54 protein-coding genes and 2 pseudogenes (2 of these 56 running past the window's edge) are annotated in these 53,814 nt (G+C 65.6%); 29 read left to right on the top strand and 27 right to left on the bottom strand.

Translation table 11 applies throughout. The features are described 5' to 3' along the window. Positions 1-2,540 carry the 3' portion of a pyruvate, phosphate dikinase gene (gene ppdK, locus A0O31_RS00520; RefSeq protein WP_071676220.1) on the top strand. The gene continues 67 nt to the left of window position 1, outside the view, so 2,540 of the gene's 2,607 nt are visible here — the last part of the coding sequence; its start codon lies beyond the left edge, outside the window; the stop codon is at positions 2,538-2,540. Here ppdK and A0O31_RS00515 read toward each other — a convergent pair. The 11 genes from A0O31_RS00515 to A0O31_RS00465 form a co-directional block, all read right to left on the bottom strand. Further along, positions 2,522-4,339 carry a bifunctional sugar phosphate isomerase/epimerase/4-hydroxyphenylpyruvate dioxygenase family protein gene (locus tag A0O31_RS00515; protein WP_071676219.1) on the bottom strand — a complete coding sequence of 606 codons (1,818 nt, stop codon included), beginning with the start codon at positions 4,337-4,339 and terminating at the stop codon, positions 2,522-2,524. The two genes, ppdK and A0O31_RS00515, sit on opposite strands and share 19 nt — an antisense overlap. Before the next feature lie 3 nt (positions 4,340-4,342). Beyond that, positions 4,343-5,314: a zinc-dependent alcohol dehydrogenase gene (locus tag A0O31_RS00510; RefSeq protein ID WP_071676218.1), complete on the bottom strand. Its 972-nt coding sequence runs from the start codon at positions 5,312-5,314 to the stop codon at positions 4,343-4,345. Continuing rightward, on the bottom strand, positions 5,311-6,798 hold the full coding sequence (locus A0O31_RS00505) for a tripartite tricarboxylate transporter permease (protein WP_071676217.1): 1,488 nt from the start codon (positions 6,796-6,798) through the stop codon (positions 5,311-5,313). The genes A0O31_RS00510 and A0O31_RS00505 overlap by 4 nt, the downstream gene beginning before the upstream one ends. Further along, positions 6,795-7,199, bottom strand: coding sequence for a tripartite tricarboxylate transporter TctB family protein (locus A0O31_RS00500; RefSeq protein ID WP_071676216.1), 405 nt, complete (start codon positions 7,197-7,199; stop codon positions 6,795-6,797). The genes A0O31_RS00505 and A0O31_RS00500 overlap by 4 nt, the downstream gene beginning before the upstream one ends. 7 nt (positions 7,200-7,206) lie before the next feature. Beyond that, the gene (locus A0O31_RS00495) at positions 7,207-8,178 is read right to left on the bottom strand and encodes a Bug family tripartite tricarboxylate transporter substrate binding protein (RefSeq protein ID WP_071676215.1); all 972 of its coding nucleotides are present in this window, start codon (positions 8,176-8,178) and stop codon (positions 7,207-7,209) included. A gap of 103 nt (positions 8,179-8,281) precedes the next feature. Continuing rightward, positions 8,282-9,478, bottom strand: coding sequence for a 4-hydroxybenzoate 3-monooxygenase (locus tag A0O31_RS00490; RefSeq protein WP_071676214.1), 1,197 nt, complete (start codon positions 9,476-9,478; stop codon positions 8,282-8,284). Positions 9,479-9,482: 4 nt separating this feature from the next. Beyond that, positions 9,483-10,787, bottom strand: a complete 1,305-nt coding sequence (locus tag A0O31_RS00485) for a TRAP transporter large permease (protein WP_071676213.1) — start codon at positions 10,785-10,787, stop codon at positions 9,483-9,485. Next, the gene (locus A0O31_RS00480) at positions 10,784-11,200 is read right to left on the bottom strand and encodes a TRAP transporter small permease (protein ID WP_237259050.1); all 417 of its coding nucleotides are present in this window, start codon (positions 11,198-11,200) and stop codon (positions 10,784-10,786) included. The genes A0O31_RS00485 and A0O31_RS00480 overlap by 4 nt, the downstream gene beginning before the upstream one ends. Before the next feature lie 134 nt (positions 11,201-11,334). After that, complete coding sequence (locus A0O31_RS00475; protein WP_071676211.1) at positions 11,335-12,447, bottom strand: TRAP transporter substrate-binding protein; 1,113 nt, start codon at positions 12,445-12,447, stop codon at positions 11,335-11,337. Between the two features lie 66 nt (positions 12,448-12,513). Then, positions 12,514-13,485, bottom strand: a complete 972-nt coding sequence (locus A0O31_RS00470) for a catechol 2,3-dioxygenase (RefSeq protein WP_071676210.1) — start codon at positions 13,483-13,485, stop codon at positions 12,514-12,516. Then, the gene (locus A0O31_RS00465) at positions 13,485-13,871 is read right to left on the bottom strand and encodes a carboxymuconolactone decarboxylase family protein (RefSeq protein ID WP_420833570.1); all 387 of its coding nucleotides are present in this window, start codon (positions 13,869-13,871) and stop codon (positions 13,485-13,487) included. Before A0O31_RS00465 ends, A0O31_RS00470 begins: the two co-directional genes overlap by 1 nt. A gap of 191 nt (positions 13,872-14,062) precedes the next feature. Here A0O31_RS00465 and A0O31_RS00460 point away from each other — a divergent pair, with 191 nt between their 5' ends. From A0O31_RS00460 to A0O31_RS12930, 8 genes are all read left to right on the top strand, one after another. Next, complete coding sequence (locus tag A0O31_RS00460) at positions 14,063-14,836, top strand: IclR family transcriptional regulator (RefSeq protein WP_071676208.1); 774 nt, start codon at positions 14,063-14,065, stop codon at positions 14,834-14,836. Further along, the gene (locus A0O31_RS00455; RefSeq protein WP_071676207.1) at positions 14,818-15,738 is read left to right on the top strand and encodes an acetaldehyde dehydrogenase (acetylating); all 921 of its coding nucleotides are present in this window, start codon (positions 14,818-14,820) and stop codon (positions 15,736-15,738) included. Before A0O31_RS00460 ends, A0O31_RS00455 begins: the two co-directional genes overlap by 19 nt. Further along, positions 15,735-16,778 carry a 4-hydroxy-2-oxovalerate aldolase gene (gene dmpG, locus A0O31_RS00450; RefSeq protein WP_071676206.1) on the top strand — a complete coding sequence of 348 codons (1,044 nt, stop codon included), beginning with the start codon at positions 15,735-15,737 and terminating at the stop codon, positions 16,776-16,778. The genes A0O31_RS00455 and dmpG overlap by 4 nt, the downstream gene beginning before the upstream one ends. Positions 16,779-16,892: 114 nt before the next feature. Then, positions 16,893-17,087, top strand: a complete 195-nt coding sequence (locus tag A0O31_RS00445; protein WP_071676205.1) for a tautomerase family protein — start codon at positions 16,893-16,895, stop codon at positions 17,085-17,087. Next, positions 17,084-17,779: a 2-keto-4-pentenoate hydratase gene (locus A0O31_RS00440; protein ID WP_071676204.1), complete on the top strand. Its 696-nt coding sequence runs from the start codon at positions 17,084-17,086 to the stop codon at positions 17,777-17,779. Before A0O31_RS00445 ends, A0O31_RS00440 begins: the two co-directional genes overlap by 4 nt. Before the next feature lie 12 nt (positions 17,780-17,791). Next, the gene (locus tag A0O31_RS00435; protein ID WP_071676203.1) at positions 17,792-19,300 is read left to right on the top strand and encodes an aldehyde dehydrogenase; all 1,509 of its coding nucleotides are present in this window, start codon (positions 17,792-17,794) and stop codon (positions 19,298-19,300) included. Between the two features lie 3 nt (positions 19,301-19,303). Further along, positions 19,304-20,080, top strand: coding sequence for a 2-keto-4-pentenoate hydratase (locus A0O31_RS00430; protein ID WP_071676202.1), 777 nt, complete (start codon positions 19,304-19,306; stop codon positions 20,078-20,080). Between the two features lie 18 nt (positions 20,081-20,098). Further along, entirely contained in the window at positions 20,099-20,260 is a 162-nt protein-coding gene (locus A0O31_RS12930; RefSeq protein ID WP_203226796.1) for a hypothetical protein, read from the top strand. On the opposite strand, the gene A0O31_RS00425 is transcribed toward A0O31_RS12930, so the two are convergent. From A0O31_RS00425 to A0O31_RS00405, 5 genes are read right to left on the bottom strand one after another with little or no spacing between them, the layout of a single operon-like run. Then, a complete protein-coding gene (locus tag A0O31_RS00425) occupies positions 20,245-20,943 on the bottom strand; it encodes an ABC transporter ATP-binding protein (RefSeq protein WP_071676201.1) in 699 nt (232 codons plus the stop codon). The genes A0O31_RS12930 and A0O31_RS00425 overlap by 16 nt on opposite strands. Further along, the gene (locus A0O31_RS00420) at positions 20,936-22,588 is read right to left on the bottom strand and encodes a branched-chain amino acid ABC transporter ATP-binding protein/permease (RefSeq protein WP_071676200.1); all 1,653 of its coding nucleotides are present in this window, start codon (positions 22,586-22,588) and stop codon (positions 20,936-20,938) included. Before A0O31_RS00420 ends, A0O31_RS00425 begins: the two co-directional genes overlap by 8 nt. Then, the gene (locus tag A0O31_RS00415) at positions 22,585-23,460 is read right to left on the bottom strand and encodes a branched-chain amino acid ABC transporter permease (RefSeq protein ID WP_071676199.1); all 876 of its coding nucleotides are present in this window, start codon (positions 23,458-23,460) and stop codon (positions 22,585-22,587) included. Before A0O31_RS00415 ends, A0O31_RS00420 begins: the two co-directional genes overlap by 4 nt. 4 nt (positions 23,461-23,464) lie before the next feature. Beyond that, positions 23,465-24,667: an amino acid ABC transporter substrate-binding protein gene (locus A0O31_RS00410; RefSeq protein ID WP_071676198.1), complete on the bottom strand. Its 1,203-nt coding sequence runs from the start codon at positions 24,665-24,667 to the stop codon at positions 23,465-23,467. Positions 24,668-24,696: 29 nt separating this feature from the next. After that, the gene (locus A0O31_RS00405; protein WP_071676197.1) at positions 24,697-26,160 is read right to left on the bottom strand and encodes an aldehyde dehydrogenase; all 1,464 of its coding nucleotides are present in this window, start codon (positions 26,158-26,160) and stop codon (positions 24,697-24,699) included. A 145-nt stretch (positions 26,161-26,305) separates the two neighbouring features. Between A0O31_RS00405 and A0O31_RS00400 the strand changes: the two genes are divergently transcribed. From A0O31_RS00400 to A0O31_RS00370, 7 genes are read left to right on the top strand one after another with little or no spacing between them, the layout of a single operon-like run. Then, entirely contained in the window at positions 26,306-27,280 is a 975-nt protein-coding gene (locus A0O31_RS00400) for a catechol 2,3-dioxygenase (protein ID WP_071676196.1), read from the top strand. Then, the gene (locus tag A0O31_RS00395) at positions 27,280-27,936 is read left to right on the top strand and encodes a GntR family transcriptional regulator (RefSeq protein WP_071676195.1); all 657 of its coding nucleotides are present in this window, start codon (positions 27,280-27,282) and stop codon (positions 27,934-27,936) included. The genes A0O31_RS00400 and A0O31_RS00395 overlap by 1 nt, the downstream gene beginning before the upstream one ends. Beyond that, positions 27,933-28,844, top strand: coding sequence for a DUF6282 family protein (locus tag A0O31_RS00390; RefSeq protein ID WP_071676194.1), 912 nt, complete (start codon positions 27,933-27,935; stop codon positions 28,842-28,844). The genes A0O31_RS00395 and A0O31_RS00390 overlap by 4 nt, the downstream gene beginning before the upstream one ends. Then, entirely contained in the window at positions 28,841-29,551 is a 711-nt protein-coding gene (locus tag A0O31_RS00385; RefSeq protein WP_071676193.1) for a PIG-L deacetylase family protein, read from the top strand. The genes A0O31_RS00390 and A0O31_RS00385 overlap by 4 nt, the downstream gene beginning before the upstream one ends. Positions 29,552-29,559: 8 nt before the next feature. After that, complete coding sequence (locus A0O31_RS00380; protein WP_071676192.1) at positions 29,560-30,231, top strand: 4-carboxy-4-hydroxy-2-oxoadipate aldolase/oxaloacetate decarboxylase; 672 nt, start codon at positions 29,560-29,562, stop codon at positions 30,229-30,231. Further along, positions 30,224-31,009, top strand: coding sequence for an NAD(P)-dependent oxidoreductase (locus tag A0O31_RS00375; protein WP_071676191.1), 786 nt, complete (start codon positions 30,224-30,226; stop codon positions 31,007-31,009). Before A0O31_RS00380 ends, A0O31_RS00375 begins: the two co-directional genes overlap by 8 nt. A 51-nt stretch (positions 31,010-31,060) precedes the next feature. After that, the gene (locus A0O31_RS00370) at positions 31,061-32,002 is read left to right on the top strand and encodes a tyrosine-type recombinase/integrase (protein ID WP_420833555.1); all 942 of its coding nucleotides are present in this window, start codon (positions 31,061-31,063) and stop codon (positions 32,000-32,002) included. On the opposite strand, the gene A0O31_RS00365 is transcribed toward A0O31_RS00370, so the two are convergent. The 8 genes from A0O31_RS00365 to A0O31_RS00330 are packed head-to-tail and all read right to left on the bottom strand — an operon-like array spanning position 31,999 to position 38,924. After that, on the bottom strand, positions 31,999-32,760 hold the full coding sequence (locus A0O31_RS00365) for an SDR family oxidoreductase (RefSeq protein WP_028492833.1): 762 nt from the start codon (positions 32,758-32,760) through the stop codon (positions 31,999-32,001). The two genes, A0O31_RS00370 and A0O31_RS00365, sit on opposite strands and share 4 nt — an antisense overlap. Beyond that, complete coding sequence (locus A0O31_RS00360; RefSeq protein ID WP_028492834.1) at positions 32,760-34,364, bottom strand: long-chain fatty acid--CoA ligase; 1,605 nt, start codon at positions 34,362-34,364, stop codon at positions 32,760-32,762. The genes A0O31_RS00365 and A0O31_RS00360 overlap by 1 nt, the downstream gene beginning before the upstream one ends. Before the next feature lie 33 nt (positions 34,365-34,397). Continuing rightward, positions 34,398-34,751 carry a PaaI family thioesterase gene (locus A0O31_RS00355; RefSeq protein ID WP_028492835.1) on the bottom strand — a complete coding sequence of 118 codons (354 nt, stop codon included), beginning with the start codon at positions 34,749-34,751 and terminating at the stop codon, positions 34,398-34,400. Continuing rightward, entirely contained in the window at positions 34,748-35,194 is a 447-nt protein-coding gene (locus A0O31_RS00350) for a MaoC family dehydratase (RefSeq protein WP_028492836.1), read from the bottom strand. Before A0O31_RS00350 ends, A0O31_RS00355 begins: the two co-directional genes overlap by 4 nt. A 6-nt stretch (positions 35,195-35,200) precedes the next feature. Then, a complete protein-coding gene (locus tag A0O31_RS00345; RefSeq protein ID WP_028492837.1) occupies positions 35,201-35,962 on the bottom strand; it encodes an SDR family NAD(P)-dependent oxidoreductase in 762 nt (253 codons plus the stop codon). Next, a complete protein-coding gene (locus tag A0O31_RS00340) occupies positions 35,962-37,209 on the bottom strand; it encodes a serine hydrolase domain-containing protein (protein ID WP_028492838.1) in 1,248 nt (415 codons plus the stop codon). The genes A0O31_RS00345 and A0O31_RS00340 overlap by 1 nt, the downstream gene beginning before the upstream one ends. 7 nt (positions 37,210-37,216) lie before the next feature. Continuing rightward, positions 37,217-38,362 (bottom strand): acyl-CoA dehydrogenase family protein, encoded by a 1,146-nt coding sequence (locus A0O31_RS00335; RefSeq protein ID WP_028492839.1) that lies wholly within the window; start codon positions 38,360-38,362, stop codon positions 37,217-37,219. Next, positions 38,334-38,924: a TetR/AcrR family transcriptional regulator gene (locus tag A0O31_RS00330; RefSeq protein WP_028492840.1), complete on the bottom strand. Its 591-nt coding sequence runs from the start codon at positions 38,922-38,924 to the stop codon at positions 38,334-38,336. The genes A0O31_RS00335 and A0O31_RS00330 overlap by 29 nt, the downstream gene beginning before the upstream one ends. A gap of 448 nt (positions 38,925-39,372) precedes the next feature. On the opposite strand from A0O31_RS00330, the gene A0O31_RS00325 reads away from it, so the two are divergent. The 7 genes and pseudogenes from A0O31_RS00325 (at position 39,373) to A0O31_RS00300 (ending at position 45,636) form a co-directional block, all read left to right on the top strand. Beyond that, a complete protein-coding gene (locus A0O31_RS00325) occupies positions 39,373-40,572 on the top strand; it encodes an ABC transporter substrate-binding protein (RefSeq protein WP_084720330.1) in 1,200 nt (399 codons plus the stop codon). Then, positions 40,573-41,436 carry an ABC transporter permease subunit gene (locus tag A0O31_RS00320; protein WP_028492842.1) on the top strand — a complete coding sequence of 288 codons (864 nt, stop codon included), beginning with the start codon at positions 40,573-40,575 and terminating at the stop codon, positions 41,434-41,436. Next, entirely contained in the window at positions 41,433-42,494 is a 1,062-nt protein-coding gene (locus A0O31_RS00315) for a branched-chain amino acid ABC transporter permease (RefSeq protein ID WP_028492843.1), read from the top strand. The genes A0O31_RS00320 and A0O31_RS00315 overlap by 4 nt, the downstream gene beginning before the upstream one ends. After that, positions 42,491-44,155, top strand: a complete 1,665-nt coding sequence (locus tag A0O31_RS00310) for an AMP-binding protein (RefSeq protein WP_028492844.1) — start codon at positions 42,491-42,493, stop codon at positions 44,153-44,155. Before A0O31_RS00315 ends, A0O31_RS00310 begins: the two co-directional genes overlap by 4 nt. Positions 44,156-44,168: 13 nt before the next feature. Continuing rightward, a pseudogene (locus A0O31_RS13600) lies at positions 44,169-44,633 on the top strand (ABC transporter ATP-binding protein); the annotation flags it as partial. A 108-nt stretch (positions 44,634-44,741) separates the two neighbouring features. Continuing rightward, positions 44,742-44,900 carry an ABC transporter ATP-binding protein C-terminal domain-containing protein gene (locus tag A0O31_RS13595; protein ID WP_418954026.1) on the top strand — a complete coding sequence of 53 codons (159 nt, stop codon included), beginning with the start codon at positions 44,742-44,744 and terminating at the stop codon, positions 44,898-44,900. Continuing rightward, on the top strand, positions 44,893-45,636 hold the full coding sequence (locus tag A0O31_RS00300) for an ABC transporter ATP-binding protein (RefSeq protein WP_028492846.1): 744 nt from the start codon (positions 44,893-44,895) through the stop codon (positions 45,634-45,636). The genes A0O31_RS13595 and A0O31_RS00300 overlap by 8 nt, the downstream gene beginning before the upstream one ends. A 4-nt stretch (positions 45,637-45,640) precedes the next feature. Here the strand turns inward: A0O31_RS00300 and A0O31_RS13480 are convergent, their stop codons facing one another. The 3 genes from A0O31_RS13480 to A0O31_RS00285 are packed head-to-tail and all read right to left on the bottom strand — an operon-like array spanning position 45,641 to position 50,209. Then, a complete protein-coding gene (locus tag A0O31_RS13480) occupies positions 45,641-47,206 on the bottom strand; it encodes a thiamine pyrophosphate-binding protein (protein ID WP_038050607.1) in 1,566 nt (521 codons plus the stop codon). Next, the gene (locus tag A0O31_RS00290; RefSeq protein WP_038050608.1) at positions 47,203-49,098 is read right to left on the bottom strand and encodes a TRAP transporter permease; all 1,896 of its coding nucleotides are present in this window, start codon (positions 49,096-49,098) and stop codon (positions 47,203-47,205) included. The genes A0O31_RS13480 and A0O31_RS00290 overlap by 4 nt, the downstream gene beginning before the upstream one ends. 1 nt (position 49,099) lies before the next feature. Continuing rightward, positions 49,100-50,209: a TAXI family TRAP transporter solute-binding subunit gene (locus A0O31_RS00285; RefSeq protein WP_038050635.1), complete on the bottom strand. Its 1,110-nt coding sequence runs from the start codon at positions 50,207-50,209 to the stop codon at positions 49,100-49,102. A gap of 187 nt (positions 50,210-50,396) precedes the next feature. Between A0O31_RS00285 and A0O31_RS00280 the strand changes: the two genes are divergently transcribed. The 6 genes and pseudogenes from A0O31_RS00280 to paaZ all read left to right on the top strand — a co-directional run. Continuing rightward, a complete protein-coding gene (locus A0O31_RS00280; RefSeq protein ID WP_071676188.1) occupies positions 50,397-50,981 on the top strand; it encodes a TetR/AcrR family transcriptional regulator in 585 nt (194 codons plus the stop codon). Next, positions 50,968-51,939, top strand: coding sequence for a 1,2-phenylacetyl-CoA epoxidase subunit PaaA (gene paaA, locus A0O31_RS00275; protein WP_071676187.1), 972 nt, complete (start codon positions 50,968-50,970; stop codon positions 51,937-51,939). Before A0O31_RS00280 ends, paaA begins: the two co-directional genes overlap by 14 nt. Before the next feature lie 9 nt (positions 51,940-51,948). Beyond that, a pseudogene (locus tag A0O31_RS00270) lies at positions 51,949-52,472 on the top strand (phenylacetic acid degradation protein). Next, positions 52,462-53,223 (top strand): 1,2-phenylacetyl-CoA epoxidase subunit PaaC, encoded by a 762-nt coding sequence (paaC, locus tag A0O31_RS00265; protein ID WP_071676186.1) that lies wholly within the window; start codon positions 52,462-52,464, stop codon positions 53,221-53,223. Before A0O31_RS00270 ends, paaC begins: the two are co-directional and overlap by 11 nt. Continuing rightward, positions 53,217-53,672: a 1,2-phenylacetyl-CoA epoxidase subunit PaaD gene (paaD, locus tag A0O31_RS00260; protein ID WP_071676185.1), complete on the top strand. Its 456-nt coding sequence runs from the start codon at positions 53,217-53,219 to the stop codon at positions 53,670-53,672. The genes paaC and paaD overlap by 7 nt, the downstream gene beginning before the upstream one ends. 2 nt (positions 53,673-53,674) lie before the next feature. After that, positions 53,675-53,814, top strand: partial view of a phenylacetic acid degradation bifunctional protein PaaZ gene (gene paaZ / locus A0O31_RS00255; RefSeq protein ID WP_071676184.1) — the beginning only. Its footprint extends 1,852 nt past the window's final position; 140 of the gene's 1,992 nt are visible here — the first part of the coding sequence; the start codon lies at positions 53,675-53,677; its stop codon lies off the right edge, out of view.

Here is a 53,814-nt window from a genome sequence, read left to right as displayed (position 1 = left end):
GGTATGGCCTCGTGGCCATGGCTGGGGCGGGGTTGCCCGTGCCCCCGGCCCTGGTCATCACCACGGAGGCCTGCCGCACCTACCTCCGCACCGGCCAGGCGGTGGGCCTGGAGGAGGAGGTAAGGCGGAAGATGGCGGCCCTAGAGGGCCTAACGGGGAAGCGCTTTGGCCAAGGGGAGGGGAAGAGCCCTCCCCTTTTGGTCTCCGTGCGGAGCGGGGCCCCGGTGTCCATGCCGGGGATGATGGACACCATCCTGAACCTGGGGCTCACCCTCGAGGGCGTGGAGGCCCTCGCCCGGGCCACGGAAAACCCCCGCTTCGCCTGGGACACCTTCCGCCGCCTCCTCGCCATGTACGGGGAGGTGGTCCTGGGGGAGAAGGCGGAGGTCTTTGAGGGGATGCTTTCCGCCCTCAAGGCGGAACGCGGGGTAGAGGCGGACACCGCCCTTTCCGCCGAGGACCTGGAGGAGCTTTCCTTCCACTACCTCCGCCACCTGGAGGCCAGGGGCACCCCTTTCCCCATGGACCCCTGGGCGCAGCTCTTCGCCGCCATAGAGGCGGTCTTCAAAAGCTGGCTCAACCCCCGGGCCAAGACCTACCGCCGCATCTACGGCATCCCCGAGGACCTGGGCACGGCGGTGGTGGTCCAGGCCATGGTCTACGGGAACCTGGGGGAGGACTCGGGCACCGGGGTGGGCTTCACCCGCAACCCCGCCACCGGGGAGAAGGGCCTCTACGGCGAGTACCTCAGGAACGCCCAAGGGGAGGACGTGGTGGCGGGCATCCGCACCCCTGAGCCCCTGGAGCGCCTAAAGGACTACGCCCCTGGGCTCTACGCCGAGCTCCTCCAGGTGGCGGAGCGCCTGGAGCGCCACTTCCGGGACATGCAGGACTTTGAGTTCACCGCGGAAAGGGGGCGGCTTTTCCTCCTGCAGACCCGCTCGGGCAAGCGCACGGCCAAGGCGGCGGTGCGCATCGCCGTGGAGATGGCGGAGGAAGGCCTCATCTCCAAGGAGGAGGCGGTCTTAAGGGTGGAGGCCAACGCCCTCCCCGGCCTCCTCAAGCCCGCCGTGGACCGGAACCAGGCCCCCAAGCCCCTCCTCAAAGGGCTTCCCGCAAGCCCAGGGGCCGCCACCGGCCACGCCGTCTTCTCCAACGAGGGGGCGGAGCGCCTCGCCGCCCAGGGCCTCCCCCCTCTCCTCATACGCCCGGAGACCACCCCGGAGGACATCACGGGCATGTACCTTTCCAAGGGCATCCTCACCGCCCGGGGCGGCCTCACCTCCCACGCGGCGGTGGTGGCCCGGGGCCTCGGGGTGCCGGCGGTGGTGGGGGCGGAGGCCCTAAGGGTCTTCCCCGAGGAGGGCCGGGCCCTGGTGGACGGGGTGGAGATCCGGGAAGGGGACCTCCTCACCCTGGACGGGGGCACGGGGGAGGTCTACCTGGGAGCGGTGCCCCTGGTGGAGGCGGCGGAGGAGGCCCTTTTGGAAAAGCTCTTCGCCTGGGCTGAGCCCTACCGGCGCCTTGGGGTGCGGGCCAACGCCGACACCCCCCTGGACGCCCAAAGGGCCCGGGCCTTCGGCGCCCAGGGGATCGGCCTCTGCCGCACGGAGCACATGTTCTTCCAGGAGGAGCGGCTTCCTTGGGTCCGGCGCCTCATCCTGGCCAAGACCCCCGAGGAGGAGGAAGAGGCCCTGGAAAAGCTCTTCGCCTTCCAGAAGGACGACTTCAAGGCCATCCTGCGGGCCATGGATGGCCTTCCCGTGACCGTGCGCCTCATGGACCCGCCCCTCCACGAGTTCCTGCCGCCCTTGGCCGAGCTGGAGGCGCGGGCCAAGGAGGGGGACCAGGAGGCCTTGGCCCTCCTGGAGCGGGCCAAGGCCCTGCACGAGGTGAACCCCATGCTGGGCTTCCGGGGGGTGAGGCTTCTGCTTCTCAGGCCCGCCATCTTCCGGATGCAGCTTAAGGCGCTCCTCGAGGCGGCCCAGGAGCTCAAGGAAGAAGGCCTGGACCCCCGGCCCGAGGTCATGGTGCCCCTGGTGGCGGACCCCAAGGAGGTGGAGCGGGCCCGGGCCTTGGCCGAGGAGCTCTTCCAAGCGTACGGCCCCATCCCCTTCGGGACCATGATAGAGACCCCGAGGGCCGCCCTCCTCGCCGGCGAGATCGCCCCCCTGGTGGACTTCTTCAGCTTCGGCACCAACGACCTGACCCAGATGGCCTTTGGCCTCTCCCGGGACGACGCCGGGAAGTTCCTGCCCCGGTACGTGGAGGAGGGGCTCTTCCCCTTTGACCCCACGGAGCGCCTGGACGAAAAGGGCGTGGGGCGGCTCCTGCGCCTGGCGGCGGAGGAGGGGAGGCGGGCCAACCCCAGGCTCAAGCTCGGTCTCTGCGGGGAGCACGGGGGCGAGGCGGGGAGCGTCCAGGCGGTGGCTGGGCTTCTGGACTACACCTCGGCGAGCCCCTTCCGCATCCTCACCGCCCGCTTGGCGGCCGCCCAGGCGGGGCTCAGGGCCCTCCGGGCTCAGCCGGCAAGCTCGTAGGCCTGGGCCTGGAGGCGCACGGCGGTGTTGGCGGCTCCGTAGGCCTCGTAACCGCCTCGGCGCTCCACCACCTCAAAGAAGAAGCGGCCCCGGAAGGTAGGGGTGTAGAGGTGGAGGAACTCGGCGCCCTCGAGGGTGCGGTCGTAGAGGAGGGAATAGGCTTGAAGCTGCTCCACCTCCTCCGGGGAGAGGCCGTGGCGGGCGGCCAGGGCGCGGTAGTAGGAGGCGGGGATGCGCAAGGGGCGGAGCCCCTCCTGGGCCCCTCGCCGGGCGAAGGCGAAGAGGTCGGGGGTGCGGAAGGCCACGTGCTGGATGCCCGCATGCCCAAGCCGTTGCAGAAAGCGGGAAGCCGCCGTGCCCAGGCCCTCGGAGGTGTTCAGCGGGATGCGCACCCGGCCGTCGGGGCTACGCACGGAGCGGCTATAGAACATCCCGTAAGGGTCAAAGACCTCCACCACCGGGTCCACTTGGAAGCCGAGGAGGGCCTTGTAGATGAGGAGCCAGCTGTAGAGCTCCCACCGGGGGACGACGTTGGTGAAGTGGTCCACCTCAAGGAAGGTACCCTCCTGAGGCTCCCCCAGGGCCACAAGCCCGTAGGCTTCCAGGAGGGGACCGTCCACCAGGTAAAGCCGGGTATGCCCCACCCCCTGGATGGCCGCGTAGCCCAAGCCCTCCTGGGGCCTTTGGAGAAGGGAAAGCCCCAGCTCCCGGGCCCGGGCCGCCACGGGGGCCGCCTTGCCCACCTTGAGGCCCACCCCCTGCACGGAGGGAAACTCCCGCGCCCTGTCCTCTTCTTCGGCCAGGTGGACGAGGACCTGGGCCTGGCCCGCCCGGTAGAGGCTAAGCTCCAAGGCCGGGTGGCGGGCCTCCAGCCGGAAGCCCAGGGCCCGGAGGAGGTCTTGGAGGTCCTCGAGGTCCTCCTCTTCGCCAGCGATCTCCACGAACTCCACCCCCTGCACCGGGCTTCCTTTGGGCAAGGGAGGGAGGAGAAGCCCCAACCGGTCAAAGAGGTATTTGAGGGCGCGCAAGCCGTCCTGGGCCACCTGCTCGGGTGGTGCGGCCCGGAACCACTCGTTGAAGATTTCCAGGGAAATGGGGCCCCGGTACCCCGTGGCGAGGACGCTTTGCAAAAAGGCCTCCACAGGCCAATCCCCCTGCCCCGGCATGGCCCGGTGGTGGCGGCTTAAGGCCAGAGGATCCATGAGGAGGTTAGGGGCGTCGGAGAGTTGTACCAGGAAGATCCTCTCCCCCGGCAAGCGGGCGATGGGTTCCAGGGGGTTCTGCCGCGCGAAGCAGTGGAAGCTATCCAAGACGAGGCCCAGATGGGGGTGGTCTGCCCTGCACACCACCTCCCAGGCCTGGGGCCAGTCCCGGACATGCCGCCCCCAGGCCAAGGCCTCGTACCCCACCCGAAGGCCCAGGCCAGCGGCCCTTTCGGCTAGAGCGTGGAGGTCGGCCGCCGCCTGCTCTAGGTCGTCCAGGGCCAGGGGAGAGGTGTTGGAGCAGACGTAGGTGAGTTCCACCCCGAGCTCGGCCATCAGGTCAAACCAGCGCTCTGCCCGCACCCGGTTACGGCTCCGGTAGGGCTCGGGCATGGCCTCGTAGTCCCGCAGGGGCTGCAGGGCGATGATGCGCAGGCCCAGGTCCTCGGCCAGGGCCCGCAACTCCTTGGGCGTTCCCCGGAACCCCGCCAGGTCCTCCTCAAAGATCTCCACGGCCCTAAACCCCGCCTTAGCGATGGCGAGGAGTTTTTCCTCAAGGGTGCCGCCAAGGGCACAGGTGGCGATGGCCCATTCCATGCTTCACCAAACCAAGACCACTTTGGGTTCGGGAACCTCGCCCTCCAGAAGGGCTAGGAAGGCTTCCTCTGCGCGCTCAGCTGGCCAGAGGCGGAAAAGGGCCTCGGGGAGCCCAGGCAGGAGGGTTATGGCCTCCTGGAACTCGTCCGGGGTGAAGAGGTAGCTTCCCAAGACAGCCTTTTCCCGAAGGACCAGGTCCTGAAGGTCCAGGGGCGCCTCTAACCCTGAAAGCCCCACCACCACCGCCCTACCCCCAGGAGCCAGGGCGCGAAGGGCCTGCACAAGGGTGGCCTCGAGGCCCACCGTGTCCAGGACCAAGGGGTAGGTGTTGGAGGGAAGGTCCTCCGCTTCCCCCGTCCACGCCGCCACGAGTCCTAGGGAAAGGAGGGTCTGTCCCCGTTGCCGCTGCGGTTCCAGGAGGTGCGCCCTTACCCCTAAGCCGTTGAGGAGCCAAGCGGCCAAAGCCCCCATGGCCCCACCCCCCACTACCAGCGCCCTTTCGCCGCTTCGGGGCTTGGCGAGCCTCACGGCGTGGAGGGCCACGGCCAAGGGCTCGGCCAAGGCCCCCTTCCAGGAGGGGAAGCCCTCGGGCAGGGGGTAGACCAGGGCTTCGGGAACCCGGATGCGCTCCGCCAGTCCCCCAGCCAGGTGAAAGCCTAGGTGCTGGCGCTTCGGGCAGAGGTGGGGTTTGCCTCCGCGGCAGGCCTCGCAGTCCCCGCAGGCTAGGGCGGGGTAAAGGGCCACTGGACGGCCCACAAGGCCAGCCGGTCCCTCCTCCACCAAGCCCGCCACCTCGTGGCCCAGGATCAGGGGCGGACGCCAGCGGGCCCGCATGGCCGGCGTCCCCTTGTACACGCTAAGGTCGCTCCCGCAGATCCCTACCGCCAGAACCTTAAGAAGAAGGCCTTCCCCCCCGGGCTCCGGGCGCTCCTCCAAGGCCAGGTGGCCGTAGTCCTTGAGAACCCAGGCCCTCATCCTTCCTCCCCTTGAGCGAGGACCTCAAAGGCCTTTAGCCGCCGGGCCTGCCGCAACCGCAGCCAGATTAAGCCCACCAGGAAGAGCAGGTTGACGAGGGCTAGGAGCATGGCCACGGGGCGCTCGAAGAAACTCCAGACGTTCCAGTGGGTCTTGATCATGCTGACCATGAGGTGTTGCTCTAGCAGGGGCCCAAGGACCATGCCCAAGACCACCTGGCCCAGGGGATAGCCCCCTAGGCGAAGGAGGAGGCCCAAAATCCCCAGCAAGGCCAGCACGTAGAGGTCAAAGGGGTTGTTGTTGATGGCGTAAGCCCCGAGGAGGCTGAGCCCAGCGATGCCGCCAAGCAACATTCCTCGGGGCAGGCGGGAAGCCAGGCTCACCAAGAAGGAGCCCAGGTACCCCACCAGGGGCATGACGAGGACGCTGGCGAGGAGGAATACCCCATAGATCTCCACCACCAGGTCCAGGTGGCGGGCAAAGAGCTCCGGGCCTGGCCGGATGCCCAGGGTGAGGAAAAGCCCGAGGACGATGGCGGTAAGGGTGTCCCCCGGAAGTCCCAGGGAAAGGGCGGGGATCCAGGTACCCGCCACGGCGGCGTTGTTGCTGGATGCGCCCGCTAGAACCACGGTCTCCTTGCTCCCCTTGGCCAGGCGCTGGAAATTGCTGGCGATCCAGGCGGCGAAATCGGAACCCGCTCCCGGTAGGAAACCGATAAAGGTGCCCAGGAGGGAAGAGCGCACAAAGAGCCGGCGCTGGCGCAGGATGAGGCGAAACGGCTCCAGGAAAAAGAGGGTGGCCGACCCCCTAAAGGCGGCGGGCTTAATGTTGGAAGAGCCCGCACCCTTTAGGAGCTGGAACAACACCTCGCTTAGGCCGAAGAGTCCGATTAGCGCCACGATGAAGTTGATGCCCCCGAGAAGGTTGACGTTGCCGAAGGTGAAACGGGGATTTCCGAGGGCAGGATCGTAACCCACCGTGGCCAGGAGCATCCCCAAGGCGAAGGCCACAAGGCCCTTGACGATGTGGGGAGCGGCCAGGACGCCGCTCGTGACCCCTAAGAGGACGAGCCAGAAGTACTCAAAGGAGGAGAACTGCCGGGCTAAAGCGGCCATGCCCCAGGACCCCACCACGAGAAGCCCCGTGCCTACCAGGCCTCCCAAGGCGGAGGGCAGGGCGGAAAGGCCTAAGGCGAAAGCAGGGCCCCGTTCCTTACCCAGCTCGTGGATTTCCTCGGTGTAGGCGGCGGAGGCTGGGGTTCCTGGGATGCGGGCCATCACCGCCCCGATGTCCCCGGCGAAGATAGCCGTGGCGCACAGGCTGATGATGGCGGCCAGGCCTACCTCCGGGGGGAGAAAAAGGGCGAAGGGGATGAAAAGGCTCAGGGCCAAGGTGGCGGTGAGCCCGGGGAGGGCTCCGAAAACCGCCCCGTATAGCCCTCCGAGGAACATGGCGAGAAGGACTTCGGGAGAAAGGAGGCTCATGCGGGTACCCCCAGCAAGCGGACAAAGACCCCGTAGGCCAAAAGCCACAAAGCCAACGCGGTCAACAACGCCCTAGGCCAGCCTTCACCCGCAAAAAGGGTTCCTACCCCGGCAGCGATGGCCGTGGCTAGGGCAACGCCCGTGCGGGACACCAAGGTGGGCGCCAGGAGAAAAAAAAGGGTCAGGAGGAGGACGGGGAGCCACGCTCTCCCCAGCCGGATGCGAGGGCCTTCCGCCTTTTCCCAGAGCAGGTAGAGCCCTCCGAGCACCAAGGCCGTGCCCAGAACCCGGGGAAAGAGCTCGGGGCCTGGCCCCTCTGCCTTGGGAAGCCCTGCGCTAAGCGCCCAGGCCAACACCCCTAGGCCGGCGGCCAGCACCCCGACAACCTTTTCCCACACCATGTCTTCCTCAGAACTTCAGGCCTAGCTCCTGCACGATCCGGTTCATAGCCTGGGTTCTTTCCTGGAGGAAAGCCGGGCTTGCCTTGCGGTCCAGATGGCGGATGACCAGATTGGCGTTCTGCATGAAACGCACAAACTCCGGGTCCTGCACCGCCTGGGCGAAGGCCTTATCCAACACATCTATGACCGAGGGTAGGGTGAACTTGGGCGCCGCCGCCATGAGGAAGGAGGCAAAGGTCCAGTCTATGCCCAGCTCTTTCAAGGTGGGGATCTCGGGGAAGGCGGGGAAGCGGCTCTCGGTCATGAAGGCCAGGTAACGGGCCTGGCCGGAACGCACCAGGTTGGCCGCTTCGCCGATGGCCACGAAGGCCACGTTCACGCCCCCGGCGATGAGTTCTTGGAGCGCCGCTGCCGCGCCTTGGGCGGGCACCCAGGGAAGCGCTTCGTCCTTAAGCCCAAGCTTCCAGAGGAATCCCAGGCGAGCGAAATCGTAGGACCCCCACTTGGCCGTGCCGGAGGCTTTGTACTTTCCGGGGTTTTGCCGGATATCCTGGATGAGTTCCTGTATGGTCTTCCAGGGCGCATCTTGGCGCACCACCACGGCCACAGGATTCAGCACCAGGAGGGAGATGGGGGAGAACATGTCGGCGCTGATTTTGGTTTGGGCAACCCAAGGGGGTAGCACGACCTCGAGGGTAATGATGCCGATGGTGTAGCCGTCAGGCCGGGCTTGGGCAATGGCCCCGTGGCCCACGGCTCCAGCACCCCCGGTGCGGTTCACCACCTGGACCGGGACCTTGAGAATCCCCTCCAACACGGGGGCCAAGGCCCGGGCGGTGAGGTCTGTGCTTCCCCCAGGAGACCAGGGGACGATGAGGGTGATGGGCCGCGAGGGGTACCGCTGGGCCCAAACCTTGCCCACGGCCAGAGCGCCCGTGGTGCCAAGTAACCACTTCAGAACTTGCCTGCGCTGGTGCATACACCACCTCCCGTGAGGGTCTGGCTAAAGTTTACCCCTTGCGGCTTCCTGAGCAAGGAGGACGTTCCGAATAACCGAACAGATGGGTCAAAATAGCCGAACCTTAAGCTAGGGTCCCCACCCATCGGCCCGTGGTGTGGTGCCCTGTGTAGTTGGTGGCTAGGAATCGTTGGAGGGGTTCTGAGGCTAGTACCTGCTTGATCTCGGCTTGGCGAAGGCCCTCGCGGAAGGGGTCGGGGTGGGTATGGAGGAGGTGGGTCATCCAATACGAGAAGTATTCCCCCTGCCACACGTGTTCCAGGCAGGTTTCCGTGTGGCGGCTTAATTTTGCCTCATCACCGGTTTTGAAAAAAGCCCAAAAGGCCTGGAACAGGGCCACCGCATCGGCCACCGCCAGGTTCATCCCCTTAGCCCCCGTGGGGGGCACCACGTGGGCGGCATCCCCTATGAGGAAAAGGCGACCATACTGCATGGGTTCGGCCACAAAGGCCCGGTGGGGGGTTAGGCTTTTTTCCAAAAGGGGGCCGGGCTGGACCTGCGCTACCCCCTCAAGGCGCAAGTTTAGTTCTTCCCAAATGCGTTCTTCTGGCCACTCTTCTAGGTTTTCCTCCGGGGACACCTGGAGGTAGTTGCGGGCCAGCGTTTTGGAGCGCATGGAGAAGAGGGCGAAGCCTCGAGGGTGGCTGGCATAGATAAGCTCGTCCGCCGCCGGGGGCGCCTCTGCCAGGATCCCAAGCCAAGCGAAGGGGTAAACCCTTTCTTTGAGGGAGAGGCCAGGGATGAACGCTCGCATGCGGCCATGGGAGCCATCAGCCCCCACCACGAAGGTGGCTTCCAGCTCCGCTTCTCGGCCCTCGGGAGTGCGGTAACGAACCCTGGGTGCGCTCGCGAGGTTTTCCAGGCCTATCACCTCGTGTTCAAAAAGGATTTCCCCTCCTTCTTCTAAAAAGCGAGCTATCATATCGCGCACAAGGTACTGCTGGCCATAGACCCAGATGCGCCATCCCTCGGCGAGGCTAGGAAAATCTATGCGGCGGAGCTCGCCGGCGTGGGCAAGGTAGATGCCTTGGTGTTCGTAGCCATTTTGCAATAGGCCTTCCCCAAGGCCTACCTGGACCAGGATTTCCCGGGTGCCCCACTCCATAACTCCCGCGCGGATACGGTGGGGACTGGTTTCTAGGTACCGCCGGGTCTTGGCCTCCAAGACCACCACGCTAAGCCCCTCCCGGTGAAGGAGGTGGTCTAGCAGAAGGCCAGCAGGTCCGGCACCAACGATGGCCACATCCGCTTTGGAGCGCATATCTTTACCTCCCCAGGGTTCCTGGTAGCCAAAGCGCCAGTTGCGGGAACAGGAAAAGAAGGCCAACCAAGGCAAAGAGGGGGATCAGAAAAAGCATCACCCAGCGGAAGATGGCTTCTAAGGAAACGTCGGGGAGCATGGCTTTCACCACATATACATTCACCCCCACCGGGGGGGTAATAACCCCCATTTCCGCTGTTAGCACCACCAAGACTCCAAACCAAATGGGATCAAACCCTAACCTCTGGACTACAGGGAAGAAGACGGGAACCAGGAGGGTGACCAGGGCCATGGAGTCCATGAAAAAACCCCCCAGAAAGAAGATGAAAACAATGGCAAAAAGGATACTTTCTGGACCTAGAGGAAGGGTTTCCACCCAATCGGCAAGGTGGAAAGGTATACGGGTGAGGACGAGAAAACGACCGAACAACGTTGCTCCGGCGATGAGGGTGAGGATCATAATGGATGTGCGTAAACTTTCTGCAGTGGCTGCCACAAAGCTTGCCCAGGTGAACCGGCGGTTAATGGCGGCAAAAGCCAGGGAGCCTGCTGCTCCAATAGCTCCTGCCTGTGTAGGGCTGAACCATCCCCAAAAAAGCCCTCCCACAACCAAGACGAACAAGAGGGGAACCTGCCATGCACCTAGAAGCGCACGGAAACGCTCTTCCCAAGGTTTGGACTCTGCGGGTGGAGCCGAGTTGGGGCGCCAAAGGGCCACCCCGTAGGCAGTGGCCGCTAAAAGAAGGGTAAGTACAATGCCAGGAAGTATCCCTGCCAAGAAAAGGTGTCCCACGGGTTGGGTAGTGAGAAAGGCGTAGACCAAGAAAACGGTGCTGGGAGGGATGAGGATGCCCAAGGCACCCCCTGCGGCCACGGTGGCCCCGGAGAAAGCAGGATCGTAGCCATAGCGCCGCATTTCCGGAAGGGCCATGCGTCCCATGGCAGCAGCGGTGGCGGCGCTGGAACCAGAAACGGAGGCAAACCCAGAACAGGCCAAAATCGTGGCCACACCTAACCCTCCCCGCAGGGGTCCCACCAAGGCGTAGAAGGCTCGGTACAGCACCTCACCCAGGCCTGCCATGGAAGCGTAGTAGCCCATTAGGACAAAGAGGGTAATGGCGCTGAGGCTATAGCTGGAAAACTGGTTAAAGACATCGCGGGCAGCTAAGCTAGCAGCGGCATCCAGCGGTATGAGAACCGCCATACCCACAAGGCCCACCAAGGCCATGGCAAAAGCCACCGGTACACCCAAGCCGAAGAGGATTAGGAGAACGAGGATGCCCAGCAGTCCGAGTTCCGTGGGGTTCATTGGCGCTCCCTTATCTTCAAGAGTCCCTCTAGGAACAGATAGAACCCATAGAGGGAATTCAATACCAATAGTCCCCAAAAGGCGTACACGAAGGGATACACGGGGACCCGCAGCCCCGGTAGGACCTCTCCGGATAGGACAAGCCCTTGTGCAAAGCGCCAAGTATATAGGGCGATGGTGGCAAAGAATGCAGCGATCAAAAGTTGGCCCGTGGCGCTGAGAAGTCCCCTGAGCGGATGAGGCAAGAGGTGTAGCGCGTACTCCACATGGATGTGGCGGCCCAGGAGGAGGGTCATGCCCATACCAGCACCTACCGCCAAGAGCTGCGCAAAGCTTACCAATTCCGTGGCCCCACTCAGGGGGGACTTGAATACCTTGGCGCCTATAACGTCCCAAAGCGTGGTGCCTAGCATGACCCAAAGACCGAATACCCCGACTGCCTCACCGAGTTTTCCCAAGACAAAGATGCGTTGCCTTAACCCCATAAAGCGCCCTTTCGTCGGGAAAAGCCCCGCTTTAGAATTCGCGGGGCTTTTCCCGGAGGGGATCAGAGCTGGATCCGAACGGAAGCGGGACCGGTGGAGGACTTGATGCCCCGCCGTTCTTGTTCGCGCAACCAGTAGGCGATGCGATCGCGGATAAAACGAAGGCGCGCCTGCACCTCGCTTTCGCTTACCCCTTTGGCAGCTAGGTTGCGGGTGTAGTCCTGGATAAGACGGTCGGCGGCCTGCGTGAAACGGGCTATCTCCTCTTGGGGAAGTTGAATGACGTCCACCTTGGTATCCTTGACGGCATAGCGATACCCATCTATGTCCACCTGGTTCCACATAGCGGCAAGTTTTTCTACAAATTCGCTTTTCACGTAGTTGCTGATCACATCTCGCAGTTCCTGGGGAAGCCCGTTCCACGCTTGCTGGTTAGCTACGATGTAGAAGGTGTGTACCTGGCCCACTTGCCAGATTTCCGTGACATAGCGGATGACTTCCCCGAGGCGGAAGGTGACAAGCGTTTCGTAAGGGATCATCAACCCGTCAATTACCCTTTTGGAAACGTTATCGTATGCCTCAGGCATGGGGATGGGACGGGCTGTGGCACCTAAGGCCTCTGCAAACCGGCCAATATACCCTACGCCGCGCAGGGTCATACCCCTGAGGTCCTCTAGGCGACGCACGGGCTTTTGCGCACTGAAGATTTCCATCACCGGGGAAGCGTGCAAGGTAATCATTACAGTATCGGCCCACTCCTTTGGGCGGTAGCGCTCGTAGAACTCGTGGGCCACATGGGTGGCCACCCACGCATTGGGGAAACCGAGGGGTAAGTCCAGGATCTCGGTCTCGGCGAAACGGCCAAAGTTATAGGCTAGGTTGGTGATGCCCAGGTGGGCCACGCCCTGAACTACCCCATCGTAGATGGCGGCTGGACCTAAAAGCGTACCGCCATGGTAGGTTTCCACACGCACCCGCCCTCCCGTAAGCCTCTGGATATCGGTGGCGAATTGATCTATAAGCTTGCTCTGGGCTGCGGGCGCTGGAAAGTAGTTAGCAAAGCGCAACGTATACGTACGGGTTTGAGCGTAAACGTTCACAAAGCGCGTAGAAGCGGTGGCCCCTAAAAGTCCGAGTCCTGCCTTGAGTACCTGCCTGCGGTTTAGCTTGCGCATCTTCCCCTCCTTGGGTTCCGCGTCTAGGCTAGCATATAGGTGGCTAAAGTGTCAACAATTTTGTCCTCAAAATGCCACGCCCTTGGCTATGGGGGGTGTACCGTACGTGTAAAACGTTTCCGGGAGTTGTCCGCCGAACCAGATGGTGCTCTTTTCCAGGTCGTTCACGTTGGTCACGTCCCAGACCACCGTCTTCCAGGTGGGGTCAAAGATGAGGTAGCCGGTGTCGCCGAAGAGTTCCACCCGGGTTCCCCCCGGCTCAAAGACGTACATGAAGTAGGCCTGCGTGGTCCCGTGCTTGCCCGGCCCTGCCTCAATCCGCACGTCGTATTCCATGCACAGGTCCGCCAAATCCATCAGGTGTTGGGGGTACCCGTACCAGAAAGCGATGTGGTGGAAGCGCCCCTTTGAACCCGTGGCGTCCCGCATAAGGCCGATCTCGTGGACCAGAGGGCTCACGGAAAGCCAGGCCCCAAGCTCCTCGCCTTCCCCGCGCACCTTTTGCTCCCGAAGCTTGAAGCCAAGCACTTCCTCAAAGAAGCGCCGGTTCGGCGTGACCTCGGAGCAGAGGCAGTTCACGTGGTCTAGACGGCGCACCGGAACGCCTCTTAAAGGCCTTCGGGAAGGACGGTTCTTGAGCTTGCTCCGCTTCTCGGGGGGAGCTTCGTAGTACTCCACTTCAAAAAGGAGCTCCATCCGGTGCCCATCGGGGGTGACAAACTGGTAGGCGGGGCCGTGGCCCAAATCCCCCTCTATCCAACCCTTTCCCAGGCCGGATGCCTCGAGGGCCTCCACCCGCCGCTTTAGGGCCTCTGGGGAAGCGGTGCGCCAGGCGATGTGGCCTAAGCCCGCCTCCTTGGCCTCGGTGATCTTAAGGGTGTGGTGATACCAGTCCTCGTAGGCCCGGAGGTAGACGGAGTTCCCATCACGGGCGCTGACCTCGAGGCCCAAGAGCTCCGTGAAAAACCACAAGGTGCCCTCGGGGTTAGGGGTCAAGATCTCCGCATGCGCCAACTGCACCACATCAAACCCTTCCATCACAGCCTCCCTTCCTCCTCCATGCGAAGGATCTCCTGGATTACTTCAGCCCCGCGGTTGGCAGCGGGCAGCCCCCGGAAGAGGAAGGCAAGCCCCACCACCGCATTGAGCTCCTCGTAGGTGGCCCCGGCCCGCCGGGCGGCGATGGCGTGGAGCTTGGCGGCATCGGAAAGGTCCATAAGGAGCATGCCAAAGAGCATGAGTTGAGCCGTCTTCACGTCAAAGCAGGGGGGATACATGAGGCGGGCCCGGAGTTCTTCTTGCATCCGCAGGGTATCCGGGTCCAACCGGGCAAGCAGGTCCGTCCGGGCCTGGATTCTAGGCGGGACGAAACCGATGAGTTCCCGGTAGCGATCGCGGAGGCGCTCCAACTCTTCGGTGGACATGCGGAGTTCCGGCTTGGGCACGGGCTCTACCTCCCTTGTGGATCCCTTACGGGTGATTCAACCCCACCTTAGGCCGATAAGCGGTGGGGCCGCAAGGGCATCGTTCTTCTATGCCGAACGAGCAGTTCGTATATCCTGAAACGAGGTATCGGCGCCAAAGGCGAGAGAGGTTACCCTCAGAGGTGAGGCCCATGCTGGGAACGGTACAGAAGGTTGGCGAGGTCCTGGAACTCTTCTCCCAAGACCGCTCGGAGTGGGGGGTAAGCGAGGTGGCCAAGGCCCTGGGCATCCCCAAGTCCAGCGCCCATTCCCTCCTGGCCACCCTGAGCCAGATCGGGCTCTTGAAGCGCAGCCGGGAGGGGCGGTACCGCCTGGGCTGGCGCATCCTTGCCCTTTCCCAGGTGCTCCTTTCCACGAGCTCCTGGCGGCAGGAGGCCCGTCGGGCCATGGAGGAGCTGGTGGCCCGCTACGGGGAGACCACCCACCTGGCGGTTCTGGAGTGCGGCCGGGTGGTCTACGTGGAGAAGCTGGAGGGAACCCGGGCGGTGCGGGTGGTGAACACCGGAATAGGGGTGGAACTCCCGGCCCACTGCAGCGGGGTGGGGAAGGTCCTCTTGGCCTTCCGCCCCTGGGAGGAGGTGGAAAGGATTCTGGCGGCACGGGGGATGCCCGCCTTTACCCCCAACACCATCACCACCTTGGACGAGCTCAAAACCGAACTCCAGGCGGTGCGGGAACGTGGCTACGCTTACGACATCGAGGAGGTGGTGCCGGAGCTTTGCTGCGTGGCCGCTCCCATCCGCGACCACACGGGAGAGGTCATCGCCGCCATGAGCCTCTCCGTGCCCTTTTACCGTTTCCAGCAGATGAAGGAGGAGTACCGGAGGGCCATCCTCGAGGCCACCCGTGCCGTTTCCGAGCGGCTCGGGTACATGGGGGAGCCAGCATGGACAAGGTCAAGGTAGCCATTCTCGGTTCAGGCAACATCGGCACCGATTTGATGTACAAGCTTTTGAAGGACCCTGGGCACATGGAGCTGGTGGCGGTGGTGGGGATAGACCCGAATTCGGAGGGTTTGGCGCGGGCCCGGTCCTTGGGTTTGGAGGCGAGCCCGGAGGGGATCGGGTACCTTTTGGAGAGGCCGGAGATCCGGATCGTCTTTGACGCCACGAGCGCCAAGGCCCACGTGCGGCACGCCAAGCTCTTGAGGGAGGCGGGGAAGATCGCCATTGACCTGACCCCGGCGGCGCGGGGGCCGTACGTGGTGCCGCCGGTGAACCTGAAGGAACACCTGGACAAGGAGAACGTCAACCTGATCACCTGCGGGGGCCAGGCCACGATTCCCCTGGTGTACGCGGTGCACCGGGTGGTGCCGGCCCTGTACGCGGAGATGGTGTCCACGGTGGCCTCCCGCTCCGCGGGACCTGGGACGCGGCAGAACATTGACGAGTTCACCTTTACCACGGCCCGGGGCCTGGAGGCGATTGGTGGGGCGAGGCGTGGGAAGGCCATCATCATCCTGAACCCGGCGGAGCCGCCCATCATCATGACGAACACGGTGCGGGTGGTCCCGGAGACGGAGGCTTTTGAGCGGGAGGCCATTGTGGCCAGCGTGCGGGCCATGGAGCGGGAGGTGCAGGCCTACGTGCCGGGGTACCGCTTGAAGGCGGACCCGGTGTTTGAGCGGCTGCCCACGCCCTGGGGGGAGCGGACGGTGGTGTCCATGCTTTTGGAGGTGGAGGGGGCTGGGGACTACCTGCCGAGGTACGCGGGGAACCTGGACATCATGACGGCTTCAGCGCGGCGGGTGGGGGAGGTGTTTGCCCAGCACCTTTTGGGGAAGCCGGTGGGGGAGGTGGTGGCGTGAGCTGGGACCTAGAAGGGGCCAAGCCGCCGGTGGTGGTGGACACCACCTTGCGGGACGGTTCCCACGCCCACCGGCACCAGTACACGGTGGCGGAGGCCAGGGCCATCGCCCGGGCCTTGGACGAGGCTGGGGTGTATGGGATAGAGGTTGCCCACGGGGACGGGCTTGGGGGTAGCTCCCTGCAGTACGGCTTCTCCCGCGTGGACGAGCTGGAACTCATCCGGGCGGTGCGGGAGGAGGTGAGGCGGGCCAAGGTGGCGGCCTTGCTCCTTCCCGGGATCGGGACCCGCAAGGAGCTGAGGGAGGCGGTGGAGGCGGGGATCCAGATGGTGCGCATCGCCACCCAGTGCACGGAGGCGGACATCTCCGAGCAGCACTTCGGGATGGCCAAGGAGATGGGCCTCATAGCGGTGGGCTTCCTCATGATGAGCCACATGCGCCCGCCGGAGTTTTTGGCGGAACAGGCCCGCCTCATGGAGTCCTACGGGGCGGACGTGGTGTACATCGTGGACTCCGCGGGGGCCATGCTGCCGCAGGACGCCTACGCCCGGGTGAAGGCCCTGAAGGGGGCCCTTACCCGGGCCCAGGTGGGCTTCCACGCCCACAACAACCTGGGCTTGGCCATCGGGAACACCCTGGCGGCCCTGGCGGCTGGGGCGGACTGGGTGGACGGGACCTTAAGGGGGTACGGGGCGGGGGCTGGGAACGCGGCCACGGAGGTATTGGCGGCGGTTTTGGACAAGGCGGGGCTCAACCCGGGGCTGGACGTCTTCAAACTCCTGGACGCGGCGGAGTACGTGATGGGGCCCATCCTGCACTTCCAGCCCTACCCGGACCGGGACTCCATCGCCATCGGGTATGCTGGGGTGTACTCTACCTTCCTTTTGCACGCCAAGCGCATTGGCAAGGAGTTTGGGGTGGACCCCTTGGCCATCCTCTTGGAGCTTGGCCGGCGCCAGGCGGTGGCGGGGCAGGAGGACTGGATCCTGCGGGTGGCCCTGGAGCTCAAGGAGAAGGAAGCCGGGGCCTTGGCCGACTAGGAAGGGGCTATGAAGCGGCCTCGTTTCGCGGGCCCAGGAAGGTTAGGTCCGGTCTTGGGGGGTTTGGTGTCCCGGATTACCCCTCTTCGGCGGGCCTTGTAAGGGGGCACGGAGATGGTAGTCCTTAAGGTGACCCTATTGGAGGGGCGCCCGCTGGAGAAAAAGCGGGAGCTGGTGAGGCGGCTGACGGAGATGGCGGCGCGCCTCTTGCAGGAACCTCACGAGGAAATCCGCGTCATCCTCTACGAGGTGCGGCGCGACCAGTGGGCGGCGGGAGGGGTGCTCTTTTCGGACAAGGAGGGGGCATGACGCTTTTGGAGGCGGTGCGGCAGGCCCGCCAAACGGGCAAAACCCTTCCTGGCGGCCGGGACTGGGGTGTGGACCTTTCCGGGGCCTACCGCATCCAGGAGGCCCTTTTCCCGGGGCCCTTGAAGGGGTATAAGCTCGGGCTGGTTTCCGAGGCCAAGCAGCGGCAGATGGGCCTTTCCGAGCCCACCTTTGGCCGGGTCCACCCAGGGATGCTTTGGGAGAAGCCGGTACTTAGCTGCTTTATCCAGCCCCGGGTGGAGCCCGAGGTGGCGGTGGTGCTCAGGGAGGACGTGCCTCCCGGGGCCTCCGCGGGCCGGGCCTATGCCGCCATCGGAGGGTTTTTCCTGGCAGTGGACCTTTTGGACTCCGTGTGGGAAGGATACCGCTTCACCGCCATAGAGGTGGTGGCGGACAACACCTCAGGGGGCGGGTTTCTTTTGGGCACCAAGCGGTACGCCCGCCCCCCCAAAGGGGTCCTTCGGCTTTACCTGAACGGGGAGAAGGTGGCGGAGGGCCCCGTGGAGGCCTTGGGGGACCCGGGGGTGCGGCTTTCCTGGCTGGCGGAGCGGGTTGGGGGGCTTCGGGCGGGCCAGGTGATCTTCCTGGGCTCCCCGGCACCGGCGGCGCCCTTAGGGCAAGGGGTTTTGGAGCTTTGGGGCGAGGGGGGCGTGCTCCTCGCCCGGGTGGAGTGAGGAGGTTGGACCATGGTGGAGCCCAAAATCTACAAGGAAACGGTGGAGCGGCTTAAGGCGCTGGGCTTTCCCTTTGAGCTTCCCCTCGATGTGACCCACTACATCGGCGGCGAGTTCGTGCGGGGGGAGAACTTCTTCCCCGTGGTCTACCCGGCCACGGGGGAGGTGATCGGCACCGCCCCCGAGGGGCGGGAAAAAGAGGTGGAGATGGCGGTGCAGGCGGCCCACGAGGCCTTTCAGAAGTGGGGGAAGATGCCCCCAAGCCAGAGGCGGCCTTATCTCCGCCGCTTCGCCGAGAAGATCCGGGAGTACAAACCCGTCTTTGAGGTGCTGGAAAGCCTGGACGTGGGGCGGCCCATCCACGAGAACCGCCTCGGGTATGTGGACCGCATGGCGAACAACATAGAGTTCTTCGCCGACTTCGCCGTGACCCACGGCTCCGAGGCTTACCCCATGGAAAACGGCTACATCAACTACGTCCTGCGTTTCCCCGTGGGGGTGGCGGCCCTCATCACCCCCTGGAACATGCCCAGCATGCTCGCCACCTGGAAGATTGGCCCCACCCTGGCCTTCGGCAACACCGCCGTGCTTAAGCCGGCGGAGTTCACCCCCTTGGGGGCCTGGCTCCTTGCCCGTTGCGCCCACGAGGCGGGGCTTCCCCCTGGGGTCTTCAACGTGGTCCACGGCTTCGGGCCCAACTCCGCCGGGGAGCTCCTCACCAAGCACCCCTTGGTGCGCCTCGTTTCCTTCACGGGGGAGACCACCACGGGGAAGGTCATCATGAAAAACGCCGCCGACACCCTGAAGCGGCTCTCCATGGAGCTCGGGGGGAAAGCCCCTAACCTCATCTTTGAAAGCGCCGACCTGGAGCGGGCGGTGGAGGTGACCCTGCGGGCAAGCTTCTTCAACCAGGGGGAGGTGTGCCTGGCAGGCTCCCGCCTCCTCGTCCAGCGCTCCATCTACGAGGCCTTTTTGGACAAACTGGTGGCGGCGGCCAAGGCCCTCAAGGTGGGGGACCCCTTGGACCCCGAGACCCGCATGGGGGCCCTCATCGCTGAGGAGCACCTGCAGAAGGTCATGTCCTACGTGGAGATCGCCCGGGAAACCGCCACCATCCTCACGGGGGGCAAGCGGCCCGAGCTACCCCACCCCTTTGACAAGGGCTACTTCCTGGAGCCCACGGTGGTGGTGGACGTGAAGCCCTCGGACAAGGTCTGCCAGGAGGAGATCTTCGGCCCCATGGTGGTGGTGATGCCCTTTGACACCGAGGAGGAGGCCATAGCCCTCGCCAACAACACCCCTTACGGCCTGAACGCTATTGTCCAGACCCGGGACGTGGGCCAGGCGGTGCGGGTGTCGGAGGCCCTCGAGGTGGGCACGGTCTGGGTGAACGACTGGTTCGTGCGGGACCTGCGGGTGCCCTTCGGCGGGGCCAAGCAGTCGGGGATTGGCCGCGAGGGAGGGCATTACGGCTACGAGTTCTACTACGAGACCAAGAACGTCTGCATCGCCAACCGGTGAGCCATGAGCCCCGAAACCTTCGCGCAGGAGCTGGAAACGGCTTGGGAGGCGAGGAGGCCCATAGAACCCCTTTCCGAGCGGGGCCTCCAGGGGTTGGAGGCCGCCTACCGGGTCCAGGAGGCCTGGAACCGCCTGCGCCTCGCCAAGGGGGACCGGGTGGTGGGGCGCAAGATCGGCCTCACCTCGAGGGCGGTCCAGGAGCAGCTGGGCGTGGACCAGCCGGACTTCGGCAACCTCTGGGCGAGCCGCTTCCTGGGGGTGGGGGAGCGGGCTGAGGTGGAGGCCTCCCTTTTCCTCCAGCCCCGGGTGGAAGGGGAACTGGCCTTCCTCATGGGAAGGCGCCTTCAGGGCCCCCACGTGACCCCGCAGGAGGTGCTGGCCGCCACGGAGGCGGTGGCCTTCGCCCTGGAGATCGTGGACTCCCGCATCCGGGACTGGCGGATCCGCATAGAGGACACCATCGCCGACAACGCCTCCTTCGGGGCCTTTTTTGTGGGGCCTTGGGAGCGGGCCTTGCTGGAGGAGGACCTCTCCGCTTTGGGCCTCGTGCTCTACAAGAACGGGGAAGTGGTGGCCCAGGGGGCGGGGGCGGCCTGCCTGGGGCACCCGGCCAGGGCGGTGGCCTGGCTCGCCAACGCCCTGGCCGCCTTCGGGGTGGCCCTGGAGCCGGGGGACATCGTCATGTCCGGGGCCTGGGCCCCGGTGCAGGTGGCCCGCCCGGGCGACCTCTTCACCTTGGTGGGGACGGGGGGAAGGGCCCTATCCTTGCGCTTTGTCTAGCGGAGGTGGACCGTGCCCATGTTGGAGGTGTTGGTGGCCGGCAAGGAACCCTTAAGCCAAGAGCTTAGGGAACGCATTAGGAAAGAGGCGGAGGAAATCTTCCAGGAGGTCTTGGGTACACCCCCTGGGAGGCTTAGGGTCTTCATCCTGGAGGAGCGCGAGGATCAGCCCCCCAAGTAGGCCTGGCGCACGATGGGATCGTGGAGCAAGGTTTCCGCAGAGCCCTCGCGCACGATGCGCCCTTCCTGAAGGAGGTAGGCCCGTTGCGCTACCTGGAGCGCTAGGCCCGCATTCTGCTCTACCAAAAGAACGCCCACACCTTGGGCGGCAAAGGCCTTGAGGGTGGCCAGGAGGCGTTTGGCCAAAAGGGGGGCAAGGCCCAGGGTAGGCTCGTCCAACAGGAGGTACCGAGGCCTGGCCGCTAGGGCTCGGGCTAGAGCGACCATGCGTTGCTCGCCTCCGCTCATGGAGCCCACCCGCTGTCCGAGGCGGGCCTCGAGGGCGGGGAAGAGGGAAAAGATGTCCCGCCATGGAGGTTCGCCCGTCCGGTAGCCACCTAAGAGTAAGTTTTCCCGCACAGATAGGCTGCGGAACACTCCACCCCGCTCCGGCACCAGCACGAGCCCCCTCCCCACCAAGGCCTCGGTCAATCCCCTCTGCGCTAGGAAACTCACGTCCTCCCCCTCCAACAAGAGCCTGCCCTGAGCGGGGGCTAAGCCCATAAGCCCCCGCAAAAGGGAGCTTTTCCCCGCCCCGTTGGCGCCGAGCACCGCCACCACCTCACCTGGGCCTAAGCGAATCGTTACCCCCTCCACCGCCCGGTGGGCTCCATAGGCAACGCTAAACTTTTGCGCCTCAAGCATGCTCCACCCCCAGGTAGACCTCCACCACCTTCGGGTGACGCAAAACCTCCTCGGTGGGCCCTTGGGCGATGATTTCTCCGAAAGAGAGGACATAGACGCGGTCGCACAAGGCTCGGATGGCGGGCATCAGGTGTTCCACGATGAGGAGGGATATCCCTTCCCGTTGAAGCTCGTGGAGAAGGGTAACTGCTTGCTGCAACTCCGCAGGGTTCAGCCCCGCCAACCACTCATCCAAAAGGAGAAGCCGAGGGGAAAGGGCCAGGGCCCGGGCCAACTCTAGCCGCTTTGCGTCCAAATAAGTCAGGGAGGCGGGGTAAAGGTGGGCCTTCTCCTCCAAGCCCACCCTGGCCAAAATCGCCCAGGCCTGGCCCCCCGCCTTCTCGGCATCTTGGAAGCACAAGGGGAGGTAAACGTGGGCGTAAACGCTGAGGGAGGGGAAGAGGCGTATCTGCTGAAAGGTCCTGGCCAGGCCAAGCCGGGCCAGGGTTTCTGGAGGCCGACCGGTTACCTCCTGTCCCAGGAAGCGCACCCGCCCTCCATCGGGTTTTAGGGTACCTGCGAGAAGGCCCAAAACGGTGGTCTTCCCCGAACCGTTCGGGCCTATGAGGCCCACCGCTTCTCCCGGCCGTACCTCTAAGTCCACCTGCGCCACCGCCACCAACCCCCCAAAGGCCTTGGTGAGGTTTTGGGCTTGCAGGAGTGGTCCTTGCGGGAGCTTGGGCGCAGGGTTTTGCGCCGCCTGGGGGTGGCGTGGTGTCTGGGGCCTTGGGGTAGGAAAGAGGCCCAGGAGGCCTCGAGGCAAGAAGTAAACCAGCAGGATGAAACCCAGTCCCATGAGGGCTGTGGCATGGTGGGGAAAGCGGCCGCTTAGAAAGTCATACGCGAGCACCAAGGGGGGAGCGGCCAAGAAGGCTCCCGCCGGATTCCCCAAGCCCCCGAGCAGAGCGGTGACGGCGGTAAGGAAAGAGAGGTTGGGGTTAAAGGCGAGCCCGGGGTCCACGTAGACCCAGCGCGGGGCCACCACGGCCCCCACCGCACCCATAATCCCAGCCGTGAGGGCGAAAACCCCTATCCGAAGCCCGAAGACCGGTATCCCGGCGTGGCGGGCCGCCAGTTCGTCATCCCCCGTGGCGGTGAGGGCGAGCCCGAACCGGCTTTCCTGGAAGCGTAGCCCGGCGATTAAGGCGACCAGGGAGATGCCTACCAGGGTGTAGTAAAGGGTTAGTGGGCTTATCTCCACAAAGATGTAGTTGCCCACGGACCCACCTACGTTGCGTTGGATCCAGGTTACACCTTGGCGGATCAGTTCCGCCAGGCCATAGGTGAAGACGGTGAAGTAAATCCCCTGGAGCCTTAGGGTGGCAAGGCCTACTCCTAGAGCCAGAAGGGCGCTAAACAAATAGGCCAAGGGTACCAACGCAGGCCAGGGTAGGTAAGGATGGAGGAGGGCTACCGTGTAAACCCCTATCCCGAAAAACGCAGAAGTGGCCAGGCTCAGATACCGCGCAGGGCCCGTGAACGTGGCCCAGGTAGCCGCCAGCGTGGCGTAAAGGATGACCGAAACCCCGGCAGAGAGGAGGTACTCGCTTCCGAAAAGGGGCAAGGCCAGGGCCAACAAGAAGAAGAAACCCAAGTATCCTTTCATTGCCGCACAGTCTCCCTTTGTCCTCGCAAATAGAGCACCCCGAGGACAAAAAGCCCATAGACGGCAGCAAGGCTCAGGCCAGGGCTTACAAGGCGGGTCACAAGGGCCTCAGCCACGCCCAACACCAGGCCACCAACCAAAACCCCCGCCGTACCTTGCAAGCCACCTAGAACCACCACCACTAAGGCTTTGAGTGTGAATTCAGGACCCATGGCGGGCGTGAGGGCCAGAAACATGCTGAAGAGCACCCCAGCGGCAGCCGCCACTCCCCCACCCAAGGCGAACAGGTAACCCGCCAAGCGTGCGGCAGGGACCCCAACTAGAAGGACTTCCTCGGGTTCCCGGCTCAGGGCCCGTATGGCCATGCCCATGCGGGTTCGCCTGAGGAAGAGATGGGTCAAGCCTATCAAGGCTAGCCCCAGGAAACAGGCCAATAGGCGATTAAGGGCCACCGCGCTTGGCCCAAGCGCTACCCCTTGGCTTAGGTAGCTGTAGCTAAAGATTCTTCCTCCCCCTTCGGCGGCCAAAAGCCCCTGGACCAGAAACGAGACCCCAAAGGTCAGGAGAATAATTCGCCCTTCCGTGGTTCCGTCCAAGGCCAGGGTTCGTCCTACCAACGGAAGAAAGAGGATGCGGTGGAAAAGGAGGTGGAGGAGAAAGGAAAGGGGGGGCAAAACCGCTAGGGAGACTAAGGGGCTAAGCCCCAAGCCTTGGTAAAGCAAGAAGGTGGCGATGCCAGCCAGAATAACCGCTTCTCCATAGGCTAGGTTGAGGATGCGCGCCACCCCGTATTGGAGGGAAAGGCCCAGGGCGAGAAGCCCGTAGACCCCCCCAGCGATGCCCCCGGTGATGAGGGCTTCCAGGAGCACCATGGATTTAACGGTTCCAGGCGGGCTTGGGTACCCGCGGGGAAGCAGCTCCCGGCCGTTCCGGCATCACCGCCACAAACTCGCCGTCCTGCCACTGGCCGATGAGCCAGTTGCCACGGAAAATGTTGCCCTCCAGCTTTAGCGGCCCAAGGATGGTATCAAAGGTTTCCTGGCGCAGGAGGCGTACGATTTGGAAACGGTCTACTTTCCCCAGCTTTTCAATAGCCCCTCTCAGCGCCTGAAGGGAGGCGTAGGTTACCTGGCTTGCCCAGCGGTCTGGCTCCTGGCCTGTCACCGCTTTGTGCCGTTCCAAATAGTTCCGCCAGGCTTGATTGGGCACCACGCCACCTAATCCCATCACGCCTTCGGCCCTGGTTCCGTAACGCTGGCGGAAAACAGGAAAGGCTGTGCCGACCCCAAGGAAGAAGACCGCCGGGTTAAAGCCCACCACCGCTGCCGCTTCTGGGAAGGCGAGGGTTTCCGCTGGGTAGCTAAAGGCAACGAAGGCATCGGGGTTGCGGCCTTTAACCGCATTGAGGAGCGAAACGAAGTCGCTGAAGCCCTGCGGGTAGCTCTGAAAGTAGACCAGTTCCAGGCCTTCCTTTTGCGCTGCCCGGCGGAAAGCATTGGAAAGCTCTAAGCCGAACTCGTCGTCCGTGTGTACCACTGCCACGCGCCGCCCAATTCTGCCGGCCGCAGCCAGGTTGCGAAGCAAAAGAGCGAGGGCCTCAGCGTATTGGGAAGGTAGGCCTAGGAAGGAGAAGTAGCTGGGCCAGCGCCGCACCAGCTCAGGGGTCTTTTCGCTCAGGTTGGCCACCCCCAACTGGGGGTAACCGTGGCGAGCGAAAACGGGAGCCACGGCGAGGTTCATCGCCGTGCCCCAGGGAGGCAAGACGAAGTCCACCCGATCCTGGACAATAAGGCGCTCTATGTTCCGGATGGCCTCCTCGGGAGTGGAGCGGTCATCGTACTCCACCACCGCAACCCGTGTGGGGCCCGTGGCCAGTTTAAGCCCTCCAGTAGCATTGACCTCCTCCACCCAAAGGCGGTAGTTGGGCAGGGTTGTGATGCCCGCTCCCGTAGCGTAAGGCCCCGTTTTGGAGATGGAGTAGCCGATCCGCACCGTGCGGCCTTGTGCCCTGCCCGGGACCAGGAGGGTCGCCCCGGTGGCTAGGGCCTTCCAGAGAAAAGACCTGCGGGTTTCCTTCATGGTTCACCTCCTCCATAAAGTGCAGCCCTTTAGAAGGGGTAGTGCAGAGGTTCCGTTTGTACCGTGATCCAGCGAAGCTCAGTGAATTCATGGATTCCAGCCCGGCCGCCAAAGCGCCCAAATCCGGAAGCTTTCACGCCCCCAAAGGGCATCTGGGGCTCGTCGTGGACCGTGGGACCGTTGATGTGGCAGATGCCGGACTGAATCCGCTTAGCTAGCCGGAGGCCCTTGGCGATGTCCTGGGTGAAGATGGCTGCGGAGAGACCGTACTCGGTGTCGTTGGCCACCCTCAGGGCTTCCTCTTCATCCTTGACCCGCACCACCGCCACCACCGGGCCAAAGGATTCCTCGTGGTAGAGGCGCATTTTAGGGGTTACATGGTCCACTACGGTAGGCCAGAGGAAGGGGCCTTCCCTCCGTCCACCGGCTACGAGCGTGGCCCCTTGGGCGAGGGCCTCCTCGAGGAGTTCAGCCACGCGGTCTGTGGCCTTGGGATCCACCAGACAACTGAGCGCCACGGGTTCCCGACGGGGATCTCCCACGGCAAGGCGTTGGGCTTTCTGCGCTAGCCGCTCCACCAGGGCATCCGCCACCGCTTCTTCCACCACGAGCCGCTCGGTGGACATGCAGATCTGTCCTTGGTTGGCGAATGCACCAAAGGCGATAGCGTTGGCCGCTTCTTCCAGATTAGCGTCCCTAAGCACGATGGCCGGTGCCTTACCACCGAGCTCTAACAGGACCGGTTTCAGGTGGCGCCCGCAAAGCTCGGCAATTATCCTTCCCGTACGGGTAGAACCGGTAAAATTGACCCGGCGCACGGCAGGGTGGGCGATGAGGGCCTCCACCACCTGGGGAGCGTCTTCGGGGGAAGTGGTAAGGAAGTTAACGACCCCCGGGGGAAACCCCGCTTCCTCCAAGGCCTCCACGATAAGGGCGTGGGTTTTGGGGGAAAGCTCGGAACCTTTGAAAACCACGGTATTACCGCAGGCAAGGGGCGTGGCCAGGGCACGCACTCCCAGGATCACGGGGGCGTTCCAGGGCGCAAGGCTGAGGACCACCCCCACGGGTTGACGGATGGCGAAGGCAAGGGTTCCTGGCCGGTCGGAGGGGATGACTTCCCCTGTGATTTGCGTGGTGAGGGCGGCGGCCTCCTTGAACATTCCCGCTGCCAGGTGTACGTTGAACTCGGCCCACCCAGGGGTGCTCCCCGTTTCCGCTACCATGGCCTCCACGAAGGCGGGCCTCCTGGCCTCGAGGGCCTCTGCGGCCCGCCAAAGTAGCTCGCGCCGTTCGCTTGGGGGCGTTTCCGACCAGGTGAAAAACGCCTTTTCGGCGCTTTCCACCGCCTCTCGGGCGTCCTCAAAGCCCGCCGCTTCCGCCTCGCTTGCCATCTCCCCATCCAGGGGACTCCTACGAACAAAGCGCTTTCCGGTTTGTGCCTCCCGCCAAACGCCGCCAATGTATAACCGCACGGGTTTCGCCGTTTGCACCATGTTTTGGCCTCCAAGACCCAGGGTAGGGCAAAAAGGGGAGGGGTGGCTACGGGGGTGTTCCGCTATAGCGAACCCGAACCTCGGAATAAATTGTTGACAATTTGGTTGACGCTAGGGTAGCCTAGCCGTTGAGGAGGTATTCCCTATGGAAGGAGGCGAATACGCCCGTTGGCCTTATGGCGACCTAGCCCACCTGGGCCACGTGGAGCTCATCACCCCCAAACCCGAGGCCAGCCTATCGTTCTTCACCGAGGTCATGGGGATGACGGTAAGCGGGCAGGAGGGGGATTCCGTTTACCTTCGGGGTTGGGATGATTACGAGTACCATACCCTCAAGCTCACTGCGGGCACCAAGCCCGCTTTGGGCCATTTCGCCTTTCGTGTCAAGAGCCCGGAAGCGTTAACCCGTCGGGTGAAGGCCCTCGAGGCCTCCGGCCTTGGGGAGGGGTGGACAGATGGGGACCTGGGGCACGGCCCCGCCTACCGGTTCCGCACCCCGGATGGGCACCTAATGGAGCTTTACTACGAAACCCGTTGGTACACCCCCACCGAGGCTACCCGCCCTGCCCTCAAGAACCAGGCCTCCCGCTTCCCGGGAAGGGGAGCGAACCTTAGGCGATTGGACCACATCAACATCCTGGTGTCCGACGTGGGGGCGGTGCGGGAGTTCATGGAGCGCTTCTTGGGCATGAAGGTCACCGAGCAGATCATCTTTAGCGATGGGAGCGAACAGGGGGCCTGGCTTACGTGCAACAACAAGACTTACGATGTGGCCGTGACGAAAGACCACTTGGGAGTGAGGGGTAGGCTACACCACTTCACCTACGCCGTGGACAGCCGAGAGGAGGTCCTGCGGGCGGCGGACATCTGCTTGGAACACGGGGTCCACATTGAAACGGGCCCCCACAAGCACGCCATTCAGCAGACCTTCTTCCTCTACGTCTACGAGCCCGGTGGATGCCGTTTTGAGATCGCCTGCCCCGGAGCGCGCCTCCTCCTTGCCCCCGACTGGAGGCCCATCGTCTGGAACGAGGAGGAGCGAAAGAGGGGGCAGGCCTGGGGCTTGAAGACGGTGGAAACCTTCCACACCTACGGGGTCCCCCCGGTGGAGGAGGCCTAATGCCGGCTGCGGACAAGACCACGGAGGTACAGCAGGCCTACCATCTCCTGCGGGAGGCTATCCTTACGGGGGAACTCCTTCCGGGGCAGCGCCTTGTAGAAAAGGACCTTTCCGAGCGCTTCGGCCTTGGGCGGGCCGCTATCCGCACCGCCTTGGCCAAGCTGGAGCAGGATGGTCTGGTGGAAAGCGCTCCCTACCGTGGGGCCTGGGTGCGGGCCATCTCGGAGGAAGAGGCGGTGGAGGTCCTCGAGGCCCGCATGGCTTTGGAATGCCTGGCGGCCCGCTACGCCGCCCGCCGCGCCACGCCGGAGGAGGTGGCCCGGCTTCGGGAAATCCTCGCAGAGATGCGGGAGCGGTTCGCGCAAGGGGATCTCCTGGGCATGTCCGAGCTCAACGCCGCCTTCCACCGGACCCTGGTGGAGGCCTCGAGGCACCAGACGGCCAAGCGGCTCATCGAGGCCCTGAGGGCCCAAGGGGTGCGCCACCAGTACCGGACCGTTTTGGTTCCCGGGCGTTCACAGCGCTCGCTAGAGGAACACGCCCGAATTTTGGAAGCCGTGGCCGCCCGCAACGAGGAGGGGGCCGAAAGGGCCATGCGGGAGCACCTGGAAGGCGTTCTGGCGGCTTTGCGCCAGGCGAAGGGAGGCCCGCTATGACGCCCAGCGAGCGGGCTTGGGCCCTGGTTCAGGGGGCTTACGACCTCCACGTCCACGTGGAACCCGACATCCTTCCCAGGAGGATCCACGATCTAGCCCTGGCCGAGCGGTTTCGCCAGGTGGGCCTTAGGGGGTTTGTTCTGAAGTCCCACTACGCCCCCACGGCGGAACGGGCCCAGGTGGTGGGGGGGGCGGTGCCCGGAGTAGAGGTCCTGGGAGCCATCGTGCTCAACCACGGGGTAGGGGGGCTAAACCCCCTGGCGGTGGAGATCGCCGCACGGGCTGGGGCTCGCTTCCTCTGGTTCCCCACGGTGGACGCGGCCAACGAGGCCCGCGAGGTAGCGGGGCTGCCCCCAGGGAAGAGGCCCCAGTGGGCTAAGCTACAGGAAGCTTTCCGAGAGGCAGGGCTTTTACCACCCCCCATAGAGGTCCTGGATGCCAAGGGCAAGGTGAGGCCCGAGGCCCGGGCGGTTCTCAAGGTTGCCGCCCGCCACCAGATGGTGGTGGCCACGGGGCATCTCTCGCGGGAGGAAATCCTGAAGGTTGTGGAGGCGGCCTTGGAAGAAGGGGTATCCCACGTGGTGGTCACCCACCCCGACTATCCCACCCAAGACCTTCCCCTGAGCGACCAGCGCTACCTGGCCTCCCAGGGGGTGTATTTGGAACGTTGCTTTGCACCCTCCCACACGGGGAAGGTTCCCTGGGAGAAGCTCTTTCGCGCCATCCGGGAGGCGGGGGTGGAACAGAGCCTTCTGTCCACGGACCTCGGCCAGCCGGCCAACCCGCCTGTGGAGGAAGGGCTTGCCCTCTTTGCCGACCGGCTCCTGCAGGCCGGGTTTAGCGACGAGGAGGTGCGGCATATGGCGGTGACTGTACCCGCAAAGCTGGCGAGGGGAGGGAAGGAGTGAAGCGCCTGTTGGTGGTGAGCGCCCATGCGGCGGATTTCGTGTGGCGGGCCGGTGGGGCCATCGCCCTCACCGTGGCCCAAGGGGGTAAGGCCCTGGTGGTGGCCTTGAGCTATGGGGAGCGGGGGGAGTCGGGGGAGCTTTGGAAGGAGCCGGGGCAGACCCTGGAGCGGGTGAAAGCCATCCGCCAGGAGGAGGCAAGCCGGGCGGCGGCCATTCTGGGAGCCGAGTTTGTGCCCCTGGACCTGGGGGACTACCCCTTGCGGGTGGACGAGAAAGCCTTAGGGCGCTTGGTGGAAGTTCTGGTGGACTTCGCCCCGGATGTGCTCATGACGCATACCCCCAAGGACCCCTTCAACCCCGACCACCCGGTGGCCTACGAGGCCACGGAGCTCGCCCGGCAGTTGGCTTCGGGCGCAGGGGTGGCGAGCGCCTTTAAGACTATCCGCCCGCCGGAGTTCCTCCTTTTTGAACCCCACCAGCCGGAGCTCTGCGGCTTCGTGCCCAACCTCTTCCTGGACATCACCCCGGTGTGGGAGAAGAAGCTTAAGGCCATGGAGGTCTTTGCATCCCAGGCGTACCTGCGGCGCTACTACGCCGAACGGGCGGAGCACCGGGCCAACCACGCCCGGCGGATCTCGGGCCTAAAGGACATAGAGAAGGCAGAGGCCTTCCAGCGGGTCCTGCCCCAGGTGGTGCGAAGCCTGTAGGAGGTGGCATGCTTACGCCAGAAGAGGTGAAAGCGCTCGCCGAGCTGGGTAGCGCTACCGTTTACGAGGCCTCGGGGCGGGAGGGACTTGTTCCGCTTTCCTTCCTGCGTTTTCCCCCGGGGGTCAAGGCGGCGGGCCCCGCTTTTCCCGTGCTCTGCGCCCCGGGGGACAACCTGGGGGCCCATGCGGCCATGGCTGCCCTAAAGCCGGGGGAGGTCCTGGTCCTGGCCCAAGCGGCAGCGGAACCCGTGGCCCTGGTGGGGGAACTCCTGGCCACCCAGGCCAAGGCCCAAGGGGCGGCGGCCATCCTGGTGGACGGAGCGGTGCGGGATGCCGACGAGCTAGCGGCCCTGGGCCTGCCCGTCTGGGCCCGGTGGGTGAGCCCTAAGGGGGCGAAGCGGGAGAGGCTTTTGGGCCTGGGGGTTCCCGTCTTCCTAGGGGGCGTGGAGGTGCGGCTTGGGGACTACCTGGTCCTGGATGGGGACGGGGTGGTGGTGGTTCCCCGGGAGCGGGCCCGGGAGGTGTTGCAAAAGGCCCGGGAACGGGCAGAACGCGAGGGGCGCTTGCGCGAACGGTTTGCGGGGGGAGAGCTCTCCTTGGACCTCTATGGGCTCAGGGAGCGCGTGGCGGAGCAATTGGCCCAAGCGGCGCGGCTTCGGGAGGAGGGAGGCCATGGCTAGGCTCCGGGTGGCGGTGCTAGGCCTTGGGGAGGCGGGCTCGGCCATCGCCTGGGATCTTGTCCAGGCGGGGGCCGAGGTGGTGGGGTACGACCCCATTCCGGAAAAAAACGTGCCCGGCATCCACCGCGCCCAAAGCGAAAGGGAGGCGGCCCATGGAGCCCAAGTGGTCCTTTCCGTGAACTGGGCCCGGGTGGCCCTGGAGGTGGCGGAGAAGGTGGCCCCCGTTCTGAGCCCAGGCGCCGTCTACGCTGACCTGAACACCGCATCCCCCAAGCTCAAGCGCTCCTTGGCGGCAATCCTTGCCCCCACAGGAGCGCTTTTCGCCGACGTGGCCCTGATGAGTCCGGTGCCGGGGAAGGGGCTTAAGACCCCCTCCCTGGCTTCGGGGTCCGGGGCTTTCGCCTATCGGGAACGCCTGGAACCCCTGGGAGCCGTGGTGGAGGTCGTGGGGGAGGCCCCGGGGGATGCGGCTACCCGAAAGCTTCTGCGAAGCGTCTTCTTCAAGGGAATGGCGGCGGCGGTGATGGAAGCCTTGGAGGGGGCGCGACGCCTGGGCTTGGAGGCGGAGCTTAAGGCCAACGTCGCCCAAACCTTGAAAGAGGCCGACGAGGCCCTGGTGGAGCGGTTGGTGGAGGGAAGCTTGCGCCACGCTGGGAGGCGGCGCGAGGAGATGCTGGCGGCGGCGGAACTTCTGGCGGAGATCGGGGTAAAACCGCGGGTGGCAAGGGCGGCGGCGGAGCAGCTGGGGGCGCTGAGCGGGGTGCTGGAGCCCGATTAGCCAGGGAGTGGTTCGGGCCTGGATTGTGTTCGCGAAAGATTTCTTTCGCGCATGTATAATGCCCCCATGGACCCCAGTACCCCCACCCAGGTTCTTTGGAAAACCCTCGGTGTTAAAAGCCCCGATAACGCCCTTACCCCCCTCGCCCCCTATGCGGAATACCTCCTCCTGGAACGGGGCTACTCCCCAAGGGGGGTCCGCCGGTACCTCCAGGACCTGGCCTTCTGGTTCCGGTTCCTCGAGGCCCACGCCCTCCCCCCAGGCCCCGAGGCGGTGCGGGCCCTTCTGCTCGCCGAGCGCTGGTCCCCAAGAAGGGTCCAAGGGTTCTTGGCGGCCCTGAGGAGCTACTACCGCTACCTCGCCCAGGTGCGGGGCGAGGCGGTGGACGACCCCACGGAGGGCATCGGCCGGCCCAAGGCGGGCCGCAGGCTGCCCCTGCACCCAAACCCCGAGGAGCTTAAGCGCTTCCTCTCGGCCTTCGCCGAGGACAAGGCGGCCAAGCTCCTCAGCGGCTTGGCCCGCTTCCTCTACGGCACCGGCTTGCGCATCTCCGAGGCCCTCTCCCTTAAGGGGCGGAACCTGGTGCTGGAAAAGGGCCTTCCTGTGGCGGTGCGGGTGGTGGGCAAGGGCAACAAGGAGCGGCTCGTGCCCCTTTCCAAGACGGCCCGGGAGGCCCTCCTGGAGCTGGGCCTTCCCCAAGGGAATGTTCCGGTTTTCACTTTCTCGCAGGGCCGCCGCCGGGGGCGCACCCCTTCCGCCCGCTGGGTGGAGGCCAAGTTCCGGGAGGCCGCCCTACGGGCGGGCCTTGACCCCCGGCGCTTCACCCCCCACAAGCTCCGCCACGCCTACGCCACCTTGTTGGTGGAGGTGGGCGTGGAGCTGGATGCCGTGAAGGACCTCTTGGGCCACGAGTCCATCGCCACCACCCAGATCTACCTCCACGCCTCCCGGGAAAGGCTCAAGGAAGCGGCCCAAAGGCTTCCCGACCTCTAAAGGGCCGTGGCCCCGCCGTCCACGGGCAGGACCACCCCCGTGATGTAGTCCGAGGCGGGGCTTGCCAGGAAGAGCACCGCCCCCCCGAGCTCCCCGGGCCTCCCCGCCCGGCCCAAGGGCAAGGTAGCCCTTAGGAGAGGCTCGGCCTTGGGCAGGACCTTTTCCGTCATGCGGGTGGGGAAAAACCCAGGGGCCAGGGCGTTCACCCGGATGCCCCACCGCCCCCATTTCACCGCCAGGTCCCGGGTAAGGGCTACAAGCCCACCCTTGGAGGCAGAGTAGCCCACGGCGTCCAGGACCTCGGGGTACTCCCCCTTAAGGCCGGCCACGGAGGCGATGTGGATGATCTTGCCGTAGCCCCTTTCCTTCATGCGCTTGGCGGCGGCGCGGCTCGCCAAAAAGGCCCCCACCAGGTTCACCTCCAGGACCTCCCGCACCTTTTCCACGGGCATCTCCAGGGAGGGCGCACCCCAGCTGATGCCGGCGGCGTTCACCAAGACCGTGAGGGGGCCGAGCTCCCGTTCCACCTGGTCGCAAAGCTCCTCCAGGCGGGCCTCGTCCCGCACGTCCCCTTCCAGGTAGAGGGCATCCTCCCCCAGGTGCTTGCGGGCCTCTTCAAAGAAGCTTGCCCGCCGGGCCATCACCGCCACCTTGGCCCCCGCCTCCTTGAGGGCCAGGGCCGCCTCGAGGCCAAGCCCCCGGGAGCCCCCCGTCACCAAGGCCGCCTTGCCATCCAAGCGAAATTGCTCCAAAAACATCAGACACCCCCGTAGTAGTCCTTGTACCGCTCCCTAAGGGCCCGCTTCAGGAACTTGCCGGCGCTCGTCCTAGGAATCTCCTCCACGAACACGTAGGCGTCGGGAAGCTGCCACTTGGCAAAGCCCGCCTGGAGGAGGTGGGCGCCAAGCTCCTCAGGGGTTGGCGCCTCGCCCCTCGGCACCACCACCGCCAGGGGCCTCTCCTGCCACTTGGGGTGGGGGATGGCCACCACCGCCGCCTCCTTCACCTTGGGGTGGCCCATGAGGGCGTTTTCCAAGTCCACGCTGGAGATCCACTCCCCGCCCGACTTGATGAGGTCCTTGAGCCGGTCCTTGATCTCCACGTAGCCCTCCTCGTCCCACACGGCCATGTCCCCCGTGCGGAACCACCCGTCGGCGGTGAGGGCCCTTTGGCTCGCCTCCTCGTTTTGGTAGTAGCCCCGGGTAATCCAAGGGCCCCTGAGCTGGATCTCCCCCATGCGCTTCCCGTCCCGGGGCACGGGGCGGCCCTCCTCGTCCGCCACCCGTAGGCGCACCAGGGGGATGGGGAGGCCGGTCTTGGCCTTGAGGGTGAGCTTCTCCTCTTCCGGGAGGCCCTCCAGGTGGCTCTTGATGAAGTTCTGCACCACCACCGGGGAGGTTTCCGTGAGGCCGTAGCCCTGGCGCACCTCTATCCCCATCCTCTCAAAGCGGGCGATGAGGCTTTTGGGGGCGGCGCTACCCCCCACCACCAACCGCCTCAGGGTCCGCAGGCGGTGGCCGGTGCTTTCCAGGTGGTCCGCCAAGGCGAGCCACACCGTGGGCACCCCGGCGGTGAAGGTGACCCCCTCCCCGTCAAAGAGCTCCACCAAGGAGGTGGGATCTAGGCGGGGCCCCGGCAGGACCTGTTTGGCCCCCACCAGGGTGGCGGCGTAAGGGAGGCACCAGGCGTTCACGTGGAACATGGGCACCACGGGAAGGACCACGTCCCTTTCCGAAAGGGCCGTGCCGTCAAAGAGGCTGGCCGCCAAGGAGTGGAGGACCAGGGCCCGGTGGCTGTACACCACCCCCTTGGGTAGGCCGGTGGTCCCCGTGGTGTAGGCCATGCCGCAGGCAGCCCGCTCGGGGACCCGGTGGGGCTCCGCCTCCTCTCCCAAAATCTCCTCGTAGGCCAGGTACCCCTCGGGGGCCTTCTCGTCCATGACCACGAAGTGGCGCACGGTCTTCAGTTCCGGGCGGAGGGCCTCCACCAGGGAAAGGAGGTTCGGGTCAAAGAGGAGGACCTTGTCCTCGGCGTGGTTCAGGATGTAGGCGATCTCCTTGGGGCTCAGGCGGGGGTTGGCGGTGTGGAGCACGGCCCCCATGCCGGGCACGGCGAAGTAGGCCTCGAGGTGGCGGAAGTGGTTGAAGCCCAACGTGGCCACCCGGTCCCCCTCCCCTACCCCGAGGGCCCTAAGCCCCCTCATGAGCCGCTTCGCCCGCCGGTAAACCTCGGCGTAGGTGGTGCGGTGGATCTCCCCGGTGTGGAGGCGGGAGACCACCTCTTTCCTCCCGAAAAGCGCCGCTGCCCTCTCCAGGAAGTCCCAAAGGTTCAGCTCCTCGTCCATCATGGTGCTTGGGAACATGGCTTCCCCCTTTCGTTTAGACCCAGTATAGCCCTAGGCTACCCGGTAGAAGACCCCCTTGGCGAAGGCCACCCGCTTCCCCTCCCAAAGGACCTCCCCGGCGGCGTGGAGGAGGTGCCGGCCGGGGTGGACCACCCACCCCCGGGCGAGGAGCACCCCCTCCCGTACAGGGCGTAGGTAGCTCACGGAAAGCTCGGCCGTGACCACCTTGACCCCTAAGCTTTCCACCGCCTGGCCCAGGGCGCTATCCAACAGGGCGGCGAGGATGCCGCCATGCACGAGGCCTTGGCCCTGCAGGAACTCTTCCCGCACCTGTAGGCGAAGCTCCGCCTCGCCCTTTTCCTTCCTCAGGACCTCCGCCTGGAACCACCGGGCAAAGGGGCTCAAGCGGGCCTCCGCCGCACCAGGGTGACGAACTCCCCTTCCTGCACCACCTCGCCCCGCTGGTTGTAGACCTTGACCCTCTGCACCAGGATGCCCCGGTCCGGCTTGCTGGTTTCCCGCTTCTCCACGATTTCGCTTTCCCCCCGCACCGTGTCCCCGATGAAGACAGGCTTCAGGAAGCGGTAGTTCCGGATCTCCATCCAGGCGATGATGGTGCCCTCAAAGTGGCCCGCCCGTTGCCGAAGCCCCGTGAGCATGGAAAGCACCAAAAGCCCGTGGGCGATGCGCTGGCCAAAGGGGGTTTCCTTGGCGAACTCGGCGTCGGTGTGGATGGGGTTATAGTCCCCGGAAACCCCGGCGAAGTTCACCACGTCCGCCTCCGTCACCGTGCGGGCCGGGGTGGAAAACCTTTGGCCGACCTCAAAGTCCTCAAAGTACATGGGCATCTCCCATCACCTCCTCTGCGCAAGCGAAAGGTAAGCCCCGGGGCCCACGATGGAGCGGCCCCCGTCCACGTAAAGGGCCTGGCCGGTGATATAGCTCGCCTCATCGGAGAGGAGGAAGAGGGCCGCCTGGGCCACCTCCTCGGGGCGGCCTTCCCGGCCAAGGGGGGTGGCCTCCACCTCTCGCCGCCATGCCCATTCGGGCAACCCCGTGGTCATCCGGGTGGCGATGAGGCCCGGGACGAGGACGTTAACCCGGATGCCCTTGCGGGCAAGCTCCAAGGCCAAGGTGCGGGCGAGGCCTACCACGGCCATTTTGCTCGCGGCGTAGTGGGCAAGGCCCAGGGCACCCAAGGCGGCCACGGAGCTGGTGAGGACGAGGCTTCCCCCCTCCATGGCCTCCCCCGCTTTTCGGGCCACCAGGAAACTTCCCGTGAGGTTCACCCGGAGCACCCGTTCCCACTCCGCCAAGGGGAGCTTCCAAGAGAGGCCGCTATGGGCTATCCCCGCGAAGTGGGCCACCCCGTGGAGCGTCCCGAACTCCTCCAAGGCCTCCCGGAAGGCCTCCTCCACCCCTTCGGGGACGCTTACATCGGCCACCACGGCCACCGCCTCCCCTTCCAGGGGAGCCACGGCCTCGGCCAAGGCCTCCTCCTCCACATCCACCGCCACGAGCCTAGCCCCTTCCCGGGCAAAGAGCTCCAAGGCCGCCCGGCCGATGCCATGGGCCGCTCCGGTCACGAGCACGGTTTTGTCCGAGAGCCTCCCCATCAGCGCAGGCTGGCGTAAACGGCGTTCCGGAAAAGCCCGGCGTAATAGGTGCGCCCCCCGGGGTTCTGCATCATGAAAACGCCGATGAGGCGTTCCTTGGGGTCCACGAAGAAGTAGGTGCCAAAAAGCCCCGCCCAGTAATAATCCCCCTTGGAGCCGGGCAAGGGGCTTCCCCCGTCCTCGAGGCGCACCGCCACCCCCAGGCCGAAGCCGTACCCGAAGCCGGGGAGGTAAGGGGCCCCCCGTTGTAGGGAGGGAAGGTAGAGGGGACCCAGGTGGTCCTGGGTGAGGAGCTCCACCCCCTTGCGGGAGAGGATGCGCCGTCCCCCAAACTCCCCGCCGTTCAACAGGGCCTGCAGAAAGCGGTGGTAGTCCTGGGCTGTGGCCACGGCGCCTGCCCCGCCGGAATAGCGCTTGGGCGCCTCCCGCACGTTCAGGGGAAGGGGGGTAGGGGTTCCCGTGAAGGGATCCCGCTCGGGAGGTTCCGCAACACGGCCCCACTTTTCCGGGGGCACCTGGAAGCCGCTATCCACCATGCCCAAGGGCCGGAAGATCCTTTCCTCCATGAGTTCGGCGAGGCTCTTGCCCGTGACCCTTTCCAGGAGGTGGCCGAGAAGGTCCGTGGAGTTGCCGTACTCCCAGAGGGTGCCAGGCTGGAACTGGAGGGGAAGGCGGGCGAGCTTGGCCAAAAACTCCTCCCGGGTCTGGTCCAGGGCGTCGGCGTTTACCTTGCGGTACTCCTGCTTCACCAGGGAGTCAAAGAAGATGCCGTAGGTGATGCCCGAGGTGTGGCGCAGGAGGTCGTAGAGGGTGATGGGCCTTTGGGACGGCGCAAGCTCCAGCACCGGCCTTCCTTCGGGGCCTGCCCGCTCCACCCCCACCCGTATCTCCCGGAACTCGGGGAGGTAGAGGGCAAGGGGGTCCGTGAGGAAAAGCCGCCCCTCCTCCACGAGCTGTAGGGCGAGAACCGAGGTCAAGGGCTTCGTCATGGAGTAGATGCGGAAGATGGCCTCCTTGGCCATGGGGGTCCGCGCCTTGGGGTCCAGGTAGCCCACCGCCTCGTGGAAGACCACCTGGCCGTTCCGTGCCACCAGGACCACCGCGCCGGGGAGCCGGCCCTGGGCTACCTCCGCCTCGAGGCGGGCCTTGAAGGCCTGGAGCACCCCGAGGTCCACCCCCTCCCGCACCTGGGCCAAGGCCAGGCCCAGGAGGGCCATGCCTAGCGCCAAAAGCCGCCAAAGCCGCATACCACCCTCACCTCCCTGGGTCAAAAGCCTTCGTTCCCGTGAGGTGCGCCCCAATGATGAGCTTCTGCACCTCGCTTGTCCCCTCGTAGAGGGTCAGGATGCGGGCGTCCCGGTAGAGCCTGGCCACCTCGTACTCCTCAAAGAAGCCGTAGCCGCCGTGGACCTGGATGGCCCGGTAGGCCACCCGGTTGGCGGCCTCGGAGGCGTAGAGCTTGGCGAGGCTGGCCTCTAGGGTGTAGGGCTCCCCCTTGACCTTTTTCCAGGCCGCCTGGTAGGTGAGGAGCCTCGAGGCCTCCAGATCCAGCTTCATCTCCGCCAGGTGCTCCTGGACCAGTTGGAAACCGGCGATGGGCCGGCCAAACTGCCGCCTCTCCTTCACATAGGCAAGGGAAAGCGCCAACGCCCGCCCCATGAGCCCCACCGCCCCCGCCGCCAAGGAGATGCGGCCCGTGTCCAAGGTGGAAAGGGCGATCCTAAAGCCCTCCCCTTCCTGGCCCAACACCCGCTCCTTGGGCACCCGCACCCCGTCCAGGAAGACCATGCCCGTGTCCGCCGCCCTCAGGCCGAGCTTCCCCTTCAAGGGGCTCGTGCGCACCCCATCCTGCCGCTCCACCAGGAAGCAGGTGATGCCCTTGGCCCCCTTGTCGGGGTCCGTCTTGGCGAAGATGAGGAAGACCTCGGCCACGTTGCCGTGGGAGATAAAGGTCTTCTGGCCTTCCAAGATGTAATGGTCGCCGTCCCTATAGGCCCGGGTGCGGAGGCTTGCGGCATCCGACCCCGCCTCGGGCTCGGTAAGGCCGAAGGCGCCAAGGACCTCTCCTCGGGCGAGGAGGGGTACATACCGCTTCTTTTGCGTCTCCGTGCCGTAGGTGAGGAGAGGGGTGAGGACCAGGCTCTGCTGCACGGAGAGGATGGAGCGCAAGGAGGCGTAGCCTCCCATCTCCTCCAAAAGGGCAAGGTAGGCGAAGAAGTCCAGCCCCGCCCCGCCCAGGTCCTCGGGGACGAAAACGCCTAGGAAGCCCAGCTCCCCCATACGCCGCACCAAGGGCCAGGGGAAGGCCTCCTTCTCCTCGTACTCCCTCAGGGCCGGGGCCGCCTCCTCCAGGAAGCGGCGGGCCAAGGCCCTAAGCTCCTTGTGCTCGGGTACTTCCATCCTCTAACCCCCTAAGGATCAGGTCGTGATAGGCGCGGGCCACCTCCACCGCCCGCATGGGCCCTCCCGGGCGGAACCAGCGGATCATCCAGTTGAGGAGGGAGAGCACCGCCCGGCCCGTCAGGGCCACGTCCACGGGGCGGAAGACGCCCGCTTCCACGCCCCGCCGAAGGATGGCCCTAAGGTTCGCCTCGTGCCGGTCCCGAAGCCGGTTGGTGAGGGCCCGGTTTTCCGGGGAGAGGCTTTTTATGCCCTGGAGCATGGTGACGAAGAAGGGGTAGTTCTCCTCAAAGTAGCGGGCATGGGCCTCCATGAAGCGGAGAAGCGCCTCTTTCGGGTCCGGGTGGGCCAGGGCCTCCTCCCCGGCCCGCACCAGGCCCTCCAGGGCCTGGAGGCTGATGGCCAAAAGGATCTCCTCCTTGCTCCGGAAGTGGTGGTAGAGGGCCGCTTTGGAAAGGCCCAGGGCTTGGGCGACGTCCTGGACGCTCGTGGCCTCGTAACCCTTCTCGGTGAAGAGTTTGGCGGCCTCCTCGAGGATGCGCACTTTCGTGGTGGTCACCATAGGTCACCGACCGGTCGGTAAGTTCCACGATAGCCTTATCCCTTCGCTTTTGTCAAGCTTGACCCAAAGGGTGCTAGACCACCTGCGGGAAGTTCTGCAAGGTGCCGGCCATGGGCCCCGGCGGTGCGGGCGTGGGTCGGAGGGGGTGGGCCCTATCCCCGTTGCGGGTGTTCCCCCCGCCTCTGGGGTGTACCCCGGACAAGCCCGGGTGGACTTGACAGGGGCGGAGGGGGCAGATTAGCATGATAACCAACCGGTCGGTAAGTTCGGGCGCGCTTTCCATGCGGGCCAGGGTCTACACCTAGCAGGCTTACTTAGGCGCGCCCCACCGGTGGAAGGGAGGGAGGCTGATGGGGCGTAGCTGGACCAAGACAAGCCTCTTGGTGTTGCTGGCCACCCTGGGGGGTCCGCCTTCGCCCAGGTCATTCGCGTGGGCGTGGTGGGCCCTATGGCGTTCGTTCAAGGGGAGCACACGTGGTACGGGGCCACCCTAGCGGCGGAGGAGATCAACCGGGAAGGCGGGGTGGTGGTGGGCGGCCGGGCGTTCCGAATTGAGCTCGTTCGCGTGGACACCAACGAGATCACCAGCGTGACGGATGCTGCCACCGCCGTGGAACGGGCCATCACGGCCCAAAGGGTGGACTTCCTCATCGGGGGCTTTCGCAGCGAAGCTGTCCTGGCCATGACCGAGGTAGCGGCGGACTACAAGAAGCCTTTCCTCATCACGGGTGCCGCCCTAGACGGCATCCTCGCTGGCCGGGTGGATCGCAACTACGAGCGCTTCAAGTACCTTTTCCGCGTGAGCCCCAACAAATCCAGCGACCTGGCACGCACCTCCCTGCTCCTCTTAGGAGAGGTGGTGCAGGCGATGCGCCAACAGCTCAACCTGCCCAAGCCCAAGGTGGCCATCCTGGCCGAACGGGCCGCCTGGGCCGATCCCCTGGTGGAAACGGCAAGCCGCCTCATCGCCGCCCCACCCCCCCAAGGGTACGGGGCCGAGGTGGTGGGGGTCTGGCGGCCCTCGGCCACGGCCACGGACGTCACGCCTGAGCTCACCGCCATCCAGCGGGCCCAAGCCCAGGTGATCTACACGGTCCTCTCGGGGCCCGTAGGGGTACCTTTTGGCCGGGACTGGGGTAGGCTCAAGATCCCCGCCGCCCCCGTGGGAATCAATGTGGAAGCCCAGCAGGAAACGTGGCTCCAGGCCACAGACGGACTGGGGGCTTATGTGGCCACGCTGAACACCCTGGCCCCGGGCGTGGCCATAACGCCCAAGACCCTTCCCTTCATCAGCAACTTCCAGAGCCGTTTCAAGCGCTTCCCCATCTACACGGCCAGCGGGGCCTACGTGGCCCTCCACCTCCTGAAGGAGGCCATCCTCCGGGCGGGGAGCCTGGAAGCCGAGGCGGTGGTCAAGGCCCTCGAGGCCACGGACCACGTGGGCCCCTCGGGCAGGATTGTCTTTGACAAGGTGCATGACGTCACCTGGGGCCCTGGGTACACCACGGGCCTGGGCGTCCAGTGGGTGGGGAACCGGATGCAGGCCTTCTGGCCCCGGGCTTGGCGCGCGGGGGACCGGGTGGTGGGGTATGCGGGCGTGCGGCCCTACCAGCTCCCTCCCTGGGTGGTGGAGGCCTGGAGGCGGTAGATGCTCGCCGCCATCTTGGTCAACGGGCTGGTCCTAAGCGGGATCTACGGCATGTTGGCCCTGGGATTCGCCCTCACCTACGGGGTGGCCCGCATCCTCAACCTAGCCCATACGGCCTTTTACATGGCCGCCTCTTATGCCCTCTTATTCCTCCTGGGATACACGGGCTTCCTCCCCGCCGCCTTCCTCGCCGCCCTTTTGGTCCTGGGCCTTGCCCTCCTCGCCTACAGGTTTTTCCTTGAGCCTTTGCGGGAACACGAGGCCACCATCCTCATCGTTACCATCGCCATAGCCCTCCTCCTCCAAGAGGTTCTCCTCCTCCTTTTCGGGGGGCACTTCCGTTCCGTGCCAGCCCTCCTGCCCGGCTTCGTGGAGATCCTGGGGGTCCGGGTGGCGCAGCAGGCGCTCCTCGCCCTGGCGTTCGCCGCTCTCGTCCTCCTTTTGGCCTGGGCCTTCCTCAAAGGGAGCCGCGTTGGGCTTGCCATCCGGGCCGCCGCCCAGGATATGGAGGCGGCGGAACTGGTGGGGGTAAGCCTCTCCCGGGCTGGGTACTGGGCCGTGGGCCTGGGGGCCCTCTTGGCCACTCTGGCGGGCCTTGCCGTGGCCCCCATGGCCACCTTGGAGCCCCACATGTGGACCGCTCCCCTCCTGGTGGTGCTGGCGGCGGTGGTCCTGGGGGGCCTGGGAAGCCTTCTAGGAGCCCTCTTGGGAGCCTTGATTCTGGCTTTCGCCGAGGTGGTGGTGGTGAACCTGGTGCCTGGGGGCGCCTTCCTGCGCACCGCCGTGGCCCTTTTGGTGCTGGTTCTGGTACTGGTGTTCAAACCCGAGGGCCTTTTCGGCGCATCCTTTGCGGAGGAGCGATGACCAGTCCCCTGCGCATCTGGTCCGTCCCGTGGCTCCTACGTTTCCTTAGGTACGAGGTCTTCGCCCTGCCGAGCCGGGTTATCGCTCTGCTTTTCATCCTCTTCCTCCTCCTCTTCCCCCTTTTCTCGCAAGACCCTTACCTCCTGCGCATCCTCACCCTGTCCGGCCTTTTCGCCCTCTATGCGGCGAGCTGGGACCTCCTCTCGGGCTACACCGGCCAGGTGAGCCTGGGCCACGCCTTCTTCTTTGGCATCTCGGGGTACACCTCCGCCCTGCTGGGCCGGGAACTCGGTCTAGCCCCTTGGGCCACCATTCCCTTGGGGGCCACGTTGGCTACCCTTGCGGGCCTTCTCGTGGGCTTACCCTCCCTTCGGGTAAAGGGACCCTACCTCTCCCTGATCACCCTGGCCTTTCCCATCCTGGCGCTCGGGTTCATCTTCCTCTTTCCGGACTTCACGGGAGGGGAGCTGGGGCTTTCGGGGCTTCCCCGCCTTGGCCAGAGCCGCCTAGAGGAGTACTACCTGGTCACCCTCACCATGCTTGTTTCCGTCTACATTCTCTGGAGGATAGCCAACTCCCGGGTGGGCCTCGTCTTCCACGCCCTAAGGGAGGATGAAGCCGCGGTGCGCATGGTAGGGGTGAACACCGTGGCCTACAAGCTCCTGGCCTTTGCCGTAAGCGCCTTCTTCGCCGGACTGGCAGGAGGGCTTTACGCCCACTACCTGCGGGTGGCGGGCCCGGATAGCCTGTCGCTTTTTAACTCCATTCAGCCCGTTATCTGGACGGTTTTTGGCGGTATCGCCACCATCTACGGCCCCGTGGCGGGCACCTTCCTCCTTGTGCCCCTTCTGGAGGTGTTGCGGGTGGCCGAGGAGTGGCGCATGGTGGGGTTTGCCGTCCTCATCCTCCTGGTCATGCGCTTCCTGCCCCAGGGGGTGGTGCGGGGGGTGCTGGACCGCCTCGAGGAGGAGTGCCCCCGGTGCAAGGTCCGCAACCCCTTCACCCGAAGGCGGTGCCGCGTTTGTGGCGTGGAGATGCGCTTGGAGGTGCGGGCATGACGGAGGTCTATTGGGAACGCCCTTGGCTTCGCTTCTACCCTCCCACCACGCCCAAAGAAGTTCCCCTTCCCGTAGGGAGCGTCAGCCAGCAGGTGGAGGAGGCCTTCCTGCGCTTCGGCGGGAAGACCGCCTTGGTCTACTACGGGCGCACCTACCGCTACGCCGACCTCCACGAGGCCATACGCCGCTTTGCCGGAGGGCTTAAGGGCCTAGGCCTTAGGCCGGGAGACCGGGTGGGCCTTTACCTGGCCAACAGTCCCCAGTTCGCCGTGGCCTACCTGGGCATCCTTTGGGCGGGGGGTGTGGTGGTGCCGGTAAGCCCCCTTTATACCTCCCACGAGCTCCGGCACCAGCTTTTAGACTCAGGCGCCCGCTTCCTCGTGGTCCAGGACGCCCTTCTGGAAAACGCCGAGCGGGCAGGGGTGGAGCTGGAGGGGAAGGTGGTGGTTTCCCTTTGGGAGGCCCTGCCCTCCTGGCAGAGGCTCCTGGTACGCCGCCTCCCCGTGCCCCGGGGCCCTGGAGTCTATACCTTCTCCGACCTCCTGCGGGCAAACCCCCTTCCTGCCCCAGAACCCCGACAGGGCGAGGACCTGGCCGCCCTCCCCTACACCGGGGGCACCACGGGTCTGCCCAAGGGGGTGCGGATTACCCACCACAACCTTCTCGCCGCCCACCGGATGATCCAGAGCTTCAACCCCTTCGGCCCAGGGAGCACCCTCCTAGCCTTTCTGCCCTTCTACCACATCTACGGCCAGGTGGTCCTCCTCCTTGGGGGGCTCCTTTCCGGGGCCCGGCTTTTGGTCTTTTCCACGCCCGACCCCGACTGGATCCTGGAGGCCATGGTGCGCTACCGGGCCACCCACTTCTTCGGCGTCCCTTCCCTGTACGAGCTCCTCCGGGACCACCCCAGGACCCACTGGGTGGATTGGAAGCGCCTCGAGGTGGTCCTAAGCGGGGCCGACACGCTGCACGAGGCCACGGCGGAGGCCTTTTTCCAGCGCACCGGCCGGGAGGTCGCCGAAGGCTACGGGATGACGGAAACCTCCGCCGCAAGCCACGTCAACCCCAGGGAACGGGTCAAGCGAGGGTCCTTTGGCATCCCCTTGCCCTGCGTCCAGGCCCTGGTGGTGGACCCCGACACCCTCGAGCCCGTCCCCGTGGGGGAGGTGGGGGAGCTTGCCCTTGCCGGCCCCAACGTCACCCAGGGTTACTGGCAACGGGAAGAGGAGAACGCCAAAAGCTTCTTCAGGGAACGCGGACTCCGCTTCTTCCGCACGGGAGACCTGGTGCGCATGGACGAGGAGGGGTACTTCCACTTCTACGACCGGGCCAAGGACATGATCAAGTACAAGGGCCGGCCCGTCTTCCCTCGGGAGATTGAAGAGGCTTTGCGGGCCCACCCCTTGGTAAAGGCGGCGGGAGTGATCGGGGTGCCGGACCCCAAGGTGGGGGCTTACCCCAAGGCCTACGTGGTCCTGGAACCCGAGGCTCGGGGCAAGGTGACGGAGGAGGACCTGCTCAGCTTCCTGAGGGAGCGCCTTGCCCCCTACAAGCTTCCCCGAGAGATAGAGTTCCGCGGGGAGCTTCCCAAAACCGACGTGGGCAAGGTCTCCCGCCGGGAGCTTAGGGAGGAGGTGGAGGGTGGCGCTCTTGGAGGCTAGGGGGATCACCAAGCGGTTCGGGGGGCTCCTGGCCCTAAACAGCGTGGACCTCCGGGTGGGCGAGCGGGAGATCCTGGGGCTCATTGGCCCCAACGGGGCTGGCAAGACCACCCTCCTGCGGGTCCTCCTCGGCATCCACCGGCCCGACGGGGGGCGGGTCTTCTTCAAGGGGAGGGACATCACCCCCTTGCCCACATGGGAGCGGGTGCGCCTGGGGCTTGCCGCCACCTTCCAGAACCCCAGGCCTTTGAGGCGGCTTCCGGTCCTGGCCAACGTGCTGGTGGCAGCCTACGGACCCCGGGGAGGGCGTAAGGGGGACTGGGTGAAGCGAGCGGAGGCCCGCGCCCTGGACGCCCTGGAGTTTGTGGGCATCGCCGACAAGGCAAAGGAGCCCGCCTCCGTCCTCTCGCAAGGGGAGCTGAAGCGCCTGGAAATCGCCCGGGCTTTGGCCACGGAGCCTGAGCTTTTGATCCTGGACGAGCCCTTTGCCGGCCTTACCCCTGTGGAAACGGAGCTTTTGGCCAAATCCTTGGCCCGCTTGCGCAAGGGAGGGCGGTTTGGCCGGCTTCACAGCGAGGGGTGCGCCATGGTCATCATTGAGCACAAGCTCTCCGAGCTCTTCAAAATCGCCGACCGGGTGGTGGTCTTGAACTTCGGCGAGGTCCTGGCCGAGGGCACCCCAAGCCAGGTGGTCCAGGACCCCAGGGTCATTGAGGCCTACCTGGGGGAGGTGCCCCATGCTTGAGGTGCGGGGGCTCTCCTTGCTCTACGGCAAGGCCCAGATCCTCTTCGGGGTGGACCTAGAGGTGCGGCAGGGGGAGCTCGTCTGCCTGGTGGGGCCCAACGGTGCAGGCAAGACCAGCCTGCTCAGGGCCATCTCCGGGCTAACCCGCCTCGAGGCCTGGCTCCACCGGGGCACCCGGGCCGGGGAAATCAAGCTCCAAGGCAAGGTCCTCTTCCAAGGTCGGCGCATTGATGGCCTCTTCCCCCACGAGATCGCCCGGTTTGGCCTGGTCCTCTGCCCCGAACGGCGGCGGCCTTTCCGGGAGCTATCCGTGGAGGAAAACCTCCTGGCGGGGGGGCTTCTTCTGCCCAAGGCCGAGGTGCGGCCGTGCCTGGAATACGTCTACAGCCTTTTCCCTAGGCTCGCGGAGCGCAGGCGGCAGCGGGCGGGGGACCTCTCCGGGGGGGAACAGCAGATGCTCGCCCTGGGCCGGGCGCTCATGGGTAAGCCCAGACTGCTCGCCATTGACGAACCCTCCACCGGGCTTGCCCCCAAGGTGCGGGCCCTGGTCCTAGAGCAGGTAGCCCGGGTGCGAAAGGAGGGCGTAACGGTGCTTCTGGTGGAGCAGGAGGCGGCCCAGGCCCTTGCCCTGGCAGACCGAGCCTACGTGCTCTCCAACGGCCGCCTGGTCCGCCAGGGGGAGGCCAAGGCCCTCCTGGAAGACCCGTCATTCCAGAGGACGTACCTAGGCCTTTGACCCTTTAGAAGGCGGGGTGGGGCGTGGGGTCCACCACCACCTCCAGGAGGAAGGGCCCAGAGGGAAGCGAAGCCAAGGCCGCCTCCAGACCCTCAGGGTCCTCCACCCGGGCTGCGGGAACGCCGAAGGCCTGGGCTAGCTGGCAGAAATCCACCCCCGAAAGGGCGAGGCCCGGAACCCGCTCCGCCTGGCCCGGGTAGAGGCTTTGGGCAAACCCCTTGAGGATGCCGTACCCTCCGTTATTCAGGACCACGAACACCACATCCGCCCGGAGCTCGCGGGCCGTGTAGAGGACCTGGGGTGCGAAGAGGAAGCTCCCCTCCCCCACCACCGCCGCAGCCCTTTGGCCAGCCAACGCAGCCCCCAAAGCGGCCGGCGCCGCGAAGCCCAACCCCCCGCTCGCCCCGTGTAGGTAGCCTCCCCCCTCCTGCCGCAGGTGGCGCCGAAAGACCCCACTTAGGGAGATGGCCTCGTCCACGACGAACCTGGGGGACAGGGCCTGGGCAAGGCGAGCCGCCGCGTAGGGGGGGTTGAGGCGGCCCGAGGGGCTTTGGGGGGTAGGCAAAGGGGCAAAGACCCCCTGGGGCGGTGCTCCCGCCCGGGGCCGGACCCGCTGGGAGAGGAACTCCAGCCCCAGGGCCACGTGGCCCAAGTAGACCTCCTGGGCCTCCGCCCGGGCCGCCTCCTCGGGATCGTCGGTAAGGAGGAAGACCCGGGTGCCCGTGGGCACCGCGGGGCCCGGGGAGTAAGGGTAGAGGAGAAAGCAGGGCGCACCGGCCACCAGGACCGCATCAAAGGCCTCGAGGATCCCCCGGATCCGCTGGGCCACGGGAGGCAGTACCCCCCGGTAAAGGGGATGTTGTGTGGGGAACGGGTGGCGCGGGCTTATGGGGTCGGAGAACACGGGGGCCTCCAAGGCCTCAGCGAGGCGGAAGGCCGCCTGGCGGGCCAAGGGGGTGTCCGCTCCTCCCCCCAGGACCAGGGCCGGTCGGGTAGCCCGGTCCAGGCTCTCGGCCAAGGCCTCCAAGCCTTGGGCCATACCCGGAAGGTGGAGGGCTTTGCACCGAGGAGGTGGGGCCTCCTCTTCCCAAAGGTCCATGGGAATGGCCACCACCACGGGCCCTCGAGGGGGGGTCAGAGCCAGGTGGTAGGCCCGCTCCAGGGCCTCCGGCAGGTCGGCTCCCCGTTCCACGGAGAAGGCAACCTTGGCAACGGGGTGCGCCATCTCCACCAGGGGTCCGGAGAGGAGAGGGTCGCGGAAGAGGTGCCGCCGGTCCTGCTGGCCCACGGTGACGAGAAGGGGCGAGCGGTTTTTCCGGGCAGTATAAAGCGCCCCTATGGCGTTTCCCAGGCCCGGCGCTGCATGGAGGTTCACCACGGCCACCTGGCCGCTGGCCTGGGCGTACCCCTCGGCCATGGCCACCGCCACCCCCTCGTGGAGGGCGAGAACGTAACCGGCCACCTCCTCCAGGCCCAGGAGAAAGGGAATCTCGGTAGAGCCTGGATTGCCGAAAACCCAAGGGATACCCCGCTCCTTGAGCCACCTATGGGCGCTCTCCCGTGCGGTCATCCTTCCATGCCTCCCCTCTGCCCCACCCGCCGGCGCAAGCCCAGGGCCAGGGCCACGAGCAAAAGCCCCGGAAGGGCGAGGAAGCTGGTGAGGGTTTCCGGGATGGCGCAAAGGATCCCTCCCACCCCAAAGACGCCCCTCGCCCAAAGGGGGAGGGGGCCCAAGCCCCAGAAATACCCTTCCAGGGCCCCCACCAGAAAGAGGAGCCCCAGGACCGCAAAGACCACATGGTAGGCCACCGAGAAAAGGCTTCCTTGAAGGATTAGGGCAGGTTCAAAGAGGAAAAAGAAGGGGAGGAAGTAGATGGCAAGCCCTAGCCTGACCGCGGTGAAGCTCGCCCCCATGGGGGAAGCCCCCGCGATGCGGGCAGCCAAAAAGGCGGCCACGGCCACAGGGGGGGTGATGGCGGAGAGCATGGACCAGTAGGCGATGAAGAGGTGAACCGCCAAGGGGTTAAACTCCCCGATGCGCACAAGAGCGGGGGCCAGGGTCACGGCGAGGAGGATATAGGCGGCCACCATCACCCCCGCCATCCCCAAGACGAAGGCGATAGCCACGCCCACCAAGAGGACCAGGTAGAGGTTTTCCGCTCCCATCCGCACCAGAGCCCCCGTGAGGGCCGGGGCCACCCCCGTCCCCACAAGCCCGGCGAGGATGAGCCCCACGGGGAGGATGAGGGCCAGGGTCTGGCCGATGAGGGAGGCGGCGCCCACCAGGGCCCGGTCCAAGGCTTCCCAGCGCAGCCTTCTGCCCGCGGCCAAGAGGAGAAAGCCCAGGGCGTAGAAGGGGGCGAGGCGTTCCAAGCGGAGGTACAAAAGGGCGAAGACCAGAAAGCCCAAGGCCATCAGGAAGGGAAGCCCCCGGCCTAGGCTTGGCCCCAAAGGAGGTAGTTCGGCCCTCGGCAGGCCCCGAAGCCCGTGGCGGGCAGCGTAGAGGTCCACGTGGGCGAAGAGGGACAGGTAGTAGAGCAGGGAGGGCAGGAGGGCGGCGGCCACCACCTGGCCATACGGCACGCCCAAGAGGTTGGCCATAACGAAGGCCACGGCCCCCATCACCGGGGGCATGAGCACACCCCCTGTGGAGGCGCAGGCCTCTACCGCTGCGGCGTAGCTCCGGGAAAACCCCGAGCGGATCATGGCGGGGATGGTGAGGCTTCCCGTACTCGCCACATTGGAGAGGATGCTCCCGCTCAGGCTGCCGAAAAAGGCGCTTGCCACCACGCTCACCTTGGCGGCCCCCCCTCGAGCCCAGCCGAAAAGGGCCGAGGCCACCTCCAGGAAGACCTGTCCTGCCCCCAAGGCCACCAAGAAGGCAGCCAGGACGAGGAAACCCACCAATAGCTCGCCTACGGTGCGCATCGGCAAGCCCATGAGCCCCTGGGTGGAGTAGATGGCGTAGCCCAACACCTCCTGCCATGGGAGGGAAGGTCCCCAGAGGAGGCCCGGCAGGTAAGGAGCCAGCAAGGGATAAGCGGCAAGGACCAGGGCCACCAAGGCGAAACCCATCCCCCCCACCCGCCTCGCCCCCTCCAGCACCACCCCCAGGAGAAAGAGGGCCAACGCCACCTGCCAAGGGGCTTCCGGGTTGGTCCAAGGCCGAAGGACCATGCTCGGGCCGTGATGGGCGAGGAAGACTCCTGCCGCCGACACGCCCAAGGCGAGGGCGTAGTCGTACCACCGGGGCCGGGTGTCTTGGGGACGGGCGGGGAAGAGGAGAAAGACCACGGGCAGGTAGAGGGCCAAAAGCAACCAGTAATAGCTGAAGTCCAGGAGGGCAAAGCCCACGAGGGGGCTACCCAGGAGGTAGTAGAGGATTAAGGTGAGGCCCAGGAGCGAAGCGGCCCGTACCCAGCCTCGAGCCCACGCGGGAAGCCTGTCCCACCGGCCCTCCATGCTAGGGCCTCCAAGCCTCGGAGAAGCGGGGCACGCGGTTTTGCGCCAGGAATTCCCGCCAGAAGCGCTGCCACGCTTCGCTTGCGGGATCGGTGCTGATGCGGCGGGAACGCGCGAGGGCCAAGGCCCTTTCGTAAAGGGTGGCGTACTGGTCCGCAAGGCGTACAGAGGCTATCTGCTTCGCCTCCATCGCCTGATTCCATAGCCCCTTCTCCTTCAGGTAGCGCACGGTCCCGGGATGGAGGGGCACGGAAAGGTTTTCCACCACGAAGCGCAGGCTCTCCAGGGTTTGGTAGCGGGCCATGGCATGCTTGTCCCCATAGAGGGCATGGTTCTCGTCCCACCACTTCACGAGCTGGTAGACCAGGGCCTCGTCCACGTCGGCCCGGGTGTAGTAGACGCTAGGGATGACGAAGGTCCGCACCCCCCGGGCCGAGGTAACCCCTACGTCTGCGGGCCGGACGAGCTTGAGAAGGGGGTAAGCCCGCTGCCAACGCAGAAGGCAGGTACGGTCTTCCTGCGGTGTGGGCACGGGGAGCCAGCGTATCCCCCTGGGGTTCCCCTCCACCTCCACGTTCACGTCTGACACGGGCGAGGTGAAGGCTATATCCGCCCCGCCCTCGGCAATCACCCGAGAATTGGCGTTGTAGTTAGCCACGGGCACCAAGCGCGCCTGTTCCCGGCTCATCCCCCGGCAGGCAAAGAGGCCATCCAAAATGCGGTGGAAGTAGGAGAAGGGGGGCCAGGCTACCCGTACCCCCGGCCCTATGTCCTGCACCCGCCGGTAAGGGGTATCCCCGCGGGTCATGAGACCCCAGGGGGTTAGGATGGCCGGGTAAACCACCCGCAGGGGCCCGGGGCGGTACCCCGGCTCCCCGTCCAAGGACTCCACCAGCACCGTGAGCGGCGCGGAGATGAAGTCCACCCGACGCTCCAATAGCCACCCCGTAATGGTAGGCGTGGCGCCGGGGGAAACCCGCACCTGGACCCCCGTAGCGGCGGAAAACTCCCCTGACCAGGCCACCAGCAGGGAATAGCCCGCCGTGCCCACCTCCGTGGAGCCGAAGAGGAGCTGCCTTGGCCAAGGACCCGTTCCCTGGGCAAAGCTCACGAGGAGTGACGAAAGGAAAGCCCACACAAAGACTTTCTTCCAAGCCATCCCCAACCTCCTTACCGACCATTCGGTTGGAACCCATGCTACCCCACCGGCCCCAGGCGGTCAAGCGGGGGCGAAAAGGTGAGCCAGGACACTTGTCCCTTCCGCCGGGGTGTGCGAAACTAACAAACGACCGTTAGCCATGGAGCGCCGGGACGAGATCCTCCACGTGGCAGGCACCCTCTTCAGCCAGCGGGGCTACCACGCCACCAGCATGCGGGAACTGGCCCGCCACCTGAACCTGCAAGGGGGTAGCCTTTACGCCCACATCCAGTCCAAGGAGGAAATCCTCCTGGAGGTGGTGCGGCAGGCGGCGGAGCGCTTCCTTGCCGTTCTGCAAGGCCTCCCGGAGGGTAGCCCCGTGGAGCGCATGCGGGCTTTGGTCAGGGGCCACCTTCGGGTGATCGCCGAGGAGCTTCCCCGGGCCACGGTCTTCTTCCACGAGTGGAAGCACCTCTCCCCACCCCTCCTCCAGGAGGCCAAGGCCTTAAGGCGCCGCTACGAGGAGGGGGTGCAAGGGGTGGTCCAGGAAGGGGTGGAGAAGGGGGTCTTCCGGGTGGAAAACGTCCGCCTCGCCACCCTCTTCGTCCTCTCCGCCCTCAACTGGACCTACCAGTGGTACCGGCCCGATGGCCCCCTTTCCCTGGAGGAGCTTTCGGAAGCCTACGCCAGGCTCGTGCTCCGGGCCCTCGGCGTGGAGGAAGGAGGCGAGGATGGTGAAGCTTAGGATCGGTTACCCGGAAGACCCGGACTACCCGGAGAGGCTTGCGGAGTTTGAGGCCAGGATCGCCCGGGGGGAGAAGATTGAACCCGGGGACTGGATGCCGGCGGAGTACCGCCGCCAACTCATACGCATGATCTCCCAGCACGCCCATAGCGAATGGGTGGGCATGCTCCCAGAAGGGGCCTGGATTACCCGGGCCCCCTCCCTAAGGCGCAAGCTTATCCTCCTGGCCAAGGTGCAGGACGAGGCCGGGCACGGCCAGTACCTCTACCACGCCGCCGAAACCCTGGGGGTGACGCGGGAGGAGATGGTGGAGGCCCTGCTTTCGGGCCGGGCCAAGTACTCCAACATCTTCAACTACCCCACCCTTACCTGGGCGGACGTGGGCATCATCGGCTGGCTGGTGGACGGCATGGCCATCAAGAACCAGACCATGCTGGCCCAGTGCTCCTATGGGCCCTACTCCCGGGCCATGGTGCGCATCTGCGCCGAGGAAACCTTCCACCACAAGCAGGGGAAGGAGGCGGTCCTCCTCTACGCCAAGGGGTCTAGGAAGCAACGGCAGATGGTCCAAGACGCCCTGAACCGCTGGTGGTGGCCCACCCTCATGATGGCCGGCCCCCACGACACCGACTCCCCCCACACCCCCCTCCTCCTCCGCTGGGGCATCAAGACCAAGACCAACGACCAGATCCGTCAGGAGTTCCTGAACGAGCACGTGCCCGAGCTCCTGGAGGCGGGGCTTGTGCCCCCAGACCCCCACCTCCGCTACGACGAGAAGACGGGGAACTGGGTCCACGGGCCCATCCCCTGGGACGAGTTCTGGAAGGTCATCCAGGGGGAAGGCCCCATGAACCGGCACCGCCTCCTGGCAAGGCGAAGGGCCCACGAGGAGGGGCGCTGGGTGCGGGAGGCCATGGAGGCCCACGCCAGGAGGCGCCTGGCCCAGGCGGCGGACTAGGAGGGCGCCATGTGGGGAACGGAGTGGCCCCGGTACGAGGTCATCAAGCAGGACACGCCCAAAAGCCCCCCCAGATGGTGGGCTCGGTGCACGCCACGGACCCCGAGCACGCCCTGCTCCTCGCCCGGCACGTCTTCGTGCGCCGCCCCTCCGCCTACGCCCTCTTCGTGGCCCCTGCGGAAGCCTTCTTCCACGTGACCCAGGAGGGGCTTAAGGGGCCTTGGGCGGAAGAGGCGGAGGAGGGTAGAGAGGAGGCTTACTGGGTCTTCGCCAAGCGGAGCCACCGCCGGAGCATGGTCTACGGGGACCTGGTGGGCCGTTTTCTCGCCAAGGGACCTGCTTCCGCCATAAAGGAGGCCCTCCTCCACACCCAGGGGGTGGCCTTTTGGGCGGTGCCGGAGGGGCTGGTGGTGGGCACGGAGCCCAAGGAGGAGGTCATAGAGAGCTGGTTCGCCCCTGCCAAGGAGAAGACCTACCGCCTGCAGAGCTATTACGGCCTCATCACCGCCAAGGAGGTGGAGGATGCCCCTTGACCCTTACCTCAAAGAGGCCCTGGTGGCCAAGCTCACCGCCTTGGCCGACGACGAGGTGGTCCTGGCCCAGCGCCTTTCCGAGTGGGTGGCCCATGCGCCCATCCTCGAGGAGGACATCGCCATCGCCAACCTGGCCCAGGACGAGCTGGGCCACGCCAAGCTGTACCTAGAGCTCCGCCAGGAGCTGGATGGCTCCGACCCCGACCGCCTGGTCTTCTTCCGCGACCCCCTGGAGTACCAGAACGCCATCCTAGTGGAGCTCCCCAAGGGGGACTGGGCCTTCACCATGGTGCGGCAGTACCTCTTTGACGCCTACGAGAACCTGTGGCTCAAGGAGGCGGAGAAGAGCGCCTATGAGCCCCTTAGGGAGGTGGCAAGCCGCATCCTCAAGGAGGAGCGCTTCCACCTAAAGCACAGCGTCCTCTGGGTGGAACGCCTGGGCCAGGGCACCGAGGAAAGCCACCGCCGCGCCCAGGAGGCCCTGGAGCTCCTCTTCCCCTACGCCAAACAGCTCTTCATCCCCCTCCCCGAGGAGGAGGCCCTGGTGGAGGCGGGGGTGGTGCCGGACCTGAAGGCCCTGGAAGGGGCCTACCTGGAGGAGGTGACCCGGCACCTGGAGCGCTCGGGGCTCAAGCCCCCCCAGGGGGGCTACGTCCCCAAAGACCGCAAGGAGCACACGGAGTACCTATGGTCCCTGCTCGCCGAGATGCAGTCCGTGGCCCGCTGGGATCCGGAGGCCAAGGCGTGGTAGACCGCTACTGGGAGGCCCTAAAAGGGGTCAAAGACCCGGAGATCCCCGTCCTGAACATCGTGGAGATGGGGATGGTCCTGGGGGTGGAGGCGGAGGGGAGCCGGGTCAAGGTGCGCTTCCGCCCCACCTTCTCGGGCTGCCCGGCCCTAAAGCAGATCCGCGAGGAGATCGTGAGGGCCCTGAAGGCGGCGGGGGCGGAGGAGGTGGAGGTGGAGGAGGCCCGCACCCCCTGGTCCACGGAGGCCATGACCGAGGAGGCCAAGGCGAGGCTCGCCGCCTACGGCATCGCCCCGCCCCTGCCCCTCCCCCTGGCCCACCAGGACCCTCCCTGCCCCCGGTGCGGCGGCCGGGAGGTGGTCCTCAGGAACGCCTTCGGGGCCACCCTCTGCAAGATGCTCTACCAGTGCGCCTCCTGCGGCGAGGTCTTTGAGGCCTTTAAGGCGGTGTAAGCATGAAGCTAAAGAGCTACCTTCTAGGCCAATGGCGGGAAGGCGAGGGGGAAGGCATCCCCATCCGGGACGCCGCCACCCACGCGGAGCTCGCCCGGGTCACGGCGGAAGGCCTACCCCTTAAGGAGGCCATCCTTTACGG

Origin of the sequence: Thermus brockianus (assembly GCF_001880325.1) — a bacterium.
Lineage (GTDB): Bacteria > Deinococcota > Deinococci > Deinococcales > Thermaceae > Thermus > Thermus brockianus.
Note: the sequence above shows the minus strand (reverse complement) of the source record. Positions and strands in the feature narration are given on the sequence as shown.

What these genes read in the sequence shown, in the direction of transcription:
- A0O31_RS00515 (WP_071676219.1), bottom strand. Translation starts at nt 4,339, where the DNA reads ATGGAATGGGCCATCGCCACCTGTGCCCTTGGCGGCACCCTTGAGGAA.
- A0O31_RS00510 (WP_071676218.1), bottom strand. Translation starts at nt 5,314, where the DNA reads ATGAGGGCCTGGGTTCTCAAGGACTACGGCCACCTGGCCTTGGAGGAG.
- A0O31_RS00505 (WP_071676217.1), bottom strand. Translation starts at nt 6,798, where the DNA reads ATGAGCCTCCTTTCTCCCGAAGTCCTTCTCGCCATGTTCCTCGGAGGG.
- A0O31_RS00500 (WP_071676216.1), bottom strand. Translation starts at nt 7,199, where the DNA reads ATGGTGTGGGAAAAGGTTGTCGGGGTGCTGGCCGCCGGCCTAGGGGTG.
- A0O31_RS00495 (WP_071676215.1), bottom strand. Translation starts at nt 8,178, where the DNA reads ATGCACCAGCGCAGGCAAGTTCTGAAGTGGTTACTTGGCACCACGGGC.
- A0O31_RS00490 (WP_071676214.1), bottom strand. Translation starts at nt 9,478, where the DNA reads ATGCGCTCCAAAGCGGATGTGGCCATCGTTGGTGCCGGACCTGCTGGC.
- A0O31_RS00485 (WP_071676213.1), bottom strand. Translation starts at nt 10,787, where the DNA reads ATGAACCCCACGGAACTCGGACTGCTGGGCATCCTCGTTCTCCTAATC.
- A0O31_RS00480 (WP_237259050.1), bottom strand. Translation starts at nt 11,200, where the DNA reads ATGCTAGGCACCACGCTTTGGGACGTTATAGGCGCCAAGGTATTCAAG.
- A0O31_RS00475 (WP_071676211.1), bottom strand. Translation starts at nt 12,447, where the DNA reads ATGCGCAAGCTAAACCGCAGGCAGGTACTCAAGGCAGGACTCGGACTT.
- A0O31_RS00470 (WP_071676210.1), bottom strand. Translation starts at nt 13,485, where the DNA reads ATGGAAGGGTTTGATGTGGTGCAGTTGGCGCATGCGGAGATCTTGACC.
- A0O31_RS00465 (WP_420833570.1), bottom strand. Translation starts at nt 13,871, where the DNA reads ATGTCCACCGAAGAGTTGGAGCGCCTCCGCGATCGCTACCGGGAACTC.
- A0O31_RS00460 (WP_071676208.1), top strand. Translation starts at nt 14,063, where the DNA reads ATGCTGGGAACGGTACAGAAGGTTGGCGAGGTCCTGGAACTCTTCTCC.
- A0O31_RS00455 (WP_071676207.1), top strand. Translation starts at nt 14,818, where the DNA reads ATGGACAAGGTCAAGGTAGCCATTCTCGGTTCAGGCAACATCGGCACC.
- A0O31_RS00445 (WP_071676205.1), top strand. Translation starts at nt 16,893, where the DNA reads ATGGTAGTCCTTAAGGTGACCCTATTGGAGGGGCGCCCGCTGGAGAAA.
- A0O31_RS00440 (WP_071676204.1), top strand. Translation starts at nt 17,084, where the DNA reads ATGACGCTTTTGGAGGCGGTGCGGCAGGCCCGCCAAACGGGCAAAACC.
- A0O31_RS00435 (WP_071676203.1), top strand. Translation starts at nt 17,792, where the DNA reads ATGGTGGAGCCCAAAATCTACAAGGAAACGGTGGAGCGGCTTAAGGCG.
- A0O31_RS00430 (WP_071676202.1), top strand. Translation starts at nt 19,304, where the DNA reads ATGAGCCCCGAAACCTTCGCGCAGGAGCTGGAAACGGCTTGGGAGGCG.
- A0O31_RS12930 (WP_203226796.1), top strand. Translation starts at nt 20,099, where the DNA reads ATGTTGGAGGTGTTGGTGGCCGGCAAGGAACCCTTAAGCCAAGAGCTT.
- A0O31_RS00425 (WP_071676201.1), bottom strand. Translation starts at nt 20,943, where the DNA reads ATGCTTGAGGCGCAAAAGTTTAGCGTTGCCTATGGAGCCCACCGGGCG.
- A0O31_RS00420 (WP_071676200.1), bottom strand. Translation starts at nt 22,588, where the DNA reads ATGAAAGGATACTTGGGTTTCTTCTTCTTGTTGGCCCTGGCCTTGCCC.
- A0O31_RS00415 (WP_071676199.1), bottom strand. Translation starts at nt 23,460, where the DNA reads ATGGTGCTCCTGGAAGCCCTCATCACCGGGGGCATCGCTGGGGGGGTC.
- A0O31_RS00410 (WP_071676198.1), bottom strand. Translation starts at nt 24,667, where the DNA reads ATGAAGGAAACCCGCAGGTCTTTTCTCTGGAAGGCCCTAGCCACCGGG.
- A0O31_RS00405 (WP_071676197.1), bottom strand. Translation starts at nt 26,160, where the DNA reads ATGGTGCAAACGGCGAAACCCGTGCGGTTATACATTGGCGGCGTTTGG.
- A0O31_RS00400 (WP_071676196.1), top strand. Translation starts at nt 26,306, where the DNA reads ATGGAAGGAGGCGAATACGCCCGTTGGCCTTATGGCGACCTAGCCCAC.
- A0O31_RS00395 (WP_071676195.1), top strand. Translation starts at nt 27,280, where the DNA reads ATGCCGGCTGCGGACAAGACCACGGAGGTACAGCAGGCCTACCATCTC.
- A0O31_RS00390 (WP_071676194.1), top strand. Translation starts at nt 27,933, where the DNA reads ATGACGCCCAGCGAGCGGGCTTGGGCCCTGGTTCAGGGGGCTTACGAC.
- A0O31_RS00380 (WP_071676192.1), top strand. Translation starts at nt 29,560, where the DNA reads ATGCTTACGCCAGAAGAGGTGAAAGCGCTCGCCGAGCTGGGTAGCGCT.
- A0O31_RS00375 (WP_071676191.1), top strand. Translation starts at nt 30,224, where the DNA reads ATGGCTAGGCTCCGGGTGGCGGTGCTAGGCCTTGGGGAGGCGGGCTCG.
- A0O31_RS00370 (WP_420833555.1), top strand. Translation starts at nt 31,061, where the DNA reads ATGTATAATGCCCCCATGGACCCCAGTACCCCCACCCAGGTTCTTTGG.
- A0O31_RS00365 (WP_028492833.1), bottom strand. Translation starts at nt 32,760, where the DNA reads ATGTTTTTGGAGCAATTTCGCTTGGATGGCAAGGCGGCCTTGGTGACG.
- A0O31_RS00360 (WP_028492834.1), bottom strand. Translation starts at nt 34,364, where the DNA reads ATGTTCCCAAGCACCATGATGGACGAGGAGCTGAACCTTTGGGACTTC.
- A0O31_RS00350 (WP_028492836.1), bottom strand. Translation starts at nt 35,194, where the DNA reads ATGCCCATGTACTTTGAGGACTTTGAGGTCGGCCAAAGGTTTTCCACC.
- A0O31_RS00345 (WP_028492837.1), bottom strand. Translation starts at nt 35,962, where the DNA reads ATGGGGAGGCTCTCGGACAAAACCGTGCTCGTGACCGGAGCGGCCCAT.
- A0O31_RS00340 (WP_028492838.1), bottom strand. Translation starts at nt 37,209, where the DNA reads ATGCGGCTTTGGCGGCTTTTGGCGCTAGGCATGGCCCTCCTGGGCCTG.
- A0O31_RS00335 (WP_028492839.1), bottom strand. Translation starts at nt 38,362, where the DNA reads ATGGAAGTACCCGAGCACAAGGAGCTTAGGGCCTTGGCCCGCCGCTTC.
- A0O31_RS00330 (WP_028492840.1), bottom strand. Translation starts at nt 38,924, where the DNA reads ATGGTGACCACCACGAAAGTGCGCATCCTCGAGGAGGCCGCCAAACTC.
- A0O31_RS00325 (WP_084720330.1), top strand. Translation starts at nt 39,373, where the DNA reads ATGGCGTTCGTTCAAGGGGAGCACACGTGGTACGGGGCCACCCTAGCG.
- A0O31_RS00320 (WP_028492842.1), top strand. Translation starts at nt 40,573, where the DNA reads ATGCTCGCCGCCATCTTGGTCAACGGGCTGGTCCTAAGCGGGATCTAC.
- A0O31_RS00315 (WP_028492843.1), top strand. Translation starts at nt 41,433, where the DNA reads ATGACCAGTCCCCTGCGCATCTGGTCCGTCCCGTGGCTCCTACGTTTC.
- A0O31_RS00310 (WP_028492844.1), top strand. Translation starts at nt 42,491, where the DNA reads ATGACGGAGGTCTATTGGGAACGCCCTTGGCTTCGCTTCTACCCTCCC.
- A0O31_RS13595 (WP_418954026.1), top strand. Translation starts at nt 44,742, where the DNA reads ATGGTCATCATTGAGCACAAGCTCTCCGAGCTCTTCAAAATCGCCGAC.
- A0O31_RS00300 (WP_028492846.1), top strand. Translation starts at nt 44,893, where the DNA reads ATGCTTGAGGTGCGGGGGCTCTCCTTGCTCTACGGCAAGGCCCAGATC.
- A0O31_RS13480 (WP_038050607.1), bottom strand. Translation starts at nt 47,206, where the DNA reads ATGACCGCACGGGAGAGCGCCCATAGGTGGCTCAAGGAGCGGGGTATC.
- A0O31_RS00290 (WP_038050608.1), bottom strand. Translation starts at nt 49,098, where the DNA reads ATGGAGGGCCGGTGGGACAGGCTTCCCGCGTGGGCTCGAGGCTGGGTA.
- A0O31_RS00280 (WP_071676188.1), top strand. Translation starts at nt 50,397, where the DNA reads ATGGAGCGCCGGGACGAGATCCTCCACGTGGCAGGCACCCTCTTCAGC.
- paaA (WP_071676187.1), top strand. Translation starts at nt 50,968, where the DNA reads ATGGTGAAGCTTAGGATCGGTTACCCGGAAGACCCGGACTACCCGGAG.
- paaC (WP_071676186.1), top strand. Translation starts at nt 52,462, where the DNA reads ATGCCCCTTGACCCTTACCTCAAAGAGGCCCTGGTGGCCAAGCTCACC.